Annotated in this window: 61 protein-coding genes (2 of these 61 only partly in view); 27 read left to right on the top strand and 34 right to left on the bottom strand. The window is 63.2% G+C overall.

Features of this window, described 5'->3' with window-relative positions; genetic code table 11:
- The 3 genes from O7A70_RS26370 to ygfZ form a co-directional block, all read right to left on the bottom strand.
- Window positions 1-522 carry the beginning of a putative bifunctional diguanylate cyclase/phosphodiesterase gene (locus tag O7A70_RS26370; RefSeq protein WP_337142988.1) on the bottom strand. It extends 1,614 nt beyond the left edge of the window, so 522 of the gene's 2,136 nt are visible here — the first part of the coding sequence; it begins with the start codon at window positions 520-522; its stop codon lies beyond the left edge, outside the window.
- A gap of 65 nt (window positions 523-587) precedes the next feature.
- Complete coding sequence (locus O7A70_RS26365) at window positions 588-1,223, bottom strand: HD family hydrolase (RefSeq protein ID WP_337142987.1); 636 nt, start codon at window positions 1,221-1,223, stop codon at window positions 588-590.
- The gene (ygfZ, locus tag O7A70_RS26360; RefSeq protein ID WP_337142986.1) at window positions 1,223-2,083 is read right to left on the bottom strand and encodes a CAF17-like 4Fe-4S cluster assembly/insertion protein YgfZ; all 861 of its coding nucleotides are present in this window, start codon (window positions 2,081-2,083) and stop codon (window positions 1,223-1,225) included. Before ygfZ ends, O7A70_RS26365 begins: the two co-directional genes overlap by 1 nt.
- Window positions 2,084-2,164: 81 nt before the next feature.
- Here ygfZ and O7A70_RS26355 point away from each other — a divergent pair, with 81 nt between their 5' ends.
- The 3 genes from O7A70_RS26355 to O7A70_RS26345 all read left to right on the top strand — a co-directional run bounded on the left by O7A70_RS26355 (window position 2,165) and on the right by O7A70_RS26345 (window position 4,565).
- Window positions 2,165-3,490, top strand: a complete 1,326-nt coding sequence (locus O7A70_RS26355) for a dihydroorotase (protein ID WP_337142985.1) — start codon at window positions 2,165-2,167, stop codon at window positions 3,488-3,490.
- Between the two features lie 84 nt (window positions 3,491-3,574).
- Window positions 3,575-3,781 (top strand): hypothetical protein, encoded by a 207-nt coding sequence (locus O7A70_RS26350; protein ID WP_337142984.1) that lies wholly within the window; start codon window positions 3,575-3,577, stop codon window positions 3,779-3,781.
- A gap of 67 nt (window positions 3,782-3,848) precedes the next feature.
- Complete coding sequence (locus O7A70_RS26345; RefSeq protein WP_337142983.1) at window positions 3,849-4,565, top strand: nucleotidyl transferase AbiEii/AbiGii toxin family protein; 717 nt, start codon at window positions 3,849-3,851, stop codon at window positions 4,563-4,565.
- Window positions 4,566-4,632: 67 nt separating this feature from the next.
- Here the strand turns inward: O7A70_RS26345 and O7A70_RS26340 are convergent, their stop codons facing one another.
- From O7A70_RS26340 to O7A70_RS26325, 4 genes are all read right to left on the bottom strand, one after another.
- The gene (locus O7A70_RS26340; protein WP_337142982.1) at window positions 4,633-5,424 is read right to left on the bottom strand and encodes a hypothetical protein; all 792 of its coding nucleotides are present in this window, start codon (window positions 5,422-5,424) and stop codon (window positions 4,633-4,635) included.
- A 69-nt stretch (window positions 5,425-5,493) separates the two neighbouring features.
- Complete coding sequence (locus O7A70_RS26335) at window positions 5,494-5,751, bottom strand: hypothetical protein (protein WP_015318556.1); 258 nt, start codon at window positions 5,749-5,751, stop codon at window positions 5,494-5,496.
- Between the two features lie 352 nt (window positions 5,752-6,103).
- Window positions 6,104-6,481, bottom strand: a complete 378-nt coding sequence (locus O7A70_RS26330) for a TIGR02301 family protein (RefSeq protein ID WP_027144167.1) — start codon at window positions 6,479-6,481, stop codon at window positions 6,104-6,106.
- 111 nt (window positions 6,482-6,592) lie between these two features.
- Window positions 6,593-7,015 (bottom strand): NUDIX hydrolase, encoded by a 423-nt coding sequence (locus O7A70_RS26325; RefSeq protein WP_337142981.1) that lies wholly within the window; start codon window positions 7,013-7,015, stop codon window positions 6,593-6,595.
- 119 nt (window positions 7,016-7,134) lie between these two features.
- Between O7A70_RS26325 and O7A70_RS26320 the strand changes: the two genes are divergently transcribed.
- On the top strand, window positions 7,135-7,896 hold the full coding sequence (locus tag O7A70_RS26320) for an SOS response-associated peptidase (protein ID WP_337142980.1): 762 nt from the start codon (window positions 7,135-7,137) through the stop codon (window positions 7,894-7,896).
- Between the two features lie 80 nt (window positions 7,897-7,976).
- Here the strand turns inward: O7A70_RS26320 and O7A70_RS26315 are convergent, their stop codons facing one another.
- Window positions 7,977-8,132, bottom strand: a complete 156-nt coding sequence (locus O7A70_RS26315; protein ID WP_023771655.1) for a hypothetical protein — start codon at window positions 8,130-8,132, stop codon at window positions 7,977-7,979.
- A 111-nt stretch (window positions 8,133-8,243) separates the two neighbouring features.
- Complete coding sequence (locus O7A70_RS26310) at window positions 8,244-8,384, bottom strand: hypothetical protein (protein WP_337142979.1); 141 nt, start codon at window positions 8,382-8,384, stop codon at window positions 8,244-8,246.
- 167 nt (window positions 8,385-8,551) lie between these two features.
- Here O7A70_RS26310 and cysS point away from each other — a divergent pair, with 167 nt between their 5' ends.
- The 8 genes from cysS (at window position 8,552) to rarD (ending at window position 15,543) form a co-directional block, all read left to right on the top strand.
- Window positions 8,552-10,003, top strand: coding sequence for a cysteine--tRNA ligase (gene cysS, locus O7A70_RS26305; RefSeq protein WP_337142978.1), 1,452 nt, complete (start codon window positions 8,552-8,554; stop codon window positions 10,001-10,003).
- Between the two features lie 199 nt (window positions 10,004-10,202).
- Window positions 10,203-10,613 (top strand): endonuclease domain-containing protein, encoded by a 411-nt coding sequence (locus tag O7A70_RS26300; RefSeq protein ID WP_337142977.1) that lies wholly within the window; start codon window positions 10,203-10,205, stop codon window positions 10,611-10,613.
- Window positions 10,610-10,996, top strand: coding sequence for a VOC family protein (locus O7A70_RS26295; RefSeq protein WP_337142976.1), 387 nt, complete (start codon window positions 10,610-10,612; stop codon window positions 10,994-10,996). Before O7A70_RS26300 ends, O7A70_RS26295 begins: the two co-directional genes overlap by 4 nt.
- Before the next feature lie 6 nt (window positions 10,997-11,002).
- Window positions 11,003-11,494, top strand: coding sequence for a GFA family protein (locus O7A70_RS26290; protein WP_027144161.1), 492 nt, complete (start codon window positions 11,003-11,005; stop codon window positions 11,492-11,494).
- Window positions 11,491-11,967, top strand: coding sequence for a GFA family protein (locus O7A70_RS26285; protein WP_337142975.1), 477 nt, complete (start codon window positions 11,491-11,493; stop codon window positions 11,965-11,967). Before O7A70_RS26290 ends, O7A70_RS26285 begins: the two co-directional genes overlap by 4 nt.
- The gene (pip, locus tag O7A70_RS26280; protein WP_337142974.1) at window positions 11,964-12,914 is read left to right on the top strand and encodes a prolyl aminopeptidase; all 951 of its coding nucleotides are present in this window, start codon (window positions 11,964-11,966) and stop codon (window positions 12,912-12,914) included. The genes O7A70_RS26285 and pip overlap by 4 nt, the downstream gene beginning before the upstream one ends.
- The gene (cimA, locus tag O7A70_RS26275; protein ID WP_337142973.1) at window positions 12,911-14,533 is read left to right on the top strand and encodes a citramalate synthase; all 1,623 of its coding nucleotides are present in this window, start codon (window positions 12,911-12,913) and stop codon (window positions 14,531-14,533) included. The genes pip and cimA overlap by 4 nt, the downstream gene beginning before the upstream one ends.
- A gap of 83 nt (window positions 14,534-14,616) precedes the next feature.
- Window positions 14,617-15,543: an EamA family transporter RarD gene (rarD, locus tag O7A70_RS26270; RefSeq protein ID WP_337142972.1), complete on the top strand. Its 927-nt coding sequence runs from the start codon at window positions 14,617-14,619 to the stop codon at window positions 15,541-15,543.
- Here the strand turns inward: rarD and O7A70_RS26265 are convergent.
- The 3 genes from O7A70_RS26265 to O7A70_RS26255 form a co-directional block, all read right to left on the bottom strand.
- Window positions 15,521-16,519, bottom strand: coding sequence for a transporter (locus O7A70_RS26265; protein ID WP_337142971.1), 999 nt, complete (start codon window positions 16,517-16,519; stop codon window positions 15,521-15,523). The two genes, rarD and O7A70_RS26265, sit on opposite strands and share 23 nt — an antisense overlap.
- Window positions 16,520-16,626: 107 nt before the next feature.
- The gene (locus O7A70_RS26260) at window positions 16,627-17,409 is read right to left on the bottom strand and encodes a glucose 1-dehydrogenase (RefSeq protein ID WP_337142970.1); all 783 of its coding nucleotides are present in this window, start codon (window positions 17,407-17,409) and stop codon (window positions 16,627-16,629) included.
- Between the two features lie 159 nt (window positions 17,410-17,568).
- The gene (locus O7A70_RS26255; protein WP_027144154.1) at window positions 17,569-17,859 is read right to left on the bottom strand and encodes a muconolactone Delta-isomerase family protein; all 291 of its coding nucleotides are present in this window, start codon (window positions 17,857-17,859) and stop codon (window positions 17,569-17,571) included.
- A gap of 119 nt (window positions 17,860-17,978) precedes the next feature.
- Between O7A70_RS26255 and O7A70_RS26250 the strand changes: the two genes are divergently transcribed.
- Complete coding sequence (locus O7A70_RS26250; RefSeq protein ID WP_337142969.1) at window positions 17,979-18,887, top strand: LysR substrate-binding domain-containing protein; 909 nt, start codon at window positions 17,979-17,981, stop codon at window positions 18,885-18,887.
- A gap of 108 nt (window positions 18,888-18,995) precedes the next feature.
- On the opposite strand, the gene O7A70_RS26245 is transcribed toward O7A70_RS26250, so the two are convergent.
- On the bottom strand, window positions 18,996-19,607 hold the full coding sequence (locus O7A70_RS26245; protein WP_337142968.1) for a TIGR00730 family Rossman fold protein: 612 nt from the start codon (window positions 19,605-19,607) through the stop codon (window positions 18,996-18,998).
- 126 nt (window positions 19,608-19,733) lie between these two features.
- Here O7A70_RS26245 and O7A70_RS26240 point away from each other — a divergent pair, with 126 nt between their 5' ends.
- From O7A70_RS26240 to O7A70_RS26225, 4 genes are all read left to right on the top strand, one after another.
- A complete protein-coding gene (locus tag O7A70_RS26240; protein ID WP_337142967.1) occupies window positions 19,734-21,209 on the top strand; it encodes a LysM peptidoglycan-binding domain-containing protein in 1,476 nt (491 codons plus the stop codon).
- Between the two features lie 131 nt (window positions 21,210-21,340).
- The gene (locus O7A70_RS26235; RefSeq protein ID WP_140506233.1) at window positions 21,341-21,634 is read left to right on the top strand and encodes an ArsR/SmtB family transcription factor; all 294 of its coding nucleotides are present in this window, start codon (window positions 21,341-21,343) and stop codon (window positions 21,632-21,634) included.
- A 25-nt stretch (window positions 21,635-21,659) separates the two neighbouring features.
- A complete protein-coding gene (locus O7A70_RS26230; protein WP_337142966.1) occupies window positions 21,660-23,543 on the top strand; it encodes an ABCB family ABC transporter ATP-binding protein/permease in 1,884 nt (627 codons plus the stop codon).
- Window positions 23,544-23,633: 90 nt separating this feature from the next.
- A complete protein-coding gene (locus O7A70_RS26225; RefSeq protein ID WP_337142965.1) occupies window positions 23,634-23,987 on the top strand; it encodes an antibiotic biosynthesis monooxygenase in 354 nt (117 codons plus the stop codon).
- Here O7A70_RS26225 and O7A70_RS26220 read toward each other — a convergent pair.
- Window positions 23,984-24,850, bottom strand: coding sequence for an SMP-30/gluconolactonase/LRE family protein (locus O7A70_RS26220; protein WP_337142964.1), 867 nt, complete (start codon window positions 24,848-24,850; stop codon window positions 23,984-23,986). The genes O7A70_RS26225 and O7A70_RS26220 overlap by 4 nt on opposite strands.
- Before the next feature lie 240 nt (window positions 24,851-25,090).
- Between O7A70_RS26220 and O7A70_RS26215 the strand changes: the two genes are divergently transcribed.
- From O7A70_RS26215 to O7A70_RS26205, 3 genes are all read left to right on the top strand, one after another.
- Window positions 25,091-26,362 carry a DMP19 family protein gene (locus O7A70_RS26215; RefSeq protein ID WP_337142963.1) on the top strand — a complete coding sequence of 424 codons (1,272 nt, stop codon included), beginning with the start codon at window positions 25,091-25,093 and terminating at the stop codon, window positions 26,360-26,362.
- 166 nt (window positions 26,363-26,528) lie between these two features.
- Window positions 26,529-27,227 (top strand): phosphatidylserine decarboxylase, encoded by a 699-nt coding sequence (locus O7A70_RS26210; protein ID WP_337142962.1) that lies wholly within the window; start codon window positions 26,529-26,531, stop codon window positions 27,225-27,227.
- Window positions 27,228-27,229: 2 nt separating this feature from the next.
- Window positions 27,230-28,048 carry a CDP-alcohol phosphatidyltransferase family protein gene (locus tag O7A70_RS26205; RefSeq protein ID WP_337142961.1) on the top strand — a complete coding sequence of 273 codons (819 nt, stop codon included), beginning with the start codon at window positions 27,230-27,232 and terminating at the stop codon, window positions 28,046-28,048.
- On the opposite strand, the gene O7A70_RS26200 is transcribed toward O7A70_RS26205, so the two are convergent.
- The 4 genes from O7A70_RS26200 to O7A70_RS26185 all read right to left on the bottom strand — a co-directional run bounded on the left by O7A70_RS26200 (window position 28,045) and on the right by O7A70_RS26185 (window position 32,455).
- The gene (locus O7A70_RS26200; RefSeq protein ID WP_337142960.1) at window positions 28,045-28,638 is read right to left on the bottom strand and encodes a TetR/AcrR family transcriptional regulator; all 594 of its coding nucleotides are present in this window, start codon (window positions 28,636-28,638) and stop codon (window positions 28,045-28,047) included. The genes O7A70_RS26205 and O7A70_RS26200 overlap by 4 nt on opposite strands.
- A gap of 78 nt (window positions 28,639-28,716) precedes the next feature.
- Window positions 28,717-29,517, bottom strand: coding sequence for an SDR family oxidoreductase (locus tag O7A70_RS26195; RefSeq protein WP_337142959.1), 801 nt, complete (start codon window positions 29,515-29,517; stop codon window positions 28,717-28,719).
- A gap of 204 nt (window positions 29,518-29,721) precedes the next feature.
- Window positions 29,722-31,944, bottom strand: coding sequence for an AMP-binding protein (locus O7A70_RS26190; protein WP_337142958.1), 2,223 nt, complete (start codon window positions 31,942-31,944; stop codon window positions 29,722-29,724).
- Window positions 31,945-32,047: 103 nt separating this feature from the next.
- Window positions 32,048-32,455, bottom strand: coding sequence for a tautomerase family protein (locus tag O7A70_RS26185; protein WP_337142957.1), 408 nt, complete (start codon window positions 32,453-32,455; stop codon window positions 32,048-32,050).
- Between the two features lie 112 nt (window positions 32,456-32,567).
- Here O7A70_RS26185 and O7A70_RS26180 point away from each other — a divergent pair, with 112 nt between their 5' ends.
- Together O7A70_RS26180 and O7A70_RS26175 are read left to right on the top strand one after the other, a co-directional pair.
- On the top strand, window positions 32,568-33,431 hold the full coding sequence (locus tag O7A70_RS26180) for a LysR substrate-binding domain-containing protein (RefSeq protein WP_337142956.1): 864 nt from the start codon (window positions 32,568-32,570) through the stop codon (window positions 33,429-33,431).
- Window positions 33,397-33,690 carry a hypothetical protein gene (locus O7A70_RS26175; protein ID WP_337142955.1) on the top strand — a complete coding sequence of 98 codons (294 nt, stop codon included), beginning with the start codon at window positions 33,397-33,399 and terminating at the stop codon, window positions 33,688-33,690. The genes O7A70_RS26180 and O7A70_RS26175 overlap by 35 nt, the downstream gene beginning before the upstream one ends.
- Window positions 33,691-33,714: 24 nt before the next feature.
- On the opposite strand, the gene O7A70_RS26170 is transcribed toward O7A70_RS26175, so the two are convergent.
- Together O7A70_RS26170 and O7A70_RS26165 are read right to left on the bottom strand one after the other, a co-directional pair.
- Window positions 33,715-34,623, bottom strand: coding sequence for a DMT family transporter (locus tag O7A70_RS26170; protein WP_337142954.1), 909 nt, complete (start codon window positions 34,621-34,623; stop codon window positions 33,715-33,717).
- 53 nt (window positions 34,624-34,676) lie between these two features.
- A complete protein-coding gene (locus tag O7A70_RS26165; protein WP_337142953.1) occupies window positions 34,677-35,564 on the bottom strand; it encodes a DMT family transporter in 888 nt (295 codons plus the stop codon).
- Window positions 35,565-35,900: 336 nt separating this feature from the next.
- Here O7A70_RS26165 and O7A70_RS26160 point away from each other — a divergent pair, with 336 nt between their 5' ends.
- From O7A70_RS26160 to O7A70_RS26150, 3 genes are all read left to right on the top strand, one after another.
- Window positions 35,901-36,482: a VOC family protein gene (locus O7A70_RS26160; RefSeq protein WP_337142952.1), complete on the top strand. Its 582-nt coding sequence runs from the start codon at window positions 35,901-35,903 to the stop codon at window positions 36,480-36,482.
- 26 nt (window positions 36,483-36,508) lie between these two features.
- The gene (locus tag O7A70_RS26155) at window positions 36,509-37,357 is read left to right on the top strand and encodes a glutathione S-transferase family protein (protein ID WP_337142951.1); all 849 of its coding nucleotides are present in this window, start codon (window positions 36,509-36,511) and stop codon (window positions 37,355-37,357) included.
- A 166-nt stretch (window positions 37,358-37,523) separates the two neighbouring features.
- Window positions 37,524-38,231: a response regulator transcription factor gene (locus O7A70_RS26150; protein WP_032935341.1), complete on the top strand. Its 708-nt coding sequence runs from the start codon at window positions 37,524-37,526 to the stop codon at window positions 38,229-38,231.
- A gap of 19 nt (window positions 38,232-38,250) precedes the next feature.
- Here the strand turns inward: O7A70_RS26150 and O7A70_RS26145 are convergent, their stop codons facing one another.
- From O7A70_RS26145 to O7A70_RS26135, 3 genes are all read right to left on the bottom strand, one after another.
- Window positions 38,251-39,354 (bottom strand): polyamine ABC transporter substrate-binding protein, encoded by a 1,104-nt coding sequence (locus O7A70_RS26145; RefSeq protein ID WP_337142950.1) that lies wholly within the window; start codon window positions 39,352-39,354, stop codon window positions 38,251-38,253.
- Window positions 39,355-39,429: 75 nt separating this feature from the next.
- On the bottom strand, window positions 39,430-40,536 hold the full coding sequence (gene aguA / locus O7A70_RS26140) for an agmatine deiminase (RefSeq protein ID WP_337142949.1): 1,107 nt from the start codon (window positions 40,534-40,536) through the stop codon (window positions 39,430-39,432).
- 182 nt (window positions 40,537-40,718) lie between these two features.
- Complete coding sequence (locus tag O7A70_RS26135) at window positions 40,719-42,236, bottom strand: S10 family peptidase (RefSeq protein ID WP_337142948.1); 1,518 nt, start codon at window positions 42,234-42,236, stop codon at window positions 40,719-40,721.
- Window positions 42,237-42,426: 190 nt separating this feature from the next.
- On the opposite strand from O7A70_RS26135, the gene O7A70_RS26130 reads away from it, so the two are divergent.
- Window positions 42,427-42,933, top strand: a complete 507-nt coding sequence (locus O7A70_RS26130; RefSeq protein ID WP_337142947.1) for an OsmC family protein — start codon at window positions 42,427-42,429, stop codon at window positions 42,931-42,933.
- Window positions 42,934-42,980: 47 nt separating this feature from the next.
- Here the strand turns inward: O7A70_RS26130 and O7A70_RS26125 are convergent, their stop codons facing one another.
- From O7A70_RS26125 to purF, 3 genes are all read right to left on the bottom strand, one after another.
- On the bottom strand, window positions 42,981-43,199 hold the full coding sequence (locus tag O7A70_RS26125; RefSeq protein WP_015318519.1) for a hypothetical protein: 219 nt from the start codon (window positions 43,197-43,199) through the stop codon (window positions 42,981-42,983).
- A gap of 256 nt (window positions 43,200-43,455) precedes the next feature.
- A complete protein-coding gene (locus tag O7A70_RS26120; protein ID WP_337142946.1) occupies window positions 43,456-44,196 on the bottom strand; it encodes an SDR family NAD(P)-dependent oxidoreductase in 741 nt (246 codons plus the stop codon).
- Window positions 44,197-44,244: 48 nt separating this feature from the next.
- Entirely contained in the window at window positions 44,245-45,714 is a 1,470-nt protein-coding gene (purF, locus tag O7A70_RS26115) for an amidophosphoribosyltransferase (RefSeq protein WP_337142945.1), read from the bottom strand.
- Between the two features lie 133 nt (window positions 45,715-45,847).
- Here purF and O7A70_RS26110 point away from each other — a divergent pair, with 133 nt between their 5' ends.
- The gene (locus O7A70_RS26110) at window positions 45,848-46,324 is read left to right on the top strand and encodes a DUF4826 family protein (protein ID WP_337142944.1); all 477 of its coding nucleotides are present in this window, start codon (window positions 45,848-45,850) and stop codon (window positions 46,322-46,324) included.
- Window positions 46,325-46,354: 30 nt separating this feature from the next.
- Here the strand turns inward: O7A70_RS26110 and O7A70_RS26105 are convergent, their stop codons facing one another.
- The 8 genes from O7A70_RS26105 to rpsR all read right to left on the bottom strand — a co-directional run.
- Window positions 46,355-47,014, bottom strand: coding sequence for a CvpA family protein (locus tag O7A70_RS26105; protein ID WP_337142943.1), 660 nt, complete (start codon window positions 47,012-47,014; stop codon window positions 46,355-46,357).
- Between the two features lie 47 nt (window positions 47,015-47,061).
- A complete protein-coding gene (radA, locus tag O7A70_RS26100; RefSeq protein WP_027144129.1) occupies window positions 47,062-48,465 on the bottom strand; it encodes a DNA repair protein RadA in 1,404 nt (467 codons plus the stop codon).
- Between the two features lie 125 nt (window positions 48,466-48,590).
- Entirely contained in the window at window positions 48,591-50,081 is a 1,491-nt protein-coding gene (locus O7A70_RS26095; protein ID WP_337142942.1) for a replicative DNA helicase, read from the bottom strand.
- Between the two features lie 245 nt (window positions 50,082-50,326).
- Entirely contained in the window at window positions 50,327-51,292 is a 966-nt protein-coding gene (locus tag O7A70_RS26090; protein WP_337142941.1) for a small ribosomal subunit Rsm22 family protein, read from the bottom strand.
- 3 nt (window positions 51,293-51,295) lie between these two features.
- Window positions 51,296-51,619 (bottom strand): YnfA family protein, encoded by a 324-nt coding sequence (locus O7A70_RS26085; protein WP_140509840.1) that lies wholly within the window; start codon window positions 51,617-51,619, stop codon window positions 51,296-51,298.
- 89 nt (window positions 51,620-51,708) lie between these two features.
- Window positions 51,709-53,037: a cyclopropane-fatty-acyl-phospholipid synthase family protein gene (locus O7A70_RS26080; protein WP_337142940.1), complete on the bottom strand. Its 1,329-nt coding sequence runs from the start codon at window positions 53,035-53,037 to the stop codon at window positions 51,709-51,711.
- Window positions 53,038-53,198: 161 nt separating this feature from the next.
- Window positions 53,199-53,783 carry a 50S ribosomal protein L9 gene (rplI, locus tag O7A70_RS26075; RefSeq protein WP_337142939.1) on the bottom strand — a complete coding sequence of 195 codons (585 nt, stop codon included), beginning with the start codon at window positions 53,781-53,783 and terminating at the stop codon, window positions 53,199-53,201.
- Window positions 53,784-53,998: 215 nt separating this feature from the next.
- On the bottom strand, window positions 53,999-54,222 hold the 3' portion of the coding sequence (gene rpsR / locus O7A70_RS26070) for a 30S ribosomal protein S18 (RefSeq protein WP_006203718.1). The gene runs 25 nt beyond the window's last position; 224 of the gene's 249 nt are visible here — the last part of the coding sequence; the start codon falls outside the window, past its right edge — the gene reads right to left on this strand; it ends in the stop codon at window positions 53,999-54,001.

Raw genomic sequence — 54,222 nt, 5'->3', positions numbered from 1 at the left:
CATCAGCAGGCCTTGCGACATGTTGGCGAGCGCTGCGTCGAAGCGGCGATGCTGCTCCTTGAGATCATGCTCGGCGCGCCGCTGTTCAGTAATGTCCTCGTAGATCGAGACCCAGCCGCCCGGAGCCAGCGGCCGGTGCGAGATAAGGATGATGCGGCCGTCCGACAGGATTTCTTCGTAGGTCGAAGGCTTCGCCTGGTCGATGTAGGGCTTGCGGATGGCATAGAGCTCGTCGGCGCTTTGCGAGGCGACGCCGAGATCGACGCTGTGCCGCAGGATGTCGATGAAGCGGATGCCTGGCCGTACCAGCTTGGCGTCGAGGTGGAAGATGTCGATGTAGTTGCGGTTGCAGATGATCATGCGTTCATCGGCGTCGAACATGCACAGGCCATGCGACATGTTTTCGACAGCGGCTGAAAAACGTTCGTTCTGCTCGCGCAGCTCATCTTCAATGCGGCGCGACCGCTCCACGCCTCCGGCCACCCGTTCCGGGACGATCGAACCATCCTTGACGACGGGCATGAGGCGCCCCTGCGGTGCTTGATCGAACACCACACTGTTGACGCTTTCGGTTAATTTAGCGTTTTCTACCCTAATGCGGATGTCGCAACGTGATGCCTTGAGGTCTCGATCGCCGAAAACCGCTTCAGGAACGCATTCTGTGCCCAGATCACCGAGCGTGGCGTGAAGTCGAAACGTTCGGCTGAAAAACCGCGCGGGCGGCCGAAGAACTCGGTCGCCTCCGCGGTCGAAAAGCCGGCGAGCAGCGTAGCCTCGAAATAGGCGGCGATCTGGTCGGCGCGCTTGATCTCCTTGCGCAGGGCAGCGGCCGGTTCGGGAGGCAGCGAGAAACGCAGATGGATGGCGCGTTGCAGGCGCAATTCGCAGTCCTTGTAGCTGCCGCCCATCACCGACTTGAATGGCGAGATCATGTCGCCGATGACATATTCCGGCGCGTCGTGCAGCAGTGCCGCCAACTGGTCGTCGGCCGAAGCCTGCGGCACCAGCTCGTTGAACAGCGCCTCGACCAGCAGTGAATGCTGGGCCACCGAGAAGGCGTGCTCGCCGCCGGTTTGGCCGTTCCAGCGCGCGACGCGGGCAAGCCCATGGGCGATGTCCGAAATCTCGATGTCGAGCGGCGAGGGGTCGAGCAGGTCGAGCCTGCGGCCGGACAGCATGCGCTGCCAGGCGCGTGGTGGCGCACCGGCGCGGTCCGCCGCCATCAGGCTTCCTCCGCGCCGGCGGTTTCCTGCGGGAAACTGAATTTGGCCCAGGCGGGGATGGTGAGTGTCACTGGCACGTCGTCCGCCAGGACCGGCTGGCCGGCATCGAGCGCTGCCTTGACCCTGTCGATGCGGGCGATGGCGAGCCCGGTCAGGGTGGCGGTCGAGCCGAGCGTGCCGACCGGACGCCCGCCGACGGTGAGCTCGGCACCCGCGGCGGGCAGGGGAAGCCCAGCCTGGACGATCAGCACGCGCCGCCGGGCCGTGCCCCGATGCTGCATGCGTGACACAACCTCCTGGCCGACATAGCAGCCCTTCTTGAAGCCGACACCGCCCATCTCGTCGAGCAACACGTCATGCGGGAACGCATCGCCGAGTGCATAGTCGGACCCGCTCTCGGCAATGCCGCGGGCGATGCGGAAGGCCTGCCAAGCGGCGATGTCGCCAGTATCCGCGGTTCCGACATAGAAGCGCGTGACGGTTTCGTCGCCAAAGCGCCCGTCGGCAACCGCGGTTGAATCATTTTCTGAGGCGATTGACTCTTTTCCCCACGCGACAGTGACAAGCGTTTGTTCCGAATTGGCAATCTCGACCTTGGCGCGAAGCTTGTAGAGCATCAGCCGGCGAATGAAATCGTCTGAAACGTCGGCACGACATTCGATGCGGAAGGCGTTCTCCCCTGCCCGTGAGATCAGGAAGTCGAACAGGATCTTGCCTTGCGGCGTCAGCAGCGCGCCAGGTTTTGCGTCACCATTGCCAAGCGCATCGAGATCGGTGGTCAGGATGTTTTGCAGAAAGTGTTCGGCATCCGGGCCGGAGACGGAGATAAGCGCGCGGTCTTTCAGCAGGGCAAAGGGCATGGGGCGGATAAAAGCCTGATCTTGCAAAACGGTTGGCCATTACGTAAGCCGCTGACACTCCCCCCGCAAGAGAGCATCACCATGACCTATGACCTCATCCTGACAGGCGGCACAGTGGTCAATCATGACGGCGAGGGGCTGCGCGACATCGGCGTGAAGGGTGGGCGCATCGCCGCGATCGGCGATCTGCGCCAGGCCTCGGCCGGCGAGACGATCGACTGCCGGGGCCTTCATATCCTGCCCGGTGTCGTCGACAGCCAGGTGCATTTCCGCGAGCCGGGACTGGAGCACAAGGAAGACCTGGAAACGGGATCGCGGGCTGCTGTGCTCGGCGGTGTCACCGCCGTCTTCGAGATGCCGAACACCAACCCGTTGACCACCAGCGAGGCGACGCTTGCCGACAAGGTCCGGCGCGGCAGCGGCCGCATGCATTGCGATTTTGCTTTCTGGGTTGGCGGTACCCGCGATAACGCCAGGGATGTCGGCGACCTCGAGCGTTTGCCGGGAGCTGCGGGAATAAAGGTCTTCATGGGATCGTCCACCGGTGACCTGCTGGTCGAGGACGATGAAGGCGTCGCCTCGATCCTGAGGAATACCCGCCGCCGCGCCGCTTTTCATTCGGAGGACGAGTTCCGGCTGCGCGAGCGCCTGGGCGAGCGCATTGAGGGCGACCCGTCATCGCATCCCGTTTGGCGTGATGAGATCGCCGCCTTGCGCTGCACCGAACGGCTGGTGCGCATCGCGCGCGAGGTCCGTGCCCGCATCCATGTCCTGCACATTTCGACCGCCGAGGAAATCCTGTTCCTCGAACAGCACAAGGATGTCGCGACCTGTGAGGCCACGCCGCACCATCTGACGCTGAGCGCCGACGATTATGCGCGGCTCGGCACGCTGATCCAGATGAACCCGCCGGTGCGGGACAAGCGCCATCGCGACGGCGTCTGGCATGGTATTGCACAGAGCATTGTGGACGTGCTCGGCTCCGACCACGCGCCGCACACATTGGCGGAGAAGGCAAAACCCTACCCGGCGTCGCCCTCGGGCATGACCGGCGTGCAGACGCTGGTGCCGATCATGCTCGACCACGTCAACGCCGGCCGGCTGACCCTGCAGCGCTTCGTCGATCTCTCCAGCCATGGCCCGCAGCGCATCTTCGGCATGGCCCGGAAAGGCCGTATCGCCGCCGGCTATGACGCCGACTTCACCATTGTCGACATGAAGCGGCGCGAGACCATCACCAACACGCAAGCCGGCTCGAAAGCCGGCTGGACACCTTATCACGGCAAGGAGGTGACCGGTTGGCCGGTCGGCACGGTCATTCGCGGTCAGCGTGTCATGTGGGAGGGCGAAATCGTTACGCCCGGCCGGGGCAGGGCGGTGGAGTTCTCCGAGGCATTGCCCGGCTAGACGGCCATCGCCGACGCGTCACGTCTTTGATTTTTAAGCGCTCTGCACTATGTTCAAAGCACTATGAAGGCACAATTCGCGCCTATGATCGACCCCGCCGAGTTTCCAGAGCTGCAAGCGCTCTTGTGGAACCGCGATGTCGCACGACTGATCCCGGCCAACGAAGCATTTGCGTTGTACGAGCGCAATTGGCGCTTTGTCGATCAAACTCGGCTTACGGCGCGCGAAAAGCAGCTTATCCAGAATCTTGCCAGCGAATTCGGTCACGGCATCCTTCTGACCGCCGGCTAAATCTCTTCCTGTCGTGGTTTCGTCTCGCATCTGCAACATCAAACCGGACACATCGCGAGCGAAAGTCATGAAGGAATTCAGAAAGCCCGAGCACAGGATCATCTCGGAAGCCCTCGCGCTTATGGACTGTGACTTCCTGACGGCAGCCCAATGCTGGTTCGGTGGCGGGACGGCGATTGTGTTGAAATTAGGCGAGTATCGGCGGTCGTTGGATGTCGATTTTCTGTGCGCGGATGCCGACGGCTATCGCCAATTGCGAATGTCGGCGGTCGAAAGCGGGGTAAGGGCATTCTTTCCCGAGCCAGTCGAAGCTGTTCGAGATTTTCGGATTGATCAGTATGGCCTGAGGACCGTGGTGCGGTTGAAGGGGCAATTGATCAAGTTTGAAATCGTTCGTGAAGCCCGCATCCCATTGCAAGGTCGTTTTGATGAAGATCTAAACGTACCTTCTTTGATCCCCTCGGACATGTTCGCCGAGAAGTTATTGGCGAATGCCGACCGATGCCAAGACCGTGCTGTCGGCTATCGCGATGCTATTGATCTTGGGATGTTGGTCAGTGCCTATCGGGAGATCCCGAACGACGCCGTAGCGAAGGCTCAGGCTGCATATGGACAGGATGTCCAGCACAAGGTTGCGTGGGTGGTCAACAAGCTTCGGGATACGGTAGAGCTGAGTTACGCAGCCGAGATTCTGCAGATGGAGGCAGGTAAGGCTAGCGGTGCCATTTCGGTTCTTCGAAACGAAAGCATTCGCATTTGGCCGAATGCTGACATCATTGCATAGCCCGCCAGCCCGCTTAATGGCAACATTGTCTACAATGCTGCTCGCAGCCTGCCGCTGGCAGGCACCTTCAATCGCCCGCGACGAAGAAGGTCCATTGCCCGCCGGGCGTGATGCCGACGCGGTAGAAGATGTAGGCGCCGAACTGTTTCATGTCGTCGAAATCGCTGGCGGTGACGATCTTGAACAGCTCGACCCGCTGCTTGGCGTCGAGCCTGTCGAGCGGCAGCGCGAAGAAATACGGCCAGACATAGAGTTCCTGTGGCGTACCCGCATCGACATGGACGTAGCCGGCGCTAAGCACCTCCTCCAGAATGGCCAGGATCTCCTGGCCGTCAGGGTCGCCGGACAGCCCTTTGAGGAAGGCGATGGCATCGCCATCGATGTCGGCCAGCGACAGCTGGGTCATGCTGTCGCCCTTGCCGATTAAAGGCCTGAGCTTCTCGATGTCGCCGCTCTTGCAAGCTTCGATGATGAGGTCATGCATGCGTCGCACGGGCTCGGGCAGCTTGCCGAGGTCATAGACGACCTCGGGCAAGGGCGCCTGGGGATCGACACGTGGCCTGTTGCTGCCGCCATCCGACGGAATGTCCGGCTCCGCGGCGTCGGGAGCGGCCGGTTGGCTGGTCGAAGGCGGCGTTCCTAGCGGGCCAGGCACGGGGATCGCGCCCCCGACGGGCGACGACGCGTCGTCGCCCGTCGGGGGTGTGACCGGAGAGGGGAGTTCTTCGCTTTTGATCTCGCTCAGCGCATAGGCAGGGCTGCTGGCCAGGCACGTCACCAAGGCAATCGCGCCACAGCTGGCAGCGAGACGGATGTAGAGGACAGGGCCTTTCGACCTGCCTGACATCGGAAAATTCACTGCCCTATCTCCCTGCTCCCGGGCATGGTGCCCGGTCGGCATCTACTCGTCAAAGAACCTGATGTTGGTTCAGTGCCGCAGCCGCTCGGGTTCGAAGGCGCCAGCAATCACCTTTTCACGCATACGGTCCAGCAAGGCAAGGGCCGAGGTCTCGCCATTGGCGCGCAACATTTCGCCGAATGCCGTTTCGAGCGCCGCCTCGGCAATGATCTCGGGCTCGATGCCGGCCGAAAGGCCTTCCGCCCAGGCTTCGCTGTGGCTCTCAACCGCCGTCAGGCGCTTCTCTTCCCTGACCAGCGCGTCGATGTCGTTGGCAGCATGTTCCATAAGCGATGTCCACCCTTTCAAGCGGCAACCCATCAGTGTGGATCAGGCTTGATCTGTTCCATTCATAGGCAGCGCCAAGTAAGTATCTGTAAATACGACATTTTTTTGGTCGCGTTTTACAGGGGCCAATTGTGTTTGGCGAAGCTGCGTTTCAACCCGGATCAAACTTAGCCGATTAGGCCGGCCTGCGGGGCGAAAACCTTCAGTTTGAGTTAATTCCGCATTCGCGTGGTAACGTTTGATTAACGCTGTTGCAGAAGTGCAACATCAGAATTGCACCAAGACATGGACAGGCACAAGTAGGATATGCCGACGATCCTTGCCGACGCGCCTAATATCTGTTGATGGATGCTCAGTTGCCGTAACGCGAGGCGATGTCGCGCGACAGCGTCTCCCCTTCCTTCATATAACGGCTGATGGCTTCAGCGGCCGAAGCAGTGCACTGAGTGTAGGTGCCGCCGAAGGAGCGATAGCCGCGGTTGAAGCTGGCGATGAAGCGGGCGCGGCGTTCTGGATCGGGATTTTCCGAATCGAGCAGTTTTTCCATCTCGCCCCGCCACTGGTCGCCTTTCTCCCCGCACAGATTGCGCAGGAAATGCAGCGACCCCAGAACCTCCGCCAGTCGCATCAGCCCCGGCTCGAACGGCGACTCGGCACTGAACGCGGGCCGTACCGGGACGGCCGCGCTGACGGCAAGGCAAATGGCGAGGAGTATTGACGGACGGTTCATAAGCCCAAAGCCGCTATGGTCCGCCGAACGGCCTAAATCGTGGCTGGCGAGACAACATAAGCGTTGTGACGAAACAATTTGTCGCCTGCAAGGCGATTTTTCAGTGCTGCGTCAGCGTGTTTGAATGTGACCGAGGAGTTCCTCGGCGACCGCCAACACCGAGCCGGCAAGCGGCAACAGGGTCATCTCTTTGAGTGTGTAGAAGGCAGCTGTCTCGGCGTCGTCGCTGGCCACGGCCTCGCCACCGGCATAGGCGGCGCCGAACACCGTGAGGAGATAATCGACCGGGTGGCTGTCGTCCCTGCCGTCGATGTGGATTTCCCGAAGCGGGCGCAAACCGGTGGCGCGCAAGCCGGTCTCTTCCATCAGTTCACGCCGTGCCGCGTCCTCCAGCGTCTCGTCGCCTTCGACCTTGCCGCCGGGAAAGGCGTAGAACCCTTGCGAAGGCGGCCGTGCCCGTTTCACGAGGAGTACGCTGCCCCCCCGCACGACGGCGACCGAGACGGCGGGAAGTGTCTTGCGTGCTTCGTTCATGATCAGGCTCATTCGAGGACCGGTCTGTTGTGGACCGCCCAGTAAGGGGAAGCATTACCGGTTGCGCAATACCGGTTCCATAGCCACTTTCGAAGCCGAACCATTCGAAAGGCTCCATCATGTGCGGACGTTTTGCCTTGACCGCCACGCCGGACGAGACCGCCGCCTTCCTGGGCCTTGCCGAGCTGGAGGATTTCCCGGCCCGCTACAACATCGCGCCGACACAGCCGGTCCTGATGGCGACCGCCGGCGCGCCGCGGGCTCCGGGCTCCAACCTGCCGGACCGGCAGTCGATGCTGGTGCGCTGGGGCCTCCTTCCCGCCTGGGTCAAGGACACCAGGGAATTTCCGCTGCTGTTCAACGCGCGTTCGGAAGGCGCAATCGAAAAGGCCTCGTTCAAGGCCGCCATGCGCCACCGCCGCGCGCTGGTGCCGGCATCCGGCTTTTACGAGTGGCGGCAGACCGGAGGCAAGAAGGGGCAACCCTATTGGATCCGGCCGCGGCATGGCGGGCTGGTCGCCTTTGCCGGTCTGATCGAAACCTATGCCGAGCCGGGCGGCTCGGAGATGGACACCGGCGCCATCCTGACCGTGAACGCCAACGCCGACATCGCCCATATCCATGACCGGATGCCGGTGGTGATCGATGTCCCCGACTTTGCCCGCTGGCTGGATTGCCGTACGCGCGAACCGCGCGAGGTCGCCGATTTGCTGCGGCCGGCGCGGCCCGATTTCTTCGAGGCGATTCCCGTCTCCGACCTCGTCAACAAGGTCGCCAACACCGGACCGGAGATTCAAGAGAGGGGCGAGATCGGACCTGAGCCCGAGAAAGCCAGGCGCCAGAAACCCGGCGCGGACGACAGTCAAATGACGCTGTTCTAGCGAAGCCCGTCGAGGTCACTATGTCAGGGCGCTTGTTCGCGCCCCTCGGTGCCGGCGATTGCGTCGGCTGGAGTGCCGCTTCAGGCGGCGCGGGGCGATACGATCTTCTGCGCCGGCTTGTTCTTCTTGGCGGTGTGAAGAAGGGCGGCGACGATAGCTGCCGGGCCGATCGCACGATAGTGGTTGGCCAGCGCCGGTTGCTTGGCGCGGTTGGCTTCCTGCTTGCTTCGAGGCATGTTTCTCTTCCCAGATAACGTTTTCGTGTATGCGATTTGGTCGCTGAATCAGACCAAATCGTGACGCTTGGTGATCTAGCCGGCGAATGTTTCATGACTGTGCCGACATGTTTAATAAAATGTTTCATTGGCTGATTCCATGTGATCGGGCGATGCGTTTGCCAGTCTTTGCGACGTTTTTCCCGGGATCAGCGACTTGACGGCAACACCGGCCAAGGCGATAAAGCCGCCCATGAAAACGTCTTTCGCCATTTGTGGCATTTGCATTATTGGCTAGCCTCGCGCTGGTCCGGACGTTTTCGCCTCATCTTTCCCCAGATTGGACAAACGCCCCGGCCAGCAGGCTGGAGCCAGATTTGCGCCTCGGCGCTGGGCTGGCTCCATCCAGACAAGAAGTTCTGAAACCGGGAAGGCATGGAATGTCTGACGCATCGCAGGGCCTGCGCCTCTACAACACGCTGACGCGCACGAAAGAGGACTTCGTGCCGATCGATCCGCGAAATGTGCGCATGTATGTCTGCGGCCCGACCGTCTACGACTTCGCCCATATCGGCAACGCCAGGCCGGTGATCGTCTTCGACGTGCTGTTTCGTCTGCTGCGCCATCTCCATGGCGAGACGCACGTCACCTATGTGCGCAACATCACCGACGTCGACGACAAGATCAACGCGCGCGCGTTGCGGGACTTCGGCGGCGAGATCGCTTCAGGGGCGCTTTCGCTCAACGAAGCGATCCGGCGGGTTACCGAAAAAACGGCCGATCAGTTCCACAGGGATGTCGCGACGCTTGGCTGCCTGGAGCCGACCGTCGAGCCGCGCGCCACCGAATTCGTCGAGCCCCGCGCCGACGGCAAGGCTGACATGATCACCTTGATTCAAAGCCTGATCGGGCGCGGCCATGCCTATGTCGCGGCGGGCGAAGTGCTGTTCGATACGGCGTCGATGCCGGACTACGGGCAATTGTCGAAACGCAATCTCGACGAGCAGCAGGCCGGCGCCCGCATCGCCGTCGACGCGCATAAGAAGAACCCCGGCGATTTCGTGCTGTGGAAACTGTCGTCGCCGGAGGAGCCCGGTTGGCAAAGTCCATGGGGCAGGGGCCGGCCCGGTTGGCATATCGAGTGCTCGGCCATGTCGGCCGCCTATCTCGGCGAGGTCTTCGATATCCATGGCGGCGGCCTCGATCTGATCTTCCCACACCATGAGAACGAGATCGCCCAGTCGCGCTGCGCCCACGGCACGTCGGTCATGGCCAATGTGTGGATGCACAATGGCTTCCTGCAGGTCGAGGGCCAGAAGATGTCGAAGAGCCTCGGCAATTTCTACTCGATCCACGAGTTGCTGGAGACCGACACTTTTGGTGGTCGCAAATGGCCCGGCGATGTGCTGCGGCTGGCGATGCTGATGACGCATTACCGCGAACCGATCGACTTTTCCGTGCGCAAGCTGGAGGAGGCGGAAAACACGCTGCGCAAATGGAAACGCGCGGCGGATCTGGCGCCGGCCGCGGGAAGTCGGTTGCCGGTTGAGGTCGTGGAGGCGCTGTCGGATGATCTTGCGACCTACGCGGCCTTCCAGCAGCTCACCCAGCTTGCCGGCGAGGCGACCGACTTTGACGGTAGCGGCGACAACGCCGCCGCCGTCGCATTGAAGACCGCGCTCACCTTCCTTGGCTTCGATATTGGCGCGACCAAGGTGGACGAAACCGCGGTCGCCAAAGCGATTGCGGAGCGCCTGACGCTTATCGCTGCGAAAAATTGGACAGAGGCCGACCGCGTGCGCGATGAACTTCTGGCGCAAGGTGTACAGTTGAAGGACGGCAAGGACCCGGTCACCGGCGAGCGCGTGACGACGTGGGAGATCAAGCGGTGAGGGTGACGGCGGGAATGGAGAGGTCATCGCGAGGCGCCCCCCTCTGCCCTGCCGGGCATCTCCCCCTCCAGGGGGGAGATCGGCAGCTTCATCGATGGCGCCGAATCTTCAACGTCGGCGATTGGCGAAAGCCGAAGCGACGTCCAATCTCCCCCCTTGAGAGGGAGATGTCCGGCAGGACAGAGGGGGGCGCCTCGCGATGACCCATCATCTCGTATCTCCCCTTAATCGTGGCAATGCGCGCAAGATGCGCAAGGCAATGACCGATGCCGAACTCAAACTTTGGAATGAGATACGTGCACATCGCCTTATGGGGCTGGCTTTCAGGCGCCAGATGCCGATCGCTGGCTACATCGTCGACTTTGCTTGCCCGACCAGAAAACTGATCGTCGAGATTGACGGCTCCCAACATGCAACGGCCAATGCCTCGGAGATGGATGCGGCGCGTACCGCGAAGCTTGAAGCGCTGAGCTGGACCATCCTGCGCTTCTGGAATGACGACGTCATCCGCGATATCGACAATGTCTGCCAGCACATCGTGATCGTGGCCGGTTTGGCCGATGCTGTGATGCCGGCAAGCCAACCAGCAACGGAGGAGCTCGTTCCATGATCGATCATCTTGGCATCGCCGTTTCCGATTTCGATGCTTCCAAGGCCTTCTACGACAAGGCGATGGCGCCTTTGGGCGCCTCGCTGCTTTACATGGTGCCGCAGGAATATACCGGCGGCACCAAGGTTGGCGGTTATGGCCGCGACCGGCCGGTGTTCTGGCTGAGTTCGGCCAGGGAAAAGCCCCGGGATCACCAGCACGTCGCCTTCACAGCGCGCAGCCGCGCCGAGGTCAACGCCTTCCATGCCGCCGCCCTTGCAGCCGGCGGCAAGGACAATGGCGGGCCGGGCCTGCGTCCGCACTATCACCCCAACTACTACGGCGCCTTCGTCTTCGATCCCGACGGCAAAAATGTCGAGGCGGTCTGTCATGATCCGGAGTGAAAGCCGATGAGCCTCGACAACCGGCCGGTCTACACCGGCGGCTGCCAATGCGGGGCGGTGCGCTTCCGCGTCGAAGGCGCGCTTGGCGACGCTTCGGTCTGCCACTGCCGCATGTGTCAGAAGGCGAGCGGCAATTTCTACCTGCCGCTGGTCTCGGTGCGGGGCGCCAAGGTCGACTGGACGCGCGGCGAGCCCAAGCGTTTCCGTTCCTCCAATGCCGCCTGGCGCGGCTTCTGCGCCGACTGCGGCACGCCGCTGACCTTCGAGGCGCCCGACGGCATGGCGCTGGCGATCGCGGCCTTCGACGATCCGGCTGGTATCGCGCCGACCATTCAATGGGGCACGGAAGCAAAACTGCCCTATGTGGATTCCATACCGCGATTGCCGGGCGAGGACACGATGGCGGATATTGGCTCGGCCCCCTATCTCGCCGAACTCGTCTCCTATCAGCATCCCGACCACGACACCGACCAATGGCCGCCGGAGGAAAGACCATGACCGAGACCGTTCGAACCGGCGGCTGCCAATGCGGCGCCGTGCGCTTCCGCATCAAGGGGGCGCTGGGACGCGCGTCCATCTGCCATTGCCGCATGTGCCAGAAACAGTTCGGCTCCTTCTTCGGCGCCTTGGTGACGGTGCCCAGGGACGGCGTCGAATGGACCCATGAAGAACCAAGCTATTTCCAGTCTTCGGTCAACATCGATCGCGGATTCTGCGCCCGTTGCGGCACGCCGCTGACCTATCGCCAGCCCGGCGGGCTCGAGATCGCCATCGGCGCCTTCGACGACCGCTCGGATCTGGCGCCGCGGATCCAAGTCAACTACGCGGCACGGCTGCCTTGGGTCGAGACGATCTTCGATCAGCCTGTCCACGATGATCCCGACTATTACGCGCGGCAGGAGCAGATCATCTCCTTCCAGCATCCCGATCACGAAACGGCCAATTGGCCGCAACAAGGCCTGAAACTATGAGCTTGCGCACTCTCTACCCGGAAATCGAACCGTTCGACTCGGGGATGCTCGACGTCGGTGATGGCCACAGCGTTTATTGGGAGCGGTCAGGCACCAAAGGCGCCAAGCCAGCCGTGTTCCTGCATGGCGGGCCGGGCGGCACCATCTCGCCAAAACACCGGCGGCTGTTCGACCCCAAGCTTTACGACGTCATCCTGTTCGATCAGCGCGGCTGTGGAAAGTCGACGCCGAACGCCTCGCTGGAGGCCAACACGACCTGGCATCTCGTTGCCGACATCGAACGCCTGCGCGAAATGGCCGGCTTCGATAAATGGCTGGTGTTTGGCGGCTCCTGGGGCTCGACGCTGGCGCTCGCCTATGCCGAGACACACCCTGATCGCGTCAGCGAACTGGTGGTGCGCGGCATCTACACGCTGACCCGCGCGGAGCTCGAATGGTACTATCAGTTCGGCGTCTCAGAGATGTTCCCCGACAAATGGGAGCGCTTCCTGGCGCCGATCCCGGAGGCCGAGCGCAGCGACATGATGGCTGCCTACCGCAAGCGGCTGGTCGGGTCCGATCGCAAGGCGCAGATAGAGGCCGCCCGCGCCTGGAGCCTGTGGGAAGGCGAGACGATCACCCTGCTGCCGGAGCCTGAAACCAGCAGTCCGTTTGGCCAGGACGACTACGCTGTCGCCTTCGCCCGCATTGAAAACCACTATTTCGTCCATGCCGGTTGGCTGGAGGAGGGGCAGTTGCTGCGCGATGCCGGGAAGCTCAAGGACATCCCCGGCACCATCGTCCATGGCCGTTACGACATGCCGTGCCCGGCGCGCTACGCCTGGGCGCTGCACAAGGCGTGGCCGAAGGCGGACTTTCATCTGATCGAAGGCGCTGGCCATGCCTATTCGGAGCCGGGCATCCTCGATCAACTGATCCGCGCGACGGACAAGTTTGCAGGCAAATGACCATGCCCCGCGAGCGCCTCTATCTCTTCGACACCACGCTCCGCGATGGCCAGCAGACGCCGGGCATCGACTTTTCGGTCGAGGACAAGATCGCGATTGCCAAACTGCTCGACGAGTTCGGCTTCGATTATGTCGAAGGGGGTTATCCCGGCGCCAATCCGACCGACACTGCATTCTTTCAGCAGAAACGCACGGCACGCGCCAAATTTGTCGCCTTCGGCATGACCAAGCGCGTAGGGGTATCGGCCTCCAACGACCCCGGGCTTGCGGCACTCGTCCAGTCGAAGTCGGACGCCATCTGCTTCGTCGCCAAGAGCTGGGATTACCATGTTCGCGTGGCGCTCGGCTGCACCAACGAGGAGAACCTGGGATCCATCAAGGCCTCGGTCGAGGCGGCGGTCGCTTCGGCCAAGGAAGCGATGGTCGACTGCGAGCATTTCTTCGATGGCTTCAGGGCCAACCCGGACTATGCGCTGGCCTGTGCGAAAACCGCCTATGAAGCCGGCGCGCGTTGGGTTGTGCTTTGCGACACGAATGGCGGCACGCAGCCCTCGGAAGTGCGGCTGATCGTTGAAAAGGTCATCGCCGCGGGCATTCCGGGCGAGCATCTCGGCATCCACGCCCATGACGACACCGGCCAGGCGGTGGCCAATTCCCTTGCCGCCGTCGAGGCTGGCGTGCGCCAGATCCAGGGCACGCTGAACGGCATCGGCGAGCGCTGCGGCAACGCCAACCTGATCTCCATCATCCCGACACTGGCGCTGAAGCCGGCTTTCGCCGACCGCTTCGAGACTGGAATTTCAGCTGAAGCGCTGACCGGCATCTCCAGGCTGTCCCGCGCCTTCGACGAATTGCTGAACCGCGCCCCGGAAGCGCAGGCACCCTATGTCGGCTCGTCCGCCTTCGCCACCAAGGCCGGCATCCATGCTTCCGCACTGGCCAAGGAGCCGGCGACCTATGAGCATGTGCCGCCGGAATCGGTCGGTAACCGACGCCGTGTTATGGTCTCCGACCAGGGCGGCAAGGCCAATTTCCTCGCCGAGTTGAAGCGGCGCGGCATCGATGTGCCGAAGGACGATCACCGGCTCGATGCCCTGATATCCGTGGTCAAGGAGCGTGAAGCGTCGGGCTATGCCTATGAGGGCGCCGACGCCTCCTTCGAGCTCCTGGCGCGCAAGATGCTGCATGGCCTGCCCGAGTTTTTCCACGTCACCTCGTTCCGCTGCATGATCGAGCGCCGCTTCGATGCCAATGGCCAGTTGAAGACGGTGTCGGAAGCGGTGGTCAAGGTGCTGGTCGAAGGCGAGGAGAAGATGTCGGTGGCCGAGGGCCATGGCCCCGTCAACGCGCTCGACATCGCGCTGCGCAAGGATCTCGGCAGATACCAGAACGAGATCGCCGATCTCGAACTCGCCGACTTCAAGGTGCGTATCCTCAATGGCGGCACCGAGGCCATCACCCGCGTGCTCATCGAATCGCATGACGGCACCGGCGCCCGCTGGTGGACGGTCGGCGTTTCCGAAAACATCATCGACGCCTCGTTTCAGGCGCTGATGGATTCGATCATTTACAAGCTGATGAAGAACCGCGAGATGGCGGGTCTGGTGGCGGCGGAGTAACTTTGAACCATCAGCGAAAGTCCATTGATCCATCAGAACTTTGCGATGGTCTTGCCAAGGTTACTGGGCCATAGCGTTGGGCCATGGCCGCTGAAGCAATTACCCCCGATGCAGATTCAAAAGCCCGCCGAGGCTTCCTGCTGGCGCTGGGTGCCTATCTCTTGTGGGGATTGCTGCCCTTTTACATGAAGGCAGTGGCGCATCTGCCGCTTGCCGAGGTGATTGCACATCGCATCGTCTGGTCGGTGCCGATTGCCGCGGCGGTCCTGATCTGGGCCGGCCGCACGGCGGATTTCAAGGCGGCGATCCGCTCCCCCCGCACCATCGCCATGGCGGCGCTGACGGCGGCGCTGATCTCGGTCAACTGGGGCATCTATGTCTGGGCGATCGCCGTCGATCGCACCGTCGAGACAGCGCTGGGCTATTATATCAACCCGCTGGTCAGCGTCGTCGTCGGCGCGTTGTTGCTCGGTGAGCGTCTCAATCGGCTGCAGATCGCGGCGGTGGCGCTTGCTGCGGTTGCCGTTGGCGTGCTGACAATCGAAGGCGCCAAGCTGCCCTGGGTGTCGCTGGCATTGGCGTTTTCCTTCGGCGCCTACGGTTTCTTCCGCAAGACCCTGCCGATCGGTCCCAGCCAGGGTTTCCTGCTCGAAGTGCTTTTGCTGTCGGTGCCGGCGCTGGGCTACATCATCTTCCTGATCGCCACCGGACAGGATCATTTCGTCTCCGGCAGTGGCACCGACACCGCGCTGCTCATCGGCTGCGGGCCGGTGACCGCCGTGCCGTTGCTGCTGTTCGCCTTCGGCGCCAAGCTGCTGCGCCTGTCGACCATCGGCATCATGCAGTACATCGCGCCAACCATGGTGTTCCTGATTGCCGTGCTGATCTTCGACGAGCCGTTCGGCACTACGCAGGCTACCGCCTTTGCCCTGATCTGGGCGGCGCTGGCGATCTATTCCTGGTCCATGCTGGCGACGGCGCGCCGGGCTACATCTGTCCGAGCCGCCTGACGAAAAGATAGGTCACGCCCGCGATCAGCAGCGATACGGCCGTGACCACCCAAAAGCCCAATGGGGTGTTGACCAGCGGCAAGCCGCCGACATTCATGCCGAACAGGCCCGAGATGATGGTCATCGGCAACAGCACCGCCGTCATCACCGACAGCACATAGAGCAGCCGGTTCGACTGCGTCGTCAGCTTGGCCATCAGCTCGTCCTGCAGGAGCCGCGTGCGCGCCTGCAGCTGCTCGCCATCATAATGCAACGTCTGGGCGCGGTGCGACAGCCGCGCCGCCATGTCGTTGATCGAATCCGGCAGGTCGTTGCGGTGCGAATGATCGAGATGGCGAAACAGATTGGTCAGCGTCGCCATCTGCCGATGGATGACCACCAGGTGCCGGCGTGCATCGACCAGCGCTTGCCGCTCATTGTGCCATGCGTCGCAGACGATACGGTCCTCGATGCCGTCGAGACTGTCGCTGAGTGTCGCGAGTTCGGCGGCCATTCCGTCGAACGACTGGCCGACGACAGCCTCGATCAGCTCGGCCGGAGAGCGGAATTTGCGCGATCCGTTCTCGATCGCCTTGCGGATGTTGTCGACCGATTGCAGCGGTTGTTTACGGGCGCCGACCAGCATCGTATCGTTGAGAGCAAAGCGGAAATGACCAAGCCCGCCGGCTTCCGCCGAATAGTCATGGCGCAGGTCCGGCAGATCGCCATAGAGCCAGTCATCCTCGAGATCGATGTGGCAGCCATGGCTGGCGCTCAGGAAGGCTTCGCGCACCGGCGCCGGCAACGCCTGATCGGCGCCGATCTCGTGACGGGCGCGCATGTCGGAAAGCTGGTAGCTGCGCCATGTCCAGTGCGCGGCGGCGGCATCACTGGTACGCGCGCCCTCGGTGGTAAAGTGGTAGATGAAGAACAGCCCGTGCTCATCGGGCAGGTAAGGCGACAGGTCAGTGCCTTCGGAGGGGAGGGCGATATTCATGGCGGCTTCGCCGGTCTCTGATGCGGTCGGGGTCGCGGGGGCGGCCAAGCGCGATTTCTAGCATGGCATGCCCGATTTAGTGTGACTGTTTCGTGACGGCGTGCCGCCTACAGGACGCTGGTGATCCCGCCATCCACCAGCAGCGTCTGTCCGCTCACGAAGCTGGCGGCGTCGGATGCCAGGAATACGGCGGCCCCCGCGAGTTCCCTCACTTCGCCCCAGCGCCGCATCGGTGTGCGGCCGGTCAGCCAGGCGGAGAATGTCTCGTCAGCGACCAGCGCGGAGTTGAGCTCGGTCATGAAATAGCCCGGCGCGATGGCGTTGACGCGCACACCGTGCTGGCCCCATTCGCCGGCCATCGACTTGGTCAGCATGGTGATGGCGCCTTTGCTTGCCGCGTAAGGCGCGATCGAGGGGCGCGCGAGCACGCTCTGCACCGAGGAGACATTGATGATCGCTCCCCTTTGGCGGGCGATCATGCCCTTTACGACGGCTCGGCTCACCTTGAACACGCCGTCCAGGTTGGTGGCCATCAGCGCGTCCCAGTCGGCGTCGCTAAAGGTCTCCAGCGGCGCCCGTCGCTGGATGCCGGCATTGTTGACCAGGATGTCGATCGGTGCGGTGCCGGTTTCCGCCGCCGCGATCGCGCTGTCGACCGACTGGGTGTCGGTCACGTCGATCACCGCTTCAGCGATCGAATGGCCCGCGGCGCGCAGCCTGTCTCCGGCCGCTGTCAGATCGTCGGCCTTGCGGCCGCCGATCGTGACGCGAGCGCCCGCGCTCGCAAGCGCCTCGGCGAAGGCCAGGCCCAGGCCGCGGCTGGCGCCGGTGATGAAGGCATGCTTGCCCTCGAGGCCGAACAGGCGGCCGAGATAGTCAGTCGAATGCAATTTTGCACCTTCATCGATTGCGATTTATCGCCGCCAGCGCGAAGGCTCGTCTGACCTCGGCGAGCGGCAGCACCAGCGTGCCGCGTGGCTTGACGAGATGCAAGGAGCTTTGTCGCCCTGGCGCCTGGCTGACGGCCTCGGTTGTCGCGGCCGTCAGCCTCAGCGTTTCGGCCCAAACCCCGGATAGGGGTTGAGCGGCACGATCGCGGCAATGTCCATCATGCCGGCCTTGACCAGCGGCAAGGTGGCGAGATGGCCGCGGACATCGGCATCGCTGCCGGCTTCGAACATCATGCCGCTGCCGGGAATGTCACCGCGATTCCAGATCTGGCGCACCGCGCCTTCGGCATAGAGGGTGCGGCGCTGCTCTGCCTCGCCAGGCAGAAGGGGTGCGAAGTCGGCGTCGGCGAACTTTTCCGTGTTGCGGGTGAGAAGGGCAAGGAACTGCATTTCGGTCTCCTGTTGTCAGCGGTTGATGACAGGAGATATCGCGCCGGATGGTCAGACTGTCCAAGACTGATTAGGCTAAAGTTGAGACCTGAGAGGACTTGGCTTTCGAGGAGCTAAAAGTGTTCGACCTTCGCCAGATCAGATATTTCGTCGCCGTCGCCGAAACCGGCAATGTCGGTCGAGCCGCCGAACTGCTGCATATCTCGCAATCGCCGCTCAGCCGGCAGATCATGCAGCTGGAGCAACAGCTTGGTGTCCCCCTGTTCGAGCGGGCAAAGCAGCGCGTTCATCTCAATGCCGAGGGCCGCGCCTTCCTGACCGAAGCCCGTGCCTTGCTGTCGAATGCGCGCCGGCTGGAGGAACTTGGCCGCAATCTGGCCAGCGGTTCGATTGGGCGTCTTGCCATCGGCTATGTCGAGGGGGCGGTCCATGCCGGGCTTGTCGCCGGCATGCTGCGCCAGTTCCGCCGCGACCGGCCGGATTTTCATCTGCAGTTGAGAAGCATGCGCTCGGCGGCGCAGATGGAGGGGCTTCGGCAACGGTCGCTGGATCTTGGTTTGGTGTATGCCCCCGCTGCGGCCGAGGATCCTGACATCGCCAGCACGCCGCTGCGCCACGAGCCGCTGGTGCTGGCCATTCCCGAAGACGACCCGCTCGCCGATGTGGCTGATATCCAGCCGCATCATCTCGACGGCCGCGTCTGGATCACCGTGGTGCGCCAGCCCGACGACACCAATCGTGGCCAGTTCCTGGCCGCTTGCGCAGAGGCTGGCTTTACGCCCGACATCGCTTACGAGACGGCGGACCCGCTGACCTCACTCGGGCTTGTGAGCGCCGGCCTCGGTCTCGCCACCGTGCAGGCAAGCCTGCGCACCGCCGCGCCGCCCTCGATCCTGTTCCGCGACATGCCATGGTTCGGGCGCATGGTTTCCATCCACCTCGCCTGGCGGCGGCAGGACCGGCGCGTGGTGATCACTGATCTGCGGGAGGCTGCCCTGAGGGAGGGGAGTAGGGGAGTAGGGGAGTAGGGGAGTAGGGGAGTAGGGGAGTAGGGGAGTAGGGGAGTAGGGGAGTAGGGGAGTAGGGGAAAGTGTACACTCCGGAGACTGCAAACCTACTGCCCCACTCCCGTGACTCTACATCTTGTCGATCACCGACTGGACGCCTTCCGTCGGTGCATCGACCGAGGACCCGGCCACCATGATGGCGGCGACGATAGCCTCGGGATCGTTGACGACCAGCGGCTTCACACGCTGCGCGGTATGAATGAAGCCTTCCGCCGCCATGTGGTCAAGCAACGCCGACATCGGATCCCAGAATCCGTTCACATTGCCGAAGACGATCGGCTTGCGGTGATGGCCAAGTTGCGCCCAGGTCATGATCTCGACGATCTCCTCGACTGTGCCGATGCCGCCAGGCAGCGCCACAAAGGCGTCGGATTTCTCGAACATCTTATGTTTGCGCTCGTGCATGTTGTCGGTGATCAACAACTCGTCGAGCCGGTCAAGCGCGGTTTCGGTTGCTTCCTTGTTGATGAGGAAGCGCGGAATGATGCCCGTCACCTTGCCGCCGGCCTTGAGTGCGCCTTCGGCGACGGCGCCCATGATGCCTTTGGTGCCGCCGCCATAGACCAGCCGCAGTCCTGCCTTGGCAATTGAGCGTCCAAGCAGGTGACCGGCCTTGGCATAGATTTCGTCGCGGCCCGGAGACGAGCCGCAATAGACGCAGACGGATCGAATCGTGTTCATGCGGATGATTGGTGATTGGGTCTGAAAGCGCGGTCAAGCCCCAAGGGCTGAGAAGGCCGGGCTTTTTCTTGTCGGTCATGGCAAAACACGCTAGACCGGCGTTAGGTGGCTAAGGGGTAGGGAAATATGGCAATCAATCGACTGAAGGCGTTCCTGTTCGCGGCGGGTGGGACCGTCGCGGCCGCGGGAACCGCCTATGTATCGGGCGCGCTCGACCCGTATCTTCATCCAACGCCGCCGGCGGAAGTCGCGGCCTTGACGCCGCCCGCGGCGCCGAAGCCGGCCACGGAAGGGCGCCTGCCGGCTCCGGCGGTGCCGGCCGCTCCGGCCACAGCACCCCAGGCGACAGCTCCGGCAGCACCCGCAACCGATGCGGCGGCGCCTGCGGCGCCCGCGACGGCGGGTCCGATCGCACCGACTTTCGACGTCGTTCGCGTTGAGGGCAACGGCTCGATCGTCATTGCCGGCAACGCGGCGCCCAACTCGAAGGTCGAAATCCTCAACGGCACGATGGTGATCGGCTCGACGGTGGCTGGCCCCGATGGCGCCTTTGTCATCGTGCTCGATGATCCGCTGAAGCCCGGCGACTATACAATCGCCTTGCGTTCGACGGTCGGCACGGTCGTGACCGCCTCGACGCAGACCGCCGTGGTATCGGTGCCCGCGAATGCGGCTGGCCAGGTGCTGGCCATGGTCGAGGAGCCAGGCAAGCCGGCCGAACTGCTGACGGTCCCGGCGCCCGAGACAAAGCCTGCGCCGGCAACCGGCGACCAGGCCGCCGCTCCGGCTGCTGAAGCGCCCGCGACGGTCGCTCCAGCGACCGCCGCGCCGGGGGCGACTGCGCCAGCCGTGGTTGAAGCAAAACCCGATCCGGCGGCACCGGCCGCGCCCGCGGCGGCTGTGGCCGAGCCCAAGATCGTCGTCGAGGCGGTCGAGATCGAAGGCAACAAGATCTTTGTCGCCGGTCTGGCCGATCCGGGCCGCAAGGTGCGCGCCTACGCCAACGACATTCTGCTCGGCGACGCACAGACCTCGTCGGACGGCCATTTCCTGGTCGAGGCGACGCGCGACATTCCGGTCGGCAACTATACCATTCATGTCGACGGCCTCGATACCGATGGCGTGAAGGTGGTGGCTCGCGCCGCCGTGCCCTTCGAGCGCGAGCCGGGCGAGGCGGTCGCAGCTGTTGCCCCCGCCGCGACCAAGCCCGCTGCACCTGCTGCGGAAGCACCAGCCGCTCCGGCGCCTGCTGTTGCCGCCGCTGCTCCAGCGGAGACCGCACCGGCCACCGAGGCTCCGGCCGTCGTCGCGGCAGCCACGCCGCCAAGCGAAGTGCCCGAAATCGTGTCGCCCAAGCTCGAACATGCCGATGGCGCGGTCATCATCCGTCGCAACGATACACTGTGGCGGATTTCACGGCGGGTATATGGTCACGGCACGCGCTACTCCACCATATACCTCGCCAACCAGGACCAGATCAGGAATCCGAACCGCATCTGGCCGGGGCAGGTGTTCAAAGTCCCGGAAAAGTCGAAGGAAGGCGAAGCCGCCGACTTCAAGGCGATGGGTGAACAGGCGACCACCGCGACGAAGACGGAGTAGGGAGACCGGCAATTCCGGCGATCTACCCATCGGCCTAGCTTGCCCTGTCATCGTTCATCGTCTATCGCCGATGAACGATGACAGAGTGCTTCCCCATACCAGACCACGCCGTCTCGGCACCGTCCGGCCGCATGCCGGACAGTCGCGCTGTCGCGGCCCGGTTCGCAGCGCTTTCGCATCCGGCCCGGATCGAGATACTGAAGCATCTGTCCGCCAGCAATTCCTGCTGCTGCCGTGAGGTCGTCGATCATTTCGATCTGGCGCAGTCGACCATCTCACAGCATCTGAAAATCTTGGTCGAGGCCGGCTTGGTCCGGTTCGAGCCCGACCGTCAACGATCGCGCTATGCGGTCGATCGCGCGGCACTTGCCGACGTATCGGCATCGCTGGGCGCACTCATCAATTCCTGCTGCTCCGGCCGCTGACCCTCTCACCCAAAAGGCAAGAAAAGTGGCCGAAAAAACCGTCTCCGCCGACACCTCGACACTCACGACATTGCGCAATCTATGGCCCTATATGTGGCCAGCCGACCGCGCCGACCTCAGGGCACGGGTGACCTGGGCGACGCTGCTGCTGGTCGTGGCCAAGGTGACGCTGGTCGCCGGTCCCTATTTCTTCAAATGGGCAACCGATGCGCTGGCGGGCGGCTTCAAAACACCACCGCCGCTGCCGTCGTTCATGCTCGCCCCGGTGATGCTGGTCGTTGCCTATAATGTGCTGAGGCTCGTCCAACTCGGCTTCAACCAACTGCGCGATGCGCTGTTTGCCCGTGTCGGCCAGCATGCGGTGCGTCAGCTTGCCTTCCGCACCTTCGTGCACATGCATCAGCTGTCGTTGCGCTTCCACCTGGAGCGCCGCACCGGCGGCCTGTCGCGCATCATCGAGCGCGGCACCAAGGGCATCGAGACGATCGTGCGCTTCATCATGCTCAACACGGCGCCGACGATCCTCGAATTCGCGCTGACCGCCGGCATATTCGGCTTCACCTATGGCTGGAAATATGTGGCCGTCGTGGCGATCACCGTCTGCGTCTACGTCTGGTTCACCGTCAAGGCGAGCGACTGGCGCATCTCGATCCGCCGCGATATGAACGACAGCGACACCGACGCCAACACCAAGGCGATCGACTCGCTGCTCAATTTCGAGACGGTCAAATATTTCACCAATGAGCGCATGGAGGCCGAGCGCTTCGACCGCTCGATGGCTCGTTACGAGATCGCCGCCACCAAGACCTGGACCTCGCTCGGCTGGCTGAACTTTGGCCAGGGCTTCATCTTCGGCGTCGGCACCGTGGTCGTCATGTGCATGTCGGCGCTGGAGGTGCAGGCCGGCACCCAGAGCGTCGGCGATTTCGTTTTCATCAATGCCATGCTGGTGCAGCTTTCGGTGCCGCTCAACTTCATCGGCTTCATCTACCGCGAAATCCGGCAAGGGTTGACCGACATCGAGCACATGTTCGACCTGCTCGACGTGCCGCAGGAGATCGTCGACAAGCCCAACGCCGAGCCGCTGGCCGTCAGCGCCGGCAAGGTCGAGTTCCGCGACGTCCACTTTTCCTATGATCCGAACCGCAAGATCCTGAAAGGCGTCTCCTTCGAAGTGCCGGCCGGCAAGACGGTTGCCATTGTCGGGCCGTCGGGCGCGGGCAAGTCGACCATCTCGCGGCTGCTGTTCCGTTTCTATGACGTACAGGGTGGCCAGGTGTTGATCGACGGCCAGGATATCAAGGACGTGACGCAGGACAGCCTGCGCGCGGTGCTCGGCATGGTGCCGCAGGACACGGTGCTGTTCAACGACACCATCGCCTACAACATCCGCTACGGCCGTGTCAGCGCCGGCGAGGAGGAGGTGCGCAAGGCCGCCGAACTCGCCCAGATCGGACCGTTCATCGAGAAGCTGCCCGACGGCTACAAGTCGATGGTCGGCGAGCGCGGGCTGAAGCTTTCCGGTGGCGAGAAGCAACGCGTGGCGATCGCCCGCACCATCCTGAAGGCCCCGCCGATCCTGATGCTCGACGAAGCCACTTCGGCGCTCGACAGCCACACCGAGCAGGAGATCCAGGCCGCGCTCGACCTGGTCAGCAAGGGCCGCACCACCATCGTCATCGCCCACCGCCTGTCGACCGTGATTTCGGCCGACGAGATCATCGTGCTCAAGGATGGCCAGATCGCCGAGCGCGGCACCCATGTCGAGCTGATGCGAAAGCACGGCCTCTACGCCTCGATGTGGGACCGCCAGCGCGAGGCGACCGAAGCCGAGGAGCGGCTGCGCATTGCCCGCGAAAGCGACGAACTGGGTGTCGTCGTGCGCAGGCGCACGTCGGAGATGTCGTAGCTCATAAAAAGCCACTTGACCTCAACCTAAGTTGAGATTGTAGACCGTCGCCCGAGAGCCGAAAGACAGCATCCTCGAGGACGGAATCAAATGGATATCAGCTTTACGAATCAAAACGTTAATGGCGGCAGCGTGTTCAGGGTCGACAAGTTCGTCGTACCCGCTAATGCCCGCGACGAGATCCTCGCAAAGGTGAAGATGACGCATGAGTTGCTGCGTCTGCAGCAAGGCTTCGTCCAGGACTTCCTGCTTGAGCAATTCTCCGGACCGGGCGAGTTCAACCTCGTCACCATCGTCGAATGGGAAAGCCAGGCTGCCGTCGACAAAGTGGTGCCGATCGTCAAGGCGGCGCACGAGCGCATAGCCTTCAACCCGCAGGAGACGATCGCCCGGCTCGGAGTTCGGGCTGATATCGCCAACTATCAGCGCGTGCCTGGACTCTAGCCGGGCCAGCCCACGCCCGGTGCCGGCGCTTCGATGCCGAGCACCTGGCCGGTGCGGGCGTCGCTTGCCATATGCTCGAAGCCGCGCCACTCGGCAGCGGTGATGAACAGCGTTTTCCTGTCCGCACCGCCCAGCATGCAGGCAAAACAGCCGCGATCGGCGGTAACGGTCTGCAAGACGTCACCGCCTTCGCGCACCCGCACGCAGTGCTTGTTGGGAACGTCGGCATACCAGACCGCCCCTTCGGCATCGAGGCAGATGCCGTCGGGATATCCGTCGAGATCGGCCCAGATGCGTCGGTTGGACAAGGAGCCGTCGGCGGCGGTGTCGAAAGCGGTCAGCCTGTTGGCATGGGATTCGGCGATGATCAGCGTCTTGTTGTCAGGGGTCATCGCCATGCCGTTGGCGAAGGCGATAGCGTCCGCCACTTGCCTGACCTTTCCATCCCGTGTGACCAAGACGATGGTGCCGGGGCCGAAATGCTGGCCCGCCGCAGGAGCCGGCCCGCCGCCATTGACATAGATGTTGCCCCGCCCATCGACGACGATCTCGTTCCACGGGCTTTTCGACAGGCCGCGCAGATCCGCATGAGTGACGAGCGAGCCATCGGCTTCCTGCCGCAACAGCAGGCCCTCGCGGCCTGAGACAACCAGCAGACGACCATCCGGCAGCCAGTCGATGGAGTAGGGCAGGACAGCCGGAACCCTGAGCATGACCTCGCTGTTGCCGTGCGCATCGACGGCAATGATCTCGCCGGTGCCCCAGTTGCAGACCCAAAGGCGTCCGTCATGCCAACGCGGCGATTCGCCGAAGGCGAGACCGTCAACCACGACACGCGCTGGGGGAGGAGATTGGTTCTGCATGGCGGGAGACTCCTTGTTGCGCGACAGTCGTACCGGACGTTGCCGCCTCCCAAGGACGGGTAAGGGACGAATGTCCCGACATGACCACGGCAATTTTTATGCACCGGAATGCCGCCCACTCACTTTCTATGGCGAAGTGCGATGGATCAGGCTTTAGGTCCATTATCCCTTGTGCTGCTGATATTGATTCATCACAATAGTTCACTGAAAACTACTCTTGGCACCTAGGAAAATTTTTGGATGTTTGGCTTCTTCTCGCGAAAATCCAAGAGAAGTCCCAAAACTCCCTCAGGAGTTCAATCTCCCGCTGCGGCGCATGCATCGCGAGCCGAGTCCTTGTTGCCGGTGATCGTGCCTCGGTCGACTGTGGATCAGGCGAACGAAAAGCCTTTTGAAATCGTTTTTGCTGTCCAGAAATTCATCCACAGCATTGTTTCCGAGGGGCTCTACCGCAAATCGGAGCTCAACCCGAAGGCGATGCAGGTCTCCCATGCTGATTTGTATTCGGCGGAGATAGCGAACGGTGGCCATAGTCAATTCATTCATAATGCCGGCGGGGCGTTCGACACTATGGTTGCAAACGCTCGTGCCGGTCTCACGGCCATTGGAGCAAAAGGGCAGTTGGCGACGCTTGAAAAGATGTCCACCTGGGTCTCCGAACACCCTGACGAGGCCGAGGAACAGACTGGCTTCGAGGGTGGCCGCTCCGATTTTCTCGATACACTTGACGATGCCTTCTACGTCGCCGACGAAGCTTCGCCGGTGCAAGACCTGCTGGCGCGCTGGATCGTGTCATGGCCCGACCTTCGAGTTGTGGAAGACGAGGTCTGCGATGAAGCCATACTTCAGTTGGCAATGGCCAATCCCCGTCGCGAATCTCGGCTTCTCCACCGGTCGGTCGCCGAGCTTGTCGGCCAGATGATCAGCAAGCGCCATGTTGGCGTAGGTCTCGCTTGCGCCAATGCAGCGCCACCCGAAGTCAAGTTATCGATTGGCATGGCCAGGATGTTGGATGTCGATGGCGAGAAGCAACTGGTTTTTCAACTGCTGACCAATGCGAATGAGCCTCGCCTGTGCGTGGCTACGGAAAGCCATGCGGCTGTTTATGAATGCGGAGTTCCCGAAACACGGTCGATTGCTCGCCCAGGTGAGAATATATTAGCGGCCGGCGCGCCTCGTGTTGGCCGCAGGCTCGGGCAGGTGGACGGGCAATTGGTCGCAAAATTGATTGAGCTGGCGGAGGAGTACCACGCGCCGGTTGCCGTCGATCTCCTGTTGCGAAAGATTGGGCTCGATCCGATGAAGGCTGTCGTATCGGCGAATTCCGTTGCCCAGCGCGAGGAAGGGCCGGTTGTGAATTGGGTGGTGATGGCTGGTGGTCACGCTTTTCTCTTCCAGTCGTATCCGGAGCGTGGCGTGCTGCTCCGCGGCGATAACGAGGAAAGTCTGGCAGAGGCTGATCGAAATGAGCTTGAGGAGTATTTTGACCTCACGGTAGCAGCTGGCGAATAGATTGTTTGTGGCGGCTCTGCGCGATCGTCCTTGCCGGTGCCGCTCTGCTCGACGGCCAGCGCGCCTCGCCATCGCGGCGGAAAGACAAACCCGCGCCGCCCATTGTCGCGTTGCGGGCAGGGGGTGTTTCGGCTATTGAGGCCGGACCTGAAACAGGGACCGCCCCATGAGCCTTGTCGACACGGTCAAGAACGCGTTCGTACCGATCCATCGCGAAGGTTATCCCTTCATCGCGGCCTTTGGCGCGGCGACGCTCTTCCTCGGCTATTTCTCCTCGATCCTGTTCTGGATCGGCCTGATCCTGACCGCCTGGTGCGTCTATTTCTTCCGCGACCCCGAGCGCGTCACGCCTGTCGACGACCGCCTGGTGGTGAGCCCCGCCGATGGCATCATCTCGGCGGTCGGGCCGGCCGTGCCACCGCGCGAGCTTGGCCTCGGCAATGTCGAGATGACCCGCATCTCAGTGTTCATGAACGTCTTTTCCTGCCACGTGAACCGCTCTCCGGTTCGCGGCCGCATCGCCAAGATCGAACATCGGCCCGGAAAGTTCCTCAATGCCGAACTGGACAAGGCGAGCACCGAAAACGAGCGCAACGGCCTTGTCATCGAGAGCCCCAACGGCACGGTGGCGGCAGTCCAGATCGCCGGCCTGGTGGCGCGCCGCATTGTCTGCTGGACCGAGGCCGGTGCTTCGATCGGCACCGGCGAGCGTTTCGGCCTGATCCGTTTCGGCTCGCGCGTCGACGTATTCCTGCCTTTGGCCGCCACGCCGCGTGTTGCCGTTGGCCAGACGGCGGTCGGCGGCGAAACCGTGCTGGCCGAGTTCGGCGGCGTCGCCGGCACGCCCCTCGTGCGGATTTCCTGACGGTGGGCACGCAGTATAAAAAATTTGAAGCCCATGCCAGCGGCGGTCCGCGCATCCGCGAGATCCCGATGCGCATGGTGTTGCCCAACCTGGTCACCGTGCTCGCGATCTGCGCCGGCCTGTCTGGCATCCGCTTCGGCTTCGAGGGGCGTTTCGAGCCGGCGGTGGTGATGGTGCTGCTGGCTGCTTTCCTCGACGGCATCGACGGCCGCCTGGCGCGGATGCTCAAGGCGACCTCCAAATTCGGCGCGCAGATGGATTCGCTGGCCGACATCGTCAATTTCGGTGTCGCGCCTGCACTGGTGCTCTATGCCTTCCTGCTCGACCGTGCCGGCTCGCCGGGCTGGATCGCGGCACTGCTGTTTGCGATCGCCTGCGGGTTGCGGCTGGCGCGTTTCAACGTGCTCGACGACGAGAAAGCCGAGCGCCCGATATGGCAGACCGAATATTTCGTCGGCGTGCCGGCACCGGCGGGTGCCGTGCTGGTGATGCTGCCGCTCTACCTCTCTTTCCTTCGCCTTGGGGTTGAGCCCAGCCGGCCGGCCGCCTTCGTCGCCACCGGCTTCACCATCCTGGTCGCCTTCCTGCTGGTCAGCCGGTTGCCGGTTTATTCCGGCAAGAACGTCAAGATCCCTGGCGACAGGGTGCTGCCGGTCATCCTCGCCGTCGTCCTATACGTCCTCCTGCTGATGACCTATCCTTGGTACACGCTGACGGCATCGGTCGCGGGCTACCTGATCTTCCTGCCGTTTTCCGTGCGCGCCTACTCCAAGCGCGCCAAGCTGGAGGGCGAGAAGGTGCCGCCTTCGGATATAGGTTAGGGCCGCAGGCCCCGGATCAGCAAATCGGTCCAGGCGGACGCGAAGCGTTCGTCGCTGACCTCGATCGAGCGCTCGGTCCAGATCGCTTCGAAGACGCGGAACATGGCGACGCTGCCGACGATGACGGCGGCGACCGCGTCGCTGTCATGGGGGCGCAGTTCGCCTTGGCGCTGGCGCTCCCGCAGCCATTCGGCGACTGCGTGGTAGGTGCTTTGCATGATCTCGCCACGCGCCGAGGCTTTCAATTCCGGGAAGTGCTCGAGATCGCGCCACAGGATTCTGAGCATGTCGCGATTCGCGCCGAGTTTTTCCAGCATACCCTCCACGATCCGCCGCGCCCCCTGATCGGCAGGAAGCACTTGTTCGCCAAGTTCGGCCCGTCCCTCCTGTGCCGCTCCAACAAACCGGTCGATAGCCGCGGCAAGCAGCGCTTCCTTCGAGGGAAAGTGCTTGTAGAGCGCACCCGAGCCACGCGACAGGCCGGCGGCCTCCTGAATTTCGGGAACGCTGGTCCGGTCATAGCCGCGCTCGGCGAACAGGCGGATGGCTTCGCGTAGAATGCGCTCGCGTCCTGCGGATGACGGCTTCATGGCAATTCCTGTTCACCCGATCCTGGCGGCGGGGGTTAGCGCTCGACAATACCATCCCGGTGCGAAATCAAGGCTCGCTCACCGCACGCTTCCACCCTGCTCGGAAAGCCATGCCTTCCATTTTCTTTCTCCCAGCCGCTCGCTGGTTTCGACCAGACCCAGGCCAAGGCTTATCTTTCGGCTGACTGGCAACGGCAGAATGAGACGTCGTAGCCCGAGCGCATCGCGGTACTGTCGAGCGAATGTCGAGAACGGCATCACCTCGGGTCCGCCGATCTGCGGGCGGACGCCGCGTTCCCCATCGCTGACAGCCTGGGCCAGATAGCTGGCGACGTCGCGCGTATCGACGGGATTTGATGGCGAGGTCGGCAGCGGCCAGACCGGTAGCCATCGCAGCCCGGCCAGCATCTGCGCCAGAAGGTAAAAGAATGGCGTCGCGCGGATGACCGACCATGAAAGTGGCGACGTCCGCACAAGCTGCTCGCCGGCCAGCTTCACGCGGCTATAGGGCAGGGTGCTGAAGTCGAGGCCGACGATCGACACGAAAATGAAATGCGAGACATCGGCGCGTTGCGATGCGGCAAGCAGCCGCCGCGTGCCCTCGACGTCGACATCCGACGGACTGGAGAAGAAATCGATCGGCCGCATACCGCGCCTGGCGATCGGCGACAGCGTCGCCGCATGAATGACCGTATCGATGCCGCCAAGGACTTCATCGATGCCTTCGCCCGTTGCGAGATCGCCGGGCGCCCATTCCACGGAGCGGTCTAGCCCGGCTTTCCTGGCCAGCAACCTGACGGCGTGTCCGGAGGCGTTTAGTGCCGGCACGAGATCGCGTCCGAGATGTCCGGTGCCGCCGGTGACGAGGATTTTTGCCATTCGGGATCTCCTTGCCGTGCAAAGGAGGTGTCATGTCGCGCTGGCTGGAAATAGGCACGCGCAGCGTCTCTTTCCATCGTGAGTGAATACTCTCTCACCTGCGATTTGTCCATCTGAATCGCTGCGGCACGACGACGCAATCCTGGGTCGGGCGATCTCGAAAGAGTAGTTTTATTCAGCAATTGTATCAAACACTGAACGGCTCTAAGCCGCCACGCCAAGCCCCAGCCGGTCGATCGCCAGCTTCCTGGTCGATACATAATCGGTCTTGCCCGAACCGAGCACCGGGATTTCTTCGACCTTGACGATGTCGTTTGGCACCATCAGTTCGGCCGCTCCGGCCTTTTTGCCGAACTGTCGCAGCTCCTCGGCGCTTGCCTCGTCTGCGGTGGTGACCAGCACGATGCGCTCGCCGCGCCTCTTGTCCGGCACCGCTACCGCCGCATGGCGTTCTTCCGGCCAAAGCGACTGCACCAGCATCTCGACCGCGCCCAGCGACACCATCTCGCCGGCGATCTTGGCGAAGCGCTTGGCGCGGCCGCGAATGGTGATGAAACCTTCGCGGTCGACGGCGACGATGTCGCCGGTGTCGTGCCAGCCGGTCAGCGGCTGTAGCTCGCCGGGTCGGTCCGCGGTCATGTAGCCCATCATCATGTTCGGCCCGTCGAGCCACAACTGGCCGGCATCATCGATGCCTTCGACCGGCTCCAGCTTCATGCGCATGGCCGGCAGCAGCCGCCCGACCGTGCCGTCGCGGCCGTGGATCGCGGTGTTGACGGCAACCACGGGCGCCGCCTCGGTAAGCCCGAAACCTTCGATGATCTCGGCCTGGAAGCGTTCGCGATAGACGCGGCGAGTATCCTGCTTCACCGCCTCGGCGCCGGCGACGACGAAGCGCAGGCTGGAAAAATCTCCGTCCTTGGCGGTGCGGGCATAGTTGGCGAGGAACGTATCGGTGCCGAACATGATGGTCGGTTTCACCTTGCGCGCAATCTCGGGGATGATCTTGTAGTGGAGAGGCGAGGGATAGAGGAACAGCTTCACCCCTGTGACCAGCGGCAGGATGGTGCCGCCCGTCAGGCCGAACGAATGGAACACCGGCAGCACGTTGAGCAGGATGTCCGCCGGCGAGATGGTGATCCGCGCCTCGGCCTGCATGGCATTGGCGAAAAGGTTCTTCTGCGACAGGACGACCGCCTTCGGCGTGCCTTCCGAACCCGAGGTGAACAGGATCACGCCCGGCTTGGCCGCATCCTGTCGCTGCAGCGGCAGGCGCCACAGCAAGGCGGCTGCAAGCTTGTCCAGCGCGGTGACGCTCTGGTGTACATCTTCCAGCCACAGCAACCTGGCGCCGCCCTTTTCGACCGCGGCGACGATATCTGCGAGATCGGCCTTCTCGACGAAAGCACGCGAAGAGACAACGGTGCGGATGACGGCCGTGCGCACCGCTGCGGTGACGCTTGCCGGCCCGGCCGTGTAATTGATCATCGCCGCCACCCGGCTCGCCGAGAGAAGGCCGACGAACGACAGCACGACACCGTTGGCATTGGGCAGCATCAGTCCAACAGCCTCTCCCGGCGCCGTCACCGCCTCGAAGCGCCGGCCCAGCACGCGGGCGCCGATGAACATCTTGCGGTAGCTCAGGGCCCCAGAGATGACATCTTCGATGATGGTGTGCGAGGCGCCGACACGATCAGCGGCATCGCGCATGGCCAGGAACAGGCCTCGGTCGAGGTCGGTGCCGAAAAGCCGGGCTTCGGCAACCCGGTCGAACAGCGCATTGGTGTTCGAGGCCTGGTCCGGATTGCGCGCCACCAGTTCGGCGATCGTCATCGGCTCCAGAACACTGATCGACAGCCTTGGGAACCAGTGACGGGGTGCCTTGTCCTTAGGCGTCAGCGAGACCGGCAGGTTGCGTGCGCCAGCGACGAAGATCGGCACGATGCGGGCGTCGGCCTGCATAGCGATGCGGGTAACGGCGCGAAACAGCCGAAACGTCTTGACGTCGGGCTCGACCGCGTCCGGCAGATAGACGGCCAGCCGGCCCTTGCCCTTCAGCACGCGTACCAGCCGGCGGCTGACGAAGACATGTTCGGCGTTGAAGGCAATGGTGCGGCCGAGTTCGCGCCAGGGTTCGAGCCATGGCGAGCGCGCCGAAACCTCGTCGAGTATATGCAGCGTGTCGTCGGGCAACAGCGACAGCATCAGCGCCGGCTCGAAGCGCGACTGGTGCGAGATGACATAGATGACCGGCACCTGCGCCCTGCGGGCGAGCCTGATGCGATTGTCGCTGATCCGGTAGGCGAGCTTGAACGGCACGTAGAGCAGCGCCTGGGTGAAGCGCAGGCCGAGGCGGAATTTCTCCATCACGCCGATCAGCAGCCAGGCCACAACCAGACCCGCAAGCAGCGCCAGTGTCAGGACCATGCCGCGTCTCTCCCAACGATTTTGTCATTGCGGCTCTTGTACGGCCGCTTCGGGAGCAGAGCCTAGCGGAAGTCGGGGCAAGGTCAATGCGGAAGGGGCGCCCTCACGCCGGCTTCAGCCGTCCGCTGATGAAACGGAACTCCTGCGTCTTGCCGCCATAGCCGTAGGCGGCTGCCGGAACCTCGTGCACGAAAGCATAGCTTTCCTGGTGCACGCCGCCCAGCAGGCGGCCAAAGGCGTCGAAGATCGCCTTGAGATACGCTTCCAGTTCGAGCTTGGTATTGGTGCCGTCGACCACCTTGATGTCGAGCCAGAACGTGTTGGTGCCGTGCTCGGCGAGCGACTTGCCGCCGGCGAACCAGTGCTGCGGATCGAGATAGGACACGGCCACCGCGGTGATCGTCGGGTCCTTGCGCAGATGCGCGGCGGTGATCTCGGTTATTTCCCTGGCGATCTCGGCGGACAGGGTGGCGTCTGGCTTGCCGGTGACGCTGACATTGATGATGGGCATTTTTCTTCTCCTTTGTTTGACCGGCGTCGGTCGCCGTTGGAGAGACCGTGCCATCATTCTAGGATGAAAAAAATCGAATTGTTTCCAACTGAAGATTCGATAATGTCGAATTATGGAAACGCTCGATCCCGACCTGCTCAGAACCTTCCTTGCGTTCGCCGACAGCGGTTCGCTGGCGCAGGCGGCGGCCAATGTCGGCCGCTCACCGTCCGCGGTAACGGCCCAGATGCAACGTCTGGGAGAGATTGTCGGCGAGCCGCTTCTGGCGCCGCAGGGCAGGGGTCGCGGACTGACCCCGGCGGGCGAGGACCTCGTCGGCCATGCCAGGCGCATTCTCGCTGTGCATCGCGAGGCGTGGCTGGCGCTGAAAGGCGCACGCGCTGCCGGGCGTGTCGCTATCGGCACGACACAGGATTTCGCCGATAGCGGCCTGCCGGACCTGCTGCGTGCCTTCGCCTCCAGCCATCCGCGCGTCAGGATCGAACTGCGTGTCGGCCGCTCCGCCGAACTGGCGCAGGCGCTGCAGGCCGGCAGCCTCGATCTGGCGATCGTCATGCGCCAGACGGCGGCACCGGACGAGGTCGGGGTCCTGCGTGAGCCGATGATATGGCTGTGTTCGAGCAAGGGGCTGGCCTCGCGGCAGGAAGAATTGCCGCTGGCGCTGCTTGATCCCTATTGCGGGTTTCGCGAGGCGGCACTCGCCGCGCTCGATGCCGCCGGCCGCCGCTACCGCATCGCCGCCGGCAGCGCCAGCCTGGCCGGCCTGCGTACCGCGGTGAATGCGGGCGTGGCGCTAACCTTGCGAACATCGCGCTTTGCCCATTCCGGCATTGTCGAAGCACCGCGCGAGCTTGGCCTGCCGCAGGTGCCGACGGCTGAGTTCGCGATCCGGCTGCGCGCCGGCGCCGATGTGTCCGCGAGCGATCTGGCGGCGTTGCTGGGTGCCAACCTGGCTCTCTCCGGATCGCCTGGTTGAATTCAACGAGACCACGTTCCGTCATCAGCCTGTTGGCAAAGAAAAAGCCGACCTTGCGGTCGGGCCGGTTTATTGCAAAGAAAAAGCCGACCTTGCGGTCGGGCCGGTTTATTGCAAAGAAAAAGCCGACCTTGCGGTCGGGCCGGTTTATTGCAAAGAAAAAGCCGACCTTGCGGTCGGCTTGGGAGTGAGACGGGCCGAGGGGTTTGGGGGGACTTGGGGGGTGGCCCGTCGCAGCCATAATGTCCGAGCACGGTGATGGTTCCGTGACTTCCGAAATTTTTTAAGAAATATTTGACGACGCTTGCCGGGAGCGTGCCATCAGCCAGTCGCGGCCGGCGTGGGCAAAGACCGCGCAGAGCACGATCGCGCCGCCGACCATGCTGGCCAGCGGCGGTATTTCGGCCAGGAACAGAAATGCAAACAAGATCGCGAACGGAACTTCCGCCGAGCCGAGCAGGCCGGATTCAGGCGCCGGGATAAGCCGCGAGCCTTCCGTCCACAGGATGGAAGCCAGCGCGAAGGACGCGCCGAATGTGGCAAGCAGAACCGCGTCCCTTGCTGAGACCGCCAGGGGATCGGCAACGAACCAGCCAAGTATGAACAACAGGAAGGCCGAAACCGCGCCGGCCCACACCACCGGCGTGTCGCGGAACGCGCGCACCATGATCATGTAGAGCGCGCTGCCGGCCGTCATCAGCAGCGCCAGCCCGTCGCCGAACAGGTTGCCGGTGCCGAAACCCGACCACACCATGATGGCGACCCCGCACAGCGACACTGCCGCTGCCACCATCGTCTGCAGGCGGAATGGCTCGCGCACCAGCATCCAGGCCAGTACGGCGGCAATGAAGGGTGAAGTCGCGTAGATGACCGCGACATTGGCGACGAAAGTGAACTTGAATGCCGAAATGAAGGCGATGCTGGCCAGCGCGCCTTCCACCGCCAGCAGCCAGCCGCGCCAGCCGAGCCGCAGCGGCTCACGATTGCCGGCACGGTGGCGGCGCCACAGCACGTAGAGACTGATCAGGATCGCGCCGACAAAGCCGCGCCAGCAGGTGATCGTCAGCGGATCGGCATGGATCGACTTGGTCAGCACACCGGTCAGCCCGAATACAGCCGCCGAGGATGACACGAGAATGACGCCCAGCGTGCGCTCGGCGACAATGTCGGTGGTGGCTGTCACATCAGTCATGCCGCAAGACTACGCCACTCCCCCTGACATCGTAGCGTCAGCAATAATGAACATCAAAGCCGCTTGCGGAAATGCTCGCCGCCGACGATCAGCAGGCCGGCGGCGACGATAAGGGCAGCACCCAGAAAAACCTCGCGGCGTGGCACGTCGCCCCAGATCGCGAAGCCGAGCGCGAACGCCCACAACAGTGAGGTGTATTCGAGTGGCGCCAGGATCGATGCCGGCGAGCGCTTCATGCCTTCGAAGAGAAGATATTGCGCCAGGCCGCCGAGCGCACCGACGCTGGCAAGAAGCAGCAATTGCGTCGGGTCCGGCGTATGCCACCACAACAAAGCCGGCACCGCCGAAAACACCAGGAAATAGAAATTGTTGAGGAGGAGCTGGATCATCGAGCGCTCGGCAAGTGCCGTCTTGCGCAGGAGCACGATGGCGATGCCCCACAGGCAGGCAGCCGTCAGCACCAGCAACACGGGCACCGACAGGCCGAGATGGGCGGGATCGCAGGCGACAAAGACACCGGCAAAGCCGATCAAAACCGCCAGCCAGCGCAGGACAGGCACCTTTTCGCCGAGCAGGACCACCGAAAGCACGGTGACGATGGTCGGGGCCGCGTAATAGACGGTGGTCAGTTCGGCGAGCTGCAGGCTGCGGGCCGCATTGTAATAACAAAGCCATGCGGCAAGCGTGAAGGCACTGCGAACCAGCATCGGCCGCACGATAGGCGAGCGCACCGTATCGGCGAACAGCTGCCGCCCGCCTATTGTCGCGCAGGCGCCGAGAATGGTGATGCTGCGGAAGAATATGATCTGCCAGACAGTCATGCTGGTAACCAGCAGCTTGATCGAGGCATCCTGCGTCGAAAACAGCAAGTAGGCGGCGCCGGTCAAAAAGATGCCGGCGAGAACCCTTTCGCGTGTATCGAGAATGGCGATATCGGCCATAAGGCGTGCGCCTGCTTGAGTGAAGGCGGCTCCAGCCCCTGTCGGCTCCGCACCTGCCAGCTATACTGGCGAAATCCCGCACGGCGCTGCTCCAGCGCAGTGCTTGCGTTTGGGGCAGGGGAAGGCAGCGCTAAATACAGCCTGTCCCGGATGCCGCTTCTGGCGCGGCACGGCTGATTGGTTTAGCATCGTCTCATAAAGCGGGGGCCGAAGGGCAGGCGCGCAGAACGCCGGGGAACGGACAGGGAATTGGCGCTCAGCCCATGCCGGATGTAGCATGTGCAGGTCCGGCCTGACGGGCCGCCTCTGACAGAGCGGATTTTGGGGAGAAGGCCGATGCAGAAACTGCAGTCGCAAGGCGTCCATCACATCACGCTGGTCGGTGCCGGCCGCCAGACCTCGATCGATTTCTGGGAAGGTGTGCTGGGCATGCCTTTCATCTTCGAGCAGCCCAACCTCGACAAGCCGACCGAAAGCCATCTGTATTTCGATCCGGGCGACGGCCGGCTGATCACCATCTTCACCGACGAGACCCGCACGGCCGTGAAGCGCCGCACCCCGACCGACCCGGGCTGCGTTCATCACATCGCCTTTGCGGTGTCGCGCGTCACCTTCCTGCAGGCGGTCGCCCGGCTCGACGAGCGCGCCATCAAGCACAGCGGCGTCAAGGATCGCGGCTTCATGGATTCGATCTATTTCGAGGATCCGCTCGGCCTGCTGATCGAGCTTGCCTCCTACCGTTTCGAGCCGCCTGCCGGCTTCACCCATGCCGACGTGCTGATGGAGGCGCATAGGCTTCGTGTCGCGCGTGGCGACTACAACATCGCCGAAGTGCATCTGGCTGACGCCATCCAGGCGCTGGTGGAACGCTCGCGCGCGACATTGTCGGCCGACCGGGCACCCAAAAATCCATATTGAAGGCTGAACAGGCAAGGGAGGAATACGTGGCAAAGACAGTGACGAAGAGCGCAAGGAAACCGGCGGCCAAACCAGCGTCAAAAGCCGCAGCGAAGCCGGCAGCAAAAGCAGGGGCCAAACCCGCGGCCAAGACGGCGTCAAAGGCAGCCGCCGGCAAGGCCAAGGCGAAACCGGCAAAGAAACCAACACTGACAATCAGCATGCTGAAGCCGAGCGTCAACAACATGACCGTTCGCGTCTTTGCCCGCGCTGCCGGGCTCGACCATGCGGAAGCCGATGCGTGGGGGCACACGCGCTCGCCGGAATACATGGCGCGCAATCCGGCCCATCTGACGCCGATGATCGAGGACAAGGGCCTGCCGCGCGGCGTGCTATGGGAGAGCTGCGCCATCATGCAATATCTTTCCAACAAACATGGACTGGAGAAATTCTACCCCAAGGCGCCTGCCAAGCGGGCGATGATAGACAGCGCCATGTTCTATCTGATCGGCACGCTCTATCCCTATGTGGCGCGCGCCACCTATCCGGCGCTCGGCTTCCCGCAATATGCCGGCGAGGTCGGGCACAGCGACGCCCACCCGGACAGGAAATCGGAGGCGCAGAAGGCCGCAGTCGCCGCCATTGCCGAACCGCTCGAGGTCTTCCACTCCTTCTTCCGCGACGGCAAGCCGTTCATCGGCGGCAAGAGCCCGTCGATCGCCGACATCCGCCTTGCGGCGACCCTCGAGTTCCTCGCCGTCATCGACTACGCCCTGCCCAAATGGGCGAAGGAATACATGGCGGCAATGGAGAAGAAGCTCGGCAAGGCCTATGCCGGCCCGGCCGGCGACGTACGCGGCTACATCGCCCATGTGAGGTCGCAAGCCCAGGCGTGATTCCAACCAGTCGATGGGGCGATGATCTGCGGAGGCGGCCGCAGGACTGATTTCGCCGGTGGCGTCGTGGTTCCCCGCCAGCTTGAAGTTGGCGGGGCTTGCGTTAGTCTGGGCGCGCATGCAGTCGAATTTTTCTCTCGACCGGCTTGGACGCTGGAGCGGTGGCGTGGCCGCCGCAGCCCTGGCCGCAACGCCCGAAGACTTGTCGGCCCGCTTCAGCGCGGCGGCAAGCGTGCTGCTTGGCTCGGATCGCGCCTATGTCGGCTTCTATCGTCGCGACATAACGTCCCTGACCATCGACGAGGCCGGACCCGATCACTGGAACCGCGACTATGATGCGCGCATCTATCGCCAGGATCCCTTCTTCCAGAGATTCGCCAGCACCAGACAGGATTTCCTGCTGCCGTTGTCGGCTCTCAGCCACGGCGATTTCCAGCGCACGCCGTATTATCGCGAATTCTACGGGCCTTCCGGCAGCTTCGATGAAATAACCGGCGTGTTCAATCTCGACGGACTGACCGCCGGCTATGTGACCTTTCTGCGCCGCGATGGCGCGCCGCGTTTTGGCGAGCACGATCTGGCGGTGGCCGGAGCGGCGAGCAGCGCGACAAAGCTTATTCTGCAAAGGCTGCTTCATTTGTGCCGTCTTCGGGACAAGGGGGCCGCAATCGAAGCCGCAGGGTCGCACCTCAGCGCCCGGGAAAGGCAGATCGCACGGCTCCTGATCGAGGGCGGCAGCGCCAAGACGATTTCGCGAAACCTGTCGATTTCACCCGGCACCGTGCGCAACCACATCAAGCAGGTCTACCGCAAGCTCGGTGTGCACTCCCAAGTCGAGTTGCTGGCCGCCGGCTGGGAGGCCCCGCGCGACTGACGGTTTCGTTTCGCCAGCTTCACTGCCCCGTCACGACGCGTGTCCACATGCGGTTCTGCAGTCGCAGCAACTTTGCGTCGTTGTTCTCGACCACGAACAGCTTGGCTTTTACGTCATCGGGCGGGAAAACGCCGGGATCCTTGGCGACAGCCTGATCCATCAGCGGCAGGGATTCCGGGATCGCATTGGCGTAGGAAACATAGCTGGAATTGGCCGCTGCGATATCGGGCCGCAAATTGAAATCGATCCAGGCCTCGGCATTCTCCGGATGCGGCGCATCCTTCGGCACCGCCATCGTGTCGAAGTTTATCAGCGTGCCTTCCCTGGGAATGGAATAGGCAATTTCCAGCTTCTTGGCGGATTCCGCCGCACGGGTCTTGGCCTGCAATATGTCGCCCGACCAGCCCAGCACGACACAGATGTCGCCATTCGCCAGATCGTTGATGTATTTCGACGAGTGGAAGTAACGGATATAGGGCCGCAGCTTGCCCATCAGCTCTTCGACCTTGGCGAGGTCGTCCGGACTGGTCGACCTGGGGTCGATGTGGAGGTAGTTCATAGCCATCGGAATGATCTCCGCCGGGGCATCGATCATGGCGACGCCGCAATCGGAGAATTTCTTGACGACGTCGGCGTCGAAAACCATGGCGAAGGATTCTGTCGGCGCGTCAGGCATCCGTTGCTTGATGGCAGCAACATTGTAGCCGATGCCGTCCGTGACGGCCATGTAAGGCACCGCGTGCAGGTTCTGCGGATCCGCGCCCGCGATCAGCGACAAGGCTTGCGGATCGATCTTCGAGTGGTTTGAAAGCTTCGATCTGTCGAGCCGCAGGAAAACGCCAGCCTTCACCTGGTTCTTCAGGAATGGAAAGGCCGAGGGATAGACCACGTCATATCCCGAGCCGCCGGTGAGCAGTTTCGTTTCAAGGACCTCGTTGCCGTCATAGACATCGTAGCGGACCTTGATACCTGTCTCCTTCTCGAATTTCTCAGCCGTGTCCGGCGCGATATAGTCGGACCAGTTGTAGACGTTGACGACCTTCTCATCGTCCGCCCGGGCAACGCCGAAGCAGATGCCGCAGGCAAGCGCGGCAGTCAGGACTAGGAAGAGCAGAGAGCGCATGGGTGTCCTTCTTTCGCTGGTGGCGGGCCGATGCGGTGTGCACCGTTCCAATTTCACTGTCGGCGCGCTGGCCGCTCAGCGCCGTTGCGGCGCGTAAACCGGTAAGGTGATACAGGCGACGTTGCCGCCGCCGAGCAGGATTTCGCGGGAATTCTCGATGCCGACCACCTTATGGTCGGGAAACAGCGTGGCCAGTTGTTGCTTTGCCTTCCGATCGAGATCGCAGCCGAACTCAGGCACGACCACAACGCTGTTGCCTGGATAATAGTTGATGTAACTCGCCGCGATCCGGTTGCCGGCCGGCCGTGCCCAGGTCGAATCGACCCGGTCCACGCTCTCGCTCTCCTCCATCGTCATTTCGATCGGCAGGGGGTGAGGAAGCCGATGAACCTCAAGACCACGGCCACGCGCATCACGTGCCGAACGCAGCACCTCCTCGGCTTCGCGCACGATCTCATATTGCGGGTCGTCCCGGTCTTCGGTCCAGCTTAGCGCGACCACGCCAGGGCGCACGAAGCAGCAGAGGTCGTCGACATGGCCATCCGTCTCGTCGAAGGCAAAACCGCGCGGCAGCCAGATGATTTTGTCGACGCCGAGATAGTCGCCAAGCTGCTGTTCCACCTTCGCCTTGCTGAGATGGGCATTACGATTGCGATTGAGCAGGCACTGCTCGGTCGTGATGAGCGTTCCCTTGCCATCGCATTGCAGTCCGCCGCCCTCCGCGACCAGCGGCGCGCGGTAGCGGTCCATCCTCTCAACCTCGAGGACCTTTTGCGCCGCGAGGTCGTCCAGGTCCCATGGCGAGTAGAGCCCGCCGTCGAAGCCGCCATAGGCGTTGAAGATCCAATCGACGCCGCGCACGCTGCCTTGGTCGTTGACGACGAAATTGGGGCCGCTGTCGCGCAGCCAGGAATCGTTGGTGGACATTTCCACGACGCGCACGTCGGCAGGCAATCGCGCTCTGGCGTTCTGCCACTGGCGGCTGGATGCCGCCACGGTCACCGGCTCGCTTTGTGCGATCGCCGCCGCGACATTGGCGAACAGCTTCTGCGCGGGCTTGGCACCCAGACGCCATGTGTCCGGCCGTTCCGGCCAGGTCAGCCAACAGCCTGATTTGGGTTCGAATTCGCCAGGGGCGCGAAAACCATCCTGTCTCGGTGTGGTCGAGAGCGTATGTGACATTGTGGGACTACCGGAAAATGGGACGACGAAACTTTTCCGGATCAGACGGTTTTAGGGCCTTGTCCGTCAATGTCCCATTTGGGATACCTTGATCACTGCGCTAGCCACTGGCCTGCGTTCGGCTGGGGCGAGCACCATTGGTGCCGGGCCTTGGTTGCCCGTAAGTTCGATGTCTCTGTCGTTTACTGCGTCGCCTGGTAAAGTTCCGAAGCAGCCTCTTTCAGCGCGCGCCGGCCGTCCGGCTTGAGATACATCATGTGCCCACCTTCAACGACGTCGAGGCGGATCGGCCTGGCGCCGGCGAGCGACGGGATCTGGCCGACCAGATAACGTGACGCCAGATAAGGAGTGACGAGATCGGTGTAGCCATTGACGATGACGACGCCCAGCGCGGGATTCAGGGAGCGCGCTCGCTGCAAATCGTCCATCACACCGGCATAGCCCTGGCGCGAGGTGCTCGTGCCATAGTCCCAGTTGTGGCTGATATCACCGTTCAGCAAGCGGTAGCTGACATCGGTGCGAAAGTTCAGCTCGTCGCGCGCGTAACCGACAAAGGCCGAGGTCAGAGCCGGCACACTGCGGTCCAGCACCGGATCGGGACCGGCGATGCGGGCGCTCTGGGGAGCGATGTCCGCCGTCGCGATCATGCCGTCATAGGGGCTGAGCACCTTGCCCCTGGCACGGGCAAACTCCCTTGCGAAGAGCGAGGTCGGGACGCGGGCGAAGTTGCGGTGAACGAGGTCGGGTGGCAGGCCGGTGATCTCGGCCACGCGATCGCTCGCCAGCCGCCCGCCTTGCTCCAGCCCGCTGGTGAGCGCGCTGAGGTACTCGCCAAGTGCATAATGCTCGACCTCGGCGAGCTTTTTCCGCAGTGTATCACCGTTGACACCTTCACTGCGCAAGCGGACCGCCGCGAGCGAGGGTAGTTCGAGAGCCCAATGCAGCGGCTCGAATTCGTCGGGCTGCACCAGGGTGAATTCCAGCGCCGGTGAGATCAGCACGATGCCGCTCGGGCTGATGCCGATATCTTCCTGCAGCCTCCTGGCAAGCAGTGCCGCCCGGAACCCGCCATAACTCTCACCGGCGAGGAACAGCGGGGATCCCGTGCGGCCGTTTTGGGCGAGATAGAGCCGGATAAAGGCGCCGATCGAACTGGCGTCCTGGCTGACGCCCCAGAAGTCGTGCGCGTCCTGGCCAGGAGCCTCGCGACTGTAGCCGGTTCCCACCGGGTCGACGAAGACGAGGTCGGTCATGTCGAGCCAGCTGTCGGAATTATCGACGAGCTTTTGCGGCGAAGGGAGGAATTCCCCGTCGGCTCCGGTCGCCACGATGCGCGGTCCGAGCGCGCCGAGATGCAGATAGGCTGATGCGGCGCCCGGGCCGCCGTTGAACACGAAGGTGATCGGCCGCGGTGCTTCCGTCGCGACGCTCTCCCGCGGTTTCAGCGTATAGGCAACATAGAAGATTTCCGCCGTGACCTCGCCCTTGCCGGAGAGCAGCGGGAGCGTGCCGGCCTTTGCCTGGTACTGCAGGCTGCGCCCGCCAATGCTGATCGAATGGTCGGTGATCGCGGGCGGCGGCAGCAGCGACAGCACGCCGCCCGCGGGCGCCGGCCGCTCTGGCGTTTCAGCCAGGAGAGGCTGCGCGAAGCCGGCAAGCATGAAGAGGGCAAGGCAGACGAGTTTCAGCTTGGAACGCATGAGGCCTCCGCGGGAACGACACCCGCATAGGTATGGCCGAGGCGAATGAAGTCAAAGAGAATCGAGGATGGCGAGCCCCTGCTGTCCCGCCGACACCAGTTCCTGATAGCTTGGGCGTCCTGCTCGGATTGGCTCACAGGTCTTGCACGACCGTGCTATCAAGGCAGAAAGCCGTTCGGGAGGAACGAAAATGGACGCAACCGAACTCAAGGCCATGCAGGCGCCGCTGAAGCAGGCCTACCGCGACGACGCCGCGCAAGCACTGATCACGCTGAGGGCAAAGGGCTCGATCGACGAACAGTCGGTGGCCTGCAAGGTGGAGACGGGCAGGGCGTTGGCAATCGCCGGCCTTCATCCGGCAACAGGCGGCTCGGGGCTCGAACTGTGCTCCGGCGACATGCTGCTCGAGGCGCTGGTGGCGTGCGCCGGGGTGACGCTGAAGGCGGTGGCCACGGCGCTCGAGTTCAAGCTCGGCGCCGCGACCGTTGAAGCCGAAGGCGACCTTGATTTTCGCGGCACACTTGGCGTCGCCAGGGACGCGCCGGTAGGCTTTCGCGCCATCCGGCTCAATTTCAGTCTCGACACGCAGGAGCCGCAGGAGCGCATCGATTCGCTGCTGAAGCTGACCGAGCGCTATTGCGTGGTGTTCCAGACCATCAACCAGAAGCCGGAACTGACGGTGCGCGCGCGGCGATGAATCACAAGGCCCGCTGCAGCGGCCGCGGGCCTTGTGATGCCTGATACTTACTGAGCCGCCGGCTCTTCGGCGTCGCCTTCGTCGGTGAAGGGCGAGGCGCTCGGCACGCACTGCACGGACCAGCCTGCGGGTGTCGGCTGCTTCTGATACTCGGTGATGGCGGCGGTGCACTGTTCGCGCTTGTCGAAGGTGCTGGGCAGCACGACCATGCCGCCCTGCGGACCGGCGATTACCAGATACCAGACCAATGCTGCGGTCGTAGCCATGGAGTTTTCCTTGTCTGCCCAGCAGGGCGCTTGGTGTGGGAGTCGTCCGATGCTAACAACTCCTCGGAAATGACGAAAGCATGACCACCGCCTTAGATCACAGCCGCGTCATGATTCGGCAGGTTTTCGGGCTGGGCGTGTTGCAGCCGCCACTCAATCGGTCGCAAAGCAATAGAGCAGCCGCCGAGGCATCGAGAACGGTGCGGCCGTGATGACCCATCATGGCCGCCTCTTCGGCACCGTCAAAGGCTCGAGTTTATTCCGGTTGCCGGTAGGCGACGAAGCGGTTGTGCTTGGCCTGGAAGATCAGCCCAGTCTCTGTGAGGCCCGGGCTGGCCAGCGGCACGATGCGTTTGGCGATCTCTGAAGGGTGCGGCAAAGTCTCGGGATCCTCACCGGGCACGGCTTGCGCGCGCATCGCGGTGCGCGTGGCGCCGGGGTCGGCGGCGTTGACACGCAGCGGCAGGCTTTGCGTCTCATGCGCCCAGGAACGCATCATGGTTTCGACCGCCGCCTTCGATGCAGCGTAAGGCGCCCAGAAGGCGCGCGCGGAATGCGCGGCATTGGAAGACAGGATAATCGCCCGGCCGGCATCCGAAAGCCGCAGCAGCGGGTCGACGGAGCGGATCAGCCGCCAGGTCGAGGTGACATTGATGGTCATCACCTTTTCGAAGGTCTTGGCCTCGACATGGCCGATCGGCGAGATGACGCCGAGCACGCCGGCATTGGCGACGAGAATGTCGAGCTTGCCCCAGCGCTCGTTGATGGCGCCCCCTAGCCGGTCGATGCCGGCCATGTCGGCGAGATCGAGCGGCACCAGCGTCGCCTGGCCGCCGGCCGCCTTGATCTGGTCGTCGAGTTCTTCCAGCCCGCCGACGGTGCGGGCAACCGCGATGACATGCGCACCGGCGGCCGCCAATTCCCTGGCGATGAAATAACCGATGCCGCGCGAGGCGCCGGTGACGACCGCAACGCGGCCGGTAAGGTCGAGGGTCATGCGATGGCTTCCGCAGATATGGCTGGAGCTAAGGACGGTCCGGCAATCCTATGCCCCATTGTTCGCCAGCAGCGACAGCGTGCGCACATTGTCGTGGCCTTCGAAGTCGAGCAGGCGGGTCGGATATTGGCCGGTGAAGCAGGCGTCGCAGAATTGCGGCTGGTCGTCGTCGCGGCCGGCCTCGCCCACGGCACGGTAGAGCCCGTTGATCGAGAGGAAGCCGAGCGAATCGACGCGGATGAACTCGGCCATCTCTTCCACCGACATGCGCGACGCCAGCAGCTTCGACTTCTCCGGCGTGTCGACGCCGTAGAAGCACGACGCGCTGGTCGGCGGCGAGGCGATGCGCATGTGCACTTCCTTGGCGCCGGCGTCGCGCACCATCTGCACGATCTTCTGGCTGGTGGTGCCGCGAACGATCGAATCATCGACCAGCACCACGCGCTTGCCCTCGATCATGCGGCGGTTGGCGTTGTGCTTCAGCTTGACGCCCATGTGGCGGATCGAATCGCCTGGCTGGATGAAGGTGCGGCCGACATAGTGGTTGCGGATGATGCCGAGCTCGAAGGGAATGCCCGCCGCCTGGGAAAAGCCGATCGCCGCCGGCGTGCCGGAGTCCGGCACCGGCACGACGATGTCGGCCTCGACCGGATTTTCCTGCGCCAGTTCGGCGCCGATGCGCTTGCGCACCTCATAGACGTTGCGGCCTTCGACCGAAGAATCAGGCCGGGCGAAGTAGACATATTCGAAGATGCAGAAGCGGGTCCTCTGCGGTTCGAACGGGAACAGGCTCTCGATGCCCTTGGAAGTGACGACGACCATCTCGCCGGGTTTCAGGTCGCGCACGAAACGGGCGCCGATGATGTCGAGCGCGCAGGTCTCGGAGGCCAGGATCCAGGCGCCGTCGAGATCGCCCAGAACCAGCGGGCGGATGCCGAGCGGATCGCGGCAGCCGATCATCTTCTTGGCCGTCATCGCCACCAGCGAGAAGGCGCCCTCGACCTGACGCACCGCGTCGATGAAGCGCGAGTTGAGATCCCGTTCCTTGCTGGTCGCAACCAGGTGCAAAAGCGTCTCGGTGTCGGAAGTGGAGGAGAAGATCGCGCCTTGCTGCTGCAGCGCGCGCTGCACGGTCATGGCGTTGGTGAGGTTGCCGTTATGGGCGACGGCGAAGCCGCCATCGGCCAACTCCGCGAAGAAGGGCTGGATGTTGCGCATGCCGGCGCCACCAGTGGTGGCGTAGCGCGTGTGGCCGATGGCGCGGTTGCCTTGCAGGCTGTCGATGACGCGTTGCTTGGTGAAGGTGTCGCCGATCAGGCCGACATGGCGTTCGACATGGAACTGCGTGCCGTCATAGGAGACGATGCCGGCCGCTTCCTGGCCACGATGCTGCAGCGCATGCAGACCAAGTGTGACGATGGCTGCCGCATCCTGCCGGCCAAAGATGCCGAACACACCGCACTCGTCATGGAAATGATCGTCAGCCTCGGCGGAAAGCACGTCGTCTGCGTCTGCCATCTGTTCGAGCCTCGCTGCGGAAAGGCGTCATATAGTGCAGTCAAGCTTCTAATGCCACTGGAAATCAAGAACGCCGGCTTGTGATCGCCGTCACTTGTCCGGTAGCGTTTCTATCGCAAAGAGGACTTTGCCTATGAACGATACATCCAACGAAGCTGAAGAGCCCAGTGAGGCCGAAGAAGAGGCGTGGTGCGAATCACAACGCCAGTATGTGATCGACTATTTGGCACGCGAGCAATTGACACACGGGAGGGTGGGCGAGTGGCCCGCTTGGCACGTCTATCCCTACGTTGCCATTTGGGCCATTGAGAGCGCTGCTCGACCTGAATGGATCGGTTGGTGGGCGATCTCTGGGGATCTTCCCGCCGATTTTATACCCTGCGGACATGACCCCACGCCGCGCGCCGCAGTCCGGGAGTTTGGCTTGCGTTGGAAGGAAGCGGCTGCGGCAATGGCCCAGGGCCGGGAATCCGAGGAATTTACGATCGGCAGGCCCGAGGATGCCGCAACGCTAGCGCCTCTGCTTGCGTCTAGAGCAAGGATACTCCTCGGTTGGGCCGAGGACGACGAAGCCTGGGACGACGATCCCGACGACCGGTCGGGAACTTGATCCGTCGCTGCGGGCCTATCGCCTGCTGCCTCAGTTCGCCGGCGCTGGCGCCGGCTTGGCCGTGTTGTCGGCAGGACCGGCGTCGTTGTCGTCTGGCGCCGGCGCATTGGCGTCGTCACCACCGGCCGGAGCATCCGCCGCCGGCGCGTCCGGCGCGGCGGGCGTCTCGGCGGCCGGCTGATTCGGATTGAGCTTCTTGAGGATGGCGTTTTCCGGATCTTCTGGCAGCAGGCTTTCGAGCTTGGCGCCGATCTGTTCCAGCAGCGGCCGCGACTTGGCTTCCGTGACCCAGGCCGGGGCCTTGGCGCCGGCCAGCCAATTGAAGAACAACAGCGCCACCGCGACGACCAGGATGCCGCGCGCGGCGCCGTAGAGGAAGCCGAGCGTGCGGTCGAGCGCGCCGATGCGCGAATCGATGATCCAGTCGGCGAGCTTCATGGTGATGACCGACACGACGATCAGCGCGATGATGAAGACGACGCCGGCCGCCGCCGCCATGGCGATCTTTTCATTGTCGATATAGGGCGTCAGGTAGGGCAGGACCGGTTTGTAGAAGAAGAAGGCGGCTGCCGCCGCCGCCGCCCAGGACACGACCGAAAGCACTTCGCGCGAAAAGCCGCGAACCATGGCGAGCATCGCCGAGACCAGGGTGAAGCCGACGAGAATTCCGTCAAGCAGCGTAATCGGCATGTCTTTGGCCCCACTCCGATCTCATTTTCACGGCTCGGCGAGCCGCGTCACTCTTCATCGTCGACACGGCTGCGCCGTGAGCCGGCTATGCGCGCCACGAGGTCGGCAAGCTCGGTGGGCTGGAAAGCGCCGGCCCCGATCCCTCCGGCAAGTTCCTCGCTGCCCAAGGGCAGAACCGCGCTACCAAAACCCAGCTTTTCGGCTTCCTTGAGGCGCTGCTGCGCATGCGCAACCGGCCTCACCGCGCCCGAAAGGCTGATTTCGCCGAAATAGACGCAATCGGCGGGAAGGGCAAGACCGGTGAGCGAGGAAACCAGTGCGGCGGCGACCGCGAGATCGGCCGCCGGCTCGCTGATGCGATAGCCGCCGGCGACGTTGAGATAGACGTCATGCTGCCCGAAACGGACACCGCAATGCGCCTCCAGCACCGCCAGCACCATCGACAACCGAGCGCCGTCCCAGCCGACCACCGCCCGGCGCGGCGTGCCGAGCGAGGAGGGTGCGACCAGCGCCTGGATCTCGACCAGAACGGGCCTGGTGCCTTCCATGCCGGCGAAAACCGCCGCTCCCGGCGATTTCGCGTGCCGTTCGCCAAGAAAAAGTTCGGACGGGTTGGAGACCTCGCGCAGACCCTTATCCGACATTTCGAAGACGCCGATCTCGTCGGTCGGTCCGAAGCGGTTCTTCACCGTGCGCAGGATGCGGAAGTGGTGGCCGCCTTCGCCCTCGAAATAGAGCACGCCGTCGACCATGTGCTCGACCACGCGCGGGCCCGCGATCTGGCCTTCCTTGGTGACGTGGCCGACCAGCACGATCGCGGCGCCCGTGGATTTCGCATAGCGGATCATTGCCTGGGCGGCGGCGCGTACCTGGGTAACCGTGCCCGGCGCCGAATCGGCAAGGTCGGTCCACAATGTCTGGATCGAATCGAGGATAACCAGATCCGGCCGCTTGCCGTCGGCGATCGTGGCGAGGATGTCCTCGACATTGGTCTCGGCCGCCAGTTCCACGGGCGCCGACGCGACGCCGAGACGCTGCGCACGCAGCCTGATCTGGGCAACGGCCTCTTCGCCCGAGACATAGACGATGCGATGGCCCTTGGAGGCAAGAGCGGCCGCGGCTTGGGTGAGCAGCGTCGACTTGCCGATGCCGGGATCGCCGCCGACCAGCAGTGCCGAGCCGCGCACGAAGCCGCCGCCAGTGGCGCGGTCGAGTTCGCCGATGCCCGAGACGATGCGCGGTGCGTCCTCGATGTCGCCCGAAAGCGTGGTCAGCACCACGGCCCGGCCCTTGCGGGCATTGCGCGTGTTGGCAGGCCCCGAGCCGATGCCGCCTGACGTGCCTTCCTCGACCAGCGTGTTCCACTCGCCGCAGGCATCGCATTTGCCGGCCCAGCGCTGGTGCACCGAACCGCAATTCTGGCAGATGAACTGGACGCGGGATTTGGCCACGCTTTTACCTTCCCGCGCGCTTGCGGGCGCCGCGATCCTCCGCGCCCCCTTCTGTCCTGCCGGACAGAGGGGAGCGTCGTAGAACGCCTTGCTTGCGTATTTCTGTCGCGACCGCGGGCAAGAGGCTACTCAAACCTCTCCGCGATGTGGTGCTCTTCCGCCAAATCCGAGAAGCGGGTGAATTCGCCGTGGAAGGCGAGCGTGACCGAGCCGGTCGGCCCGTGGCGCTGCTTGGCCACGATCACCTCGGCCTTGCCGCGCATCTCGTTCATGTCGTTTTCCCACTTGACGTATTCCTCGGTGCCGAGCTTCGGCTCGCGGTTCTTGAGGTAATATTCCTCGCGATAGACGAAGATGACGACGTCGGCGTCCTGCTCGATCGAACCGGATTCGCGCAGGTCGGAGAGCTGCGGGCGCTTGTCGTCGCGGCTTTCGACCTGACGCGAGAGCTGCGACAGCGCGATGATTGGCACGGCCAGTTCCTTGGCCAGCGCCTTCAGGCCCGTGGTGATCTCGGTGATTTCCTGCACGCGGTTCTGCGAAGACTTGGCGGATGAACCCTGCATCAGCTGGATATAGTCGATGACGATCAGGTCGAGGCCACGCTGGCGCTTCAGGCGACGCGCGCGGGCAGACAACTGGGCAATGGAAATACCGCCGGTCTGGTCGATGAACAGCGGGATCTTCTGCATGGTCTGCGAACAGGCGACCAGCTTTTCGAAATCCATTTCGCTGATTTCGCCGCGGCGGATCTTCGAGGAAGAGATTTCCGTCTGTTCGGAAATGATACGGGTTGCGAGCTGTTCGGACGACATTTCGAGCGAGAAAAACCCGACCACGCCGCCATTGGCCGCCTTGAACGAGCCGTCGGCCTGCTGCGCCGGCTCATACATCTCGGCAATGTTGAAGGCGATGTTGGTGGCGAGCGATGTCTTGCCCATGCCTGGACGGCCAGCGATGATGATCAGATCGGATGACTGCAGGCCGCCCATGCGGCGGTCGAGATCGCGCATGCCGGTGGCGAGGCCCGACAGACCGCCGTCGCGCATATAGGCGGCATTGGCCATGTCGACCGCGGTCTTGACCGCGTCGGTGAAGCTCTCGAAGCCGCCGTCATAGCGCCCGGTTTCAGCCAGTTCGAACAGGCGGCGCTCGGCGTCCTCGATCTGTTCGGAAGGCGACATGTCGACAGGCGCGTCATAGGCGATGTTGACCATGTCCTCGCCGACCGTGATCAGCGCCCGGCGCGTCGCCAGGTCATAGATGGCGCGGCCATAATCGGTGGCGTTGACGACGGTGACGGCTTCCACCGCCAGCCGCACGACATATTGCGCCACCGTCATGTCGCCGACCTTTTCGTCGGCCGGCAGGAAGGTCTTCAGCGTGATCGGCGTCGCCGCCTTGCCCATGCGGATCAACTCGGCCGCGACGTCGAAGATCTTGCGGTGCAGGGGTTCATGGAAATGGCCGGACTTCAGGAAGTCGGACACTCGGTAGAAGGCATCGTTGTTGACGAGGATGGCGCCAAGCAGCGCCTGCTCGGCCTCGATGTTGTTGGGCGATTCGCGATAGAGCGGTTGCTCCGCCACGCCGAATTTTCGCGCTGCCTCTGCCATGATGTCCCCGATTTAGATCCCGGCCTTTCGATATCAGAACTGGACAAGTCGATGCTGACTTATCTGCAACAGCTCGTGTCGAAGCGGCTTTGATACTCGCGATTCACAGCCAAAATTTTTCCGTGGAAAGAATCGCAATTGACTCGAATCGAGAGTTGCGAGTCTAGCGTTTCTCGAAGGAGAACAAAACAGGAAAGTGGGGGTTGGTTGACACCGGATTGCGGAGCGATGGTCTTCGTTTCATCTCACGCCAGCGCATCGCCCCAGTCCAGCCGCCGCGCCACCTTGAAGGCGTCGCCGTCGCGTTTGGTGAAGAGCTTTTCGTCGGCGCTGCCGTCTGCCTCGCATAGTTTCAGCGACACCTTGCCGGATCCTGACTTCGGCGGCGCGATCACCCGTGCGGCGGGGGAGGCGGCCGGCTGGCGCGAAGCAGCGACATAGATGAATTTCTCGTCTTCCCACGGCACCTCCGCGTCCTTGGCCAGCCGGTGCAGGCGCGAGCGGGCGACGCGGCGGGCAAAGTGGCACCAGTCGGGCGGGTTTAGCGGGCAGGGTGCTTCGTGCGGGCAAGGCGCCAGCAGATGCGCGCCGGCGGCGATCAGTTGCTGGCGCACCGCCAGAATTCGCAGCCAGCCCGCCGGCGTGCCCGGCTCGACGATCAGCAACGTGTCCCTCGTGAGTTGCCATAGCCGGTCGACCATTTTGGGCAAGGATGCCGGCACGATCTCGTCCAGCACATAGGCGCATGTGACGAGGTCGGCCGGTTGAAGGTCGGCAAGGTCTGTCGTGACATCGCCGGCCCGCCAGATGGTCCGGGCCGCGATTGCGCCGGCCGCGAGTGTCTCGCCGATCTTGCGAACCGCGGCACTCGCCTCGAACAACGTTGCCAGTTCCAGTTCAGGCCAGAGATCGCTGGTGGCCCAAAGCACCGTGCCAGGGCCGGCGCCAACGTCGAGCAAGGTCGCGGGTGTGAAATCCGGCCGGGCTTCGGCGAGCGCATCGAGGCTGGCGCGGACCGCCGCGTAGGTCGCCGGCATCCGCGTCGTCAGATAGGCCTTGACCGCCATGTCCTGCGCCATGTGCAGGCGCCCGTCGCGCAGTTCGGCGCGGTAGCGGTCGGACAGGATTTTTGCTGCCTGCTTCAGGTCCGGCAGCGGCACCTTTTCCAAAATGCGATCGACAGCCTGTCGAAGAGTGGCCGGCAGTTCCACCGCCTATGCCCCTCTCGGTGCGAGCAGGATGATCGAGGCGCCGGCCATGCAGAGCGCCGCACCGGCAAGGTCCCAGCGATCGGGCCGCACGCCCTCGACCAGCCACAACCAGGCGAGCGAGGCAGCGATGTAGATACCGCCGTAAGCGGCATAGGCGCGGCCGGCCGCACTGATGTCGACCAATGCCAGAAGCCAGGCGAACACAAGCAGCGAGGCAAAGCCTGGCAGCAGCCAGAGCGGCGACTTCTCCAGTCGCCACCACGCCCAAACCGAAAAGCAGCCGGCGATCTCGGCCAGCGCCGCGGCTGTGTAGAGGAGATAGGTCATGAAAAAGGCCTCGCTTCGATCACGAGGCCTTTTTCGGTGCAGGAGCCGGCAATGGCAAGCTCCAATAATGCGTCCTGACAGCGTGGTTCCTATTCCGCCACCTTGCGTCGGCGGGCGGGCTTGGCGGGCTTCTCGACGGGAGCCGCCTCGCGGCGGTCCATATCCTCACGGTGCCCCATGTCCTCACGGTGCCCCATGTCGCGCATTTCCAGCGCCTTTTCGCATTTGGCCATATAGTCGCGCGTCATCGGCAGCGTGTCGTTCGTCTTGGTGATCTGGAACTGGAAAATCACCAGATCCTGCCAACGGAAGGCGGCTTCCGAGGCGGCCAGATAGAACTCCCACATGCGGCAGAAGCGTTCGTCATAGATAGCCTTGGCCTTGTCGCGGTTGGCGGCGAAGCGCTGGCCCCAGTGCTTCAGCGTGTCGGCATAGTGGAGCCGCAGGATCTCGACATCGGTGACCACGAGGCCGGACTTCTCGATCGCCGGCAGTACCTCGGACATTGCCGGAATGTAGCCGCCCGGGAAAATATACTTGCGGATGAAGGCGCTGGTCGCCCACGGCACGCCGGAGCGGCCGATCGTGTGCAGGAGCATGACACCGTCAGGCTTCAGCAATGTTGCCGCCTTGTCGAAGAAGGTCCGGTAATGGTTGACGCCGACATGCTCGAACATGCCGACCGAGACGATGCGGTCGAAGCGTTCGTTGAGCTCGCGATAATCCTTCAGCTCGAAATGGACGTGGTTTTCCAGCCCTTGCGCATGCGCCCGGTCGGTGGCGACGCCATGCTGTTCGGTCGACAGCGTGACGCCCTGTACGTCGACGTCGAAGGCTTTGGCGAGATAGAGGCCGAGCCCGCCCCAGCCGGAGCCGATGTCGAGCACCGTCTGGCCGGCCTTCAGCCGGAGCTTGGCGGCGATATGGCGTTTCTTGGCGGCCTGCGCCTCGTCCAGCGTCATGTCCGGTTGGTCGAAATAGGCGCAGGAATACTGCATGTCCTCATCGAGGAAGAGCCGGTAGAGCTCGCCCGACAGATCGTAGTGGCGCTGCACGTTGCGGCGCGAGCGCGAGGCGGTGTTGATCTGCTGCAGGCGGCGGAAGGCGTGGCGCAGGCCCTCGATGGCTTTAGACCAGGTTGCGTCGATGCCGCCGCTGCCCATGTTCTGGAAGGCAATGCGCATCAGTCCGAGCACGCCGCCTTCCAGAATGTCCAGCTCGCCGTCCATGTAGGATTCAGGCACCGCCAGCATCGGGTCGAAGGTGATTGCGCGCTCGGCATGCCGGGTCTTGATGTGCATATGCACCGGCTCGCCGCTGCCGTCGCCGAAGATGAATGTCGAACCCTGCGGCCCGGTTACCTTGAGATTGCCCGTGCGCACCAGGCGGTCGAGAACGCGCTTCAACAGAATATTCATGGTCCGATGTCCCCTCGCGGTCAGACAGGCTGTCCTACTCTGCATCAATATATAGGGTTTCGAAAAGTTCCTTTTGGCACAAAAATGCCCGGGCGAGAGGCCCGGGCATTGGTCCAGAAATGGCTGGAAAGCCGTGGTCCGAGTGGCTCGGACCTTTGCGATCAGGCGTTTTCTTCGCCGCCTTCGAACTCGGCATTCGGATCGAAGAAGTTTTCCGGCCGCGCATTGTCGTTGATGTCGTCGCCGTAAATAGCTTCGGCGGTGGTCAGCGTCTCGCCCTTGGCCTGGCGTTCGGCCTCGTCGGCCGTGCGGGCGATGTTGAGCGTGATGGTGACTTCGACTTCCGGATGCAGGGCGATCGCCACATTGGTGACACCGATGGTCTTGATCGGCTGGTTGAGCTGGATCTGGTTGCGGTTGATCGTGAAGCCCTCCGTGATCAGCAGATCGGCGATGTCGCGCGTCGACACCGAACCGTAGAGCTGACCGGTCTCGCCTGCCGAGCGAACGGCGATGAAGCTCTTGCCGTCGAGCTTTTCGGCAACCTGCGCGGCTTCAGACTTGCGCTCGAGGTTGCGGGCTTCGAGCTGGGCGCGCTGGCCTTCGAATTTCTTCTTGTTGGCTTCGTTGGCGCGCAGCGCCTTGCCCTGCGGCAGCAGGAAGTTGCGGGCAAAACCGTCCTTGACCTTGACGGTATCGCCCATCTGGCCGAGGCGGGAGACGCGTTCGAGAAGAATGACGTCCATGATTATGTTCCTTCTGGTTGGGCGTCAGTCCACAAGGCCGGCGCCGAATTCTCTGGAACAGGTCAGGAAGCAAAAGGGCGTTGCCGCCGGTGTCGCTGTCCTGCCTGTCGCGGCAGTTAGAGGTTTTGACCTCAACCCGGGATTTGATGCCTAACCGGTCATGCCCGTCATGGCCGGCGATAAGGAACGGGCGGCGAACCGCCCGTTCGGAAGAATTAGCGAACCACGTAGGGCAGCAGGCCGAGGAAGCGGGCGCGCTTGATCGCCTTGGCGAGCTCGCGCTGCTTCTTCTGGCTGACGGCGGTGATGCGCGACGGCACGATCTTGCCGCGCTCGGAAATGTAGCGCTGCAGCAGACGCACATCCTTGTAGTCGATCTTCGGTGCGTTGGCGCCGGAGAACGGGCAGGTCTTGCGGCGGCGATGGAAAGGGCGCCGGG

The organism is Mesorhizobium sp. Cs1299R1N1 (assembly GCF_037179655.1).
GTDB classification, from domain to species: Bacteria; Pseudomonadota; Alphaproteobacteria; order Rhizobiales; family Rhizobiaceae; genus Mesorhizobium; species Mesorhizobium salmacidum.
The sequence above is the reverse complement of the archived record's forward strand: the minus strand, read 5'-3'. Positions and strand labels throughout refer to the sequence as shown.

What these genes read in the sequence shown, in the direction of transcription:
- O7A70_RS26365 (WP_337142987.1), bottom strand. Translation starts at nt 1,223, where the DNA reads ATGGCGGCGGACCGCGCCGGTGCGCCACCACGCGCCTGGCAGCGCATG.
- ygfZ (WP_337142986.1), bottom strand. Translation starts at nt 2,083, where the DNA reads ATGCCCTTTGCCCTGCTGAAAGACCGCGCGCTTATCTCCGTCTCCGGC.
- O7A70_RS26355 (WP_337142985.1), top strand. Translation starts at nt 2,165, where the DNA reads ATGACCTATGACCTCATCCTGACAGGCGGCACAGTGGTCAATCATGAC.
- O7A70_RS26350 (WP_337142984.1), top strand. Translation starts at nt 3,575, where the DNA reads ATGATCGACCCCGCCGAGTTTCCAGAGCTGCAAGCGCTCTTGTGGAAC.
- O7A70_RS26345 (WP_337142983.1), top strand. Translation starts at nt 3,849, where the DNA reads ATGAAGGAATTCAGAAAGCCCGAGCACAGGATCATCTCGGAAGCCCTC.
- O7A70_RS26335 (WP_015318556.1), bottom strand. Translation starts at nt 5,751, where the DNA reads ATGGAACATGCTGCCAACGACATCGACGCGCTGGTCAGGGAAGAGAAG.
- O7A70_RS26330 (WP_027144167.1), bottom strand. Translation starts at nt 6,481, where the DNA reads ATGAACCGTCCGTCAATACTCCTCGCCATTTGCCTTGCCGTCAGCGCG.
- O7A70_RS26325 (WP_337142981.1), bottom strand. Translation starts at nt 7,015, where the DNA reads ATGAACGAAGCACGCAAGACACTTCCCGCCGTCTCGGTCGCCGTCGTG.
- O7A70_RS26320 (WP_337142980.1), top strand. Translation starts at nt 7,135, where the DNA reads ATGTGCGGACGTTTTGCCTTGACCGCCACGCCGGACGAGACCGCCGCC.
- O7A70_RS26315 (WP_023771655.1), bottom strand. Translation starts at nt 8,132, where the DNA reads ATGCCTCGAAGCAAGCAGGAAGCCAACCGCGCCAAGCAACCGGCGCTG.
- O7A70_RS26310 (WP_337142979.1), bottom strand. Translation starts at nt 8,384, where the DNA reads ATGGCGAAAGACGTTTTCATGGGCGGCTTTATCGCCTTGGCCGGTGTT.
- cysS (WP_337142978.1), top strand. Translation starts at nt 8,552, where the DNA reads ATGTCTGACGCATCGCAGGGCCTGCGCCTCTACAACACGCTGACGCGC.
- O7A70_RS26300 (WP_337142977.1), top strand. Translation starts at nt 10,203, where the DNA reads ATGACCCATCATCTCGTATCTCCCCTTAATCGTGGCAATGCGCGCAAG.
- O7A70_RS26295 (WP_337142976.1), top strand. Translation starts at nt 10,610, where the DNA reads ATGATCGATCATCTTGGCATCGCCGTTTCCGATTTCGATGCTTCCAAG.
- O7A70_RS26290 (WP_027144161.1), top strand. Translation starts at nt 11,003, where the DNA reads ATGAGCCTCGACAACCGGCCGGTCTACACCGGCGGCTGCCAATGCGGG.
- O7A70_RS26285 (WP_337142975.1), top strand. Translation starts at nt 11,491, where the DNA reads ATGACCGAGACCGTTCGAACCGGCGGCTGCCAATGCGGCGCCGTGCGC.
- pip (WP_337142974.1), top strand. Translation starts at nt 11,964, where the DNA reads ATGAGCTTGCGCACTCTCTACCCGGAAATCGAACCGTTCGACTCGGGG.
- cimA (WP_337142973.1), top strand. Translation starts at nt 12,911, where the DNA reads ATGACCATGCCCCGCGAGCGCCTCTATCTCTTCGACACCACGCTCCGC.
- rarD (WP_337142972.1), top strand. Translation starts at nt 14,617, where the DNA reads ATGGCCGCTGAAGCAATTACCCCCGATGCAGATTCAAAAGCCCGCCGA.
- O7A70_RS26265 (WP_337142971.1), bottom strand. Translation starts at nt 16,519, where the DNA reads ATGAATATCGCCCTCCCCTCCGAAGGCACTGACCTGTCGCCTTACCTG.
- O7A70_RS26255 (WP_027144154.1), bottom strand. Translation starts at nt 17,859, where the DNA reads ATGCAGTTCCTTGCCCTTCTCACCCGCAACACGGAAAAGTTCGCCGAC.
- O7A70_RS26245 (WP_337142968.1), bottom strand. Translation starts at nt 19,607, where the DNA reads ATGAACACGATTCGATCCGTCTGCGTCTATTGCGGCTCGTCTCCGGGC.
- O7A70_RS26240 (WP_337142967.1), top strand. Translation starts at nt 19,734, where the DNA reads ATGGCAATCAATCGACTGAAGGCGTTCCTGTTCGCGGCGGGTGGGACC.
- O7A70_RS26235 (WP_140506233.1), top strand. Translation starts at nt 21,341, where the DNA reads ATGCCGGACAGTCGCGCTGTCGCGGCCCGGTTCGCAGCGCTTTCGCAT.
- O7A70_RS26225 (WP_337142965.1), top strand. Translation starts at nt 23,634, where the DNA reads ATGGATATCAGCTTTACGAATCAAAACGTTAATGGCGGCAGCGTGTTC.
- O7A70_RS26220 (WP_337142964.1), bottom strand. Translation starts at nt 24,850, where the DNA reads ATGCAGAACCAATCTCCTCCCCCAGCGCGTGTCGTGGTTGACGGTCTC.
- O7A70_RS26215 (WP_337142963.1), top strand. Translation starts at nt 25,091, where the DNA reads ATGTTTGGCTTCTTCTCGCGAAAATCCAAGAGAAGTCCCAAAACTCCC.
- O7A70_RS26210 (WP_337142962.1), top strand. Translation starts at nt 26,529, where the DNA reads ATGAGCCTTGTCGACACGGTCAAGAACGCGTTCGTACCGATCCATCGC.
- O7A70_RS26200 (WP_337142960.1), bottom strand. Translation starts at nt 28,638, where the DNA reads ATGAAGCCGTCATCCGCAGGACGCGAGCGCATTCTACGCGAAGCCATC.
- O7A70_RS26195 (WP_337142959.1), bottom strand. Translation starts at nt 29,517, where the DNA reads ATGGCAAAAATCCTCGTCACCGGCGGCACCGGACATCTCGGACGCGAT.
- O7A70_RS26190 (WP_337142958.1), bottom strand. Translation starts at nt 31,944, where the DNA reads ATGGTCCTGACACTGGCGCTGCTTGCGGGTCTGGTTGTGGCCTGGCTG.
- O7A70_RS26185 (WP_337142957.1), bottom strand. Translation starts at nt 32,455, where the DNA reads ATGCCCATCATCAATGTCAGCGTCACCGGCAAGCCAGACGCCACCCTG.
- O7A70_RS26180 (WP_337142956.1), top strand. Translation starts at nt 32,568, where the DNA reads ATGGAAACGCTCGATCCCGACCTGCTCAGAACCTTCCTTGCGTTCGCC.
- O7A70_RS26170 (WP_337142954.1), bottom strand. Translation starts at nt 34,623, where the DNA reads ATGACTGATGTGACAGCCACCACCGACATTGTCGCCGAGCGCACGCTG.
- O7A70_RS26165 (WP_337142953.1), bottom strand. Translation starts at nt 35,564, where the DNA reads ATGGCCGATATCGCCATTCTCGATACACGCGAAAGGGTTCTCGCCGGC.
- O7A70_RS26160 (WP_337142952.1), top strand. Translation starts at nt 35,901, where the DNA reads ATGCAGAAACTGCAGTCGCAAGGCGTCCATCACATCACGCTGGTCGGT.
- O7A70_RS26145 (WP_337142950.1), bottom strand. Translation starts at nt 39,354, where the DNA reads ATGCGCTCTCTGCTCTTCCTAGTCCTGACTGCCGCGCTTGCCTGCGGC.
- aguA (WP_337142949.1), bottom strand. Translation starts at nt 40,536, where the DNA reads ATGTCACATACGCTCTCGACCACACCGAGACAGGATGGTTTTCGCGCC.
- O7A70_RS26135 (WP_337142948.1), bottom strand. Translation starts at nt 42,236, where the DNA reads ATGCGTTCCAAGCTGAAACTCGTCTGCCTTGCCCTCTTCATGCTTGCC.
- O7A70_RS26130 (WP_337142947.1), top strand. Translation starts at nt 42,427, where the DNA reads ATGGACGCAACCGAACTCAAGGCCATGCAGGCGCCGCTGAAGCAGGCC.
- O7A70_RS26125 (WP_015318519.1), bottom strand. Translation starts at nt 43,199, where the DNA reads ATGGCTACGACCGCAGCATTGGTCTGGTATCTGGTAATCGCCGGTCCG.
- O7A70_RS26120 (WP_337142946.1), bottom strand. Translation starts at nt 44,196, where the DNA reads ATGACCCTCGACCTTACCGGCCGCGTTGCGGTCGTCACCGGCGCCTCG.
- purF (WP_337142945.1), bottom strand. Translation starts at nt 45,714, where the DNA reads ATGGCAGACGCAGACGACGTGCTTTCCGCCGAGGCTGACGATCATTTC.
- O7A70_RS26110 (WP_337142944.1), top strand. Translation starts at nt 45,848, where the DNA reads ATGAACGATACATCCAACGAAGCTGAAGAGCCCAGTGAGGCCGAAGAA.
- O7A70_RS26105 (WP_337142943.1), bottom strand. Translation starts at nt 47,014, where the DNA reads ATGCCGATTACGCTGCTTGACGGAATTCTCGTCGGCTTCACCCTGGTC.
- O7A70_RS26095 (WP_337142942.1), bottom strand. Translation starts at nt 50,081, where the DNA reads ATGGCAGAGGCAGCGCGAAAATTCGGCGTGGCGGAGCAACCGCTCTAT.
- O7A70_RS26085 (WP_140509840.1), bottom strand. Translation starts at nt 51,619, where the DNA reads ATGACCTATCTCCTCTACACAGCCGCGGCGCTGGCCGAGATCGCCGGC.
- O7A70_RS26080 (WP_337142940.1), bottom strand. Translation starts at nt 53,037, where the DNA reads ATGAATATTCTGTTGAAGCGCGTTCTCGACCGCCTGGTGCGCACGGGC.
- rplI (WP_337142939.1), bottom strand. Translation starts at nt 53,783, where the DNA reads ATGGACGTCATTCTTCTCGAACGCGTCTCCCGCCTCGGCCAGATGGGC.